The organism is Streptococcus sp. 596553, from assembly GCF_900411395.1.
Classification (GTDB): domain Bacteria; phylum Bacillota; class Bacilli; order Lactobacillales; family Streptococcaceae; genus Streptococcus; species Streptococcus mitis_BA.
Genome location: NZ_OXCQ01000005.1, coordinates 57,371 through 113,394, shown reverse-complemented (window position 1 = coordinate 113,394; position 56,024 = coordinate 57,371). Strand labels below are relative to the sequence as shown.

General features: G+C 39.1%; 67 protein-coding genes and 1 riboswitch (2 of these 68 running past the window's edge). Of the genes, 7 read left to right on the top strand and 60 right to left on the bottom strand.

The window, feature by feature from the left end; all coding sequences use genetic code 11:
- From DSY56_RS06705 to DSY56_RS06650, 12 genes are all read right to left on the bottom strand, one after another.
- Positions 1-657: the 5' portion of a GNAT family N-acetyltransferase gene (locus DSY56_RS06705; protein WP_112444609.1), read on the bottom strand. 39 nt of this gene lie to the left of the window's left edge; the window shows 657 of its 696 coding nt (coding positions 1-657); its start codon is at positions 655-657; its stop codon lies off the left edge, out of view.
- 291 nt (positions 658-948) lie between these two features.
- Positions 949-2,181, bottom strand: a complete 1,233-nt coding sequence (locus tag DSY56_RS06700) for an acyl-CoA thioesterase/BAAT N-terminal domain-containing protein (protein ID WP_112444607.1) — start codon at positions 2,179-2,181, stop codon at positions 949-951.
- A 56-nt stretch (positions 2,182-2,237) separates the two neighbouring features.
- Positions 2,238-2,693, bottom strand: a complete 456-nt coding sequence (locus tag DSY56_RS06695; RefSeq protein WP_112444605.1) for a MarR family winged helix-turn-helix transcriptional regulator — start codon at positions 2,691-2,693, stop codon at positions 2,238-2,240.
- 177 nt (positions 2,694-2,870) lie between these two features.
- Positions 2,871-5,372, bottom strand: coding sequence for a leucine--tRNA ligase (leuS, locus tag DSY56_RS06690; protein WP_112444603.1), 2,502 nt, complete (start codon positions 5,370-5,372; stop codon positions 2,871-2,873).
- Positions 5,373-5,722: 350 nt separating this feature from the next.
- On the bottom strand, positions 5,723-6,811 hold the full coding sequence (locus DSY56_RS06685) for a glycerol dehydrogenase (RefSeq protein ID WP_112444601.1): 1,089 nt from the start codon (positions 6,809-6,811) through the stop codon (positions 5,723-5,725).
- 17 nt (positions 6,812-6,828) lie between these two features.
- A complete protein-coding gene (locus DSY56_RS06680) occupies positions 6,829-7,497 on the bottom strand; it encodes a fructose-6-phosphate aldolase (protein ID WP_112444599.1) in 669 nt (222 codons plus the stop codon).
- 18 nt (positions 7,498-7,515) lie between these two features.
- Positions 7,516-9,954, bottom strand: coding sequence for a glycyl radical protein (locus DSY56_RS06675; protein ID WP_112444597.1), 2,439 nt, complete (start codon positions 9,952-9,954; stop codon positions 7,516-7,518).
- A 150-nt stretch (positions 9,955-10,104) separates the two neighbouring features.
- Entirely contained in the window at positions 10,105-11,403 is a 1,299-nt protein-coding gene (locus DSY56_RS06670; protein ID WP_200832381.1) for a PTS sugar transporter subunit IIC, read from the bottom strand.
- A 16-nt stretch (positions 11,404-11,419) separates the two neighbouring features.
- On the bottom strand, positions 11,420-11,728 hold the full coding sequence (locus tag DSY56_RS06665) for a PTS sugar transporter subunit IIB (protein WP_112444594.1): 309 nt from the start codon (positions 11,726-11,728) through the stop codon (positions 11,420-11,422).
- A 33-nt stretch (positions 11,729-11,761) separates the two neighbouring features.
- A complete protein-coding gene (locus tag DSY56_RS06660) occupies positions 11,762-12,082 on the bottom strand; it encodes a PTS lactose/cellobiose transporter subunit IIA (protein WP_000402908.1) in 321 nt (106 codons plus the stop codon).
- A 194-nt stretch (positions 12,083-12,276) separates the two neighbouring features.
- The gene (locus DSY56_RS06655) at positions 12,277-13,257 is read right to left on the bottom strand and encodes a sugar-binding transcriptional regulator (RefSeq protein WP_112444592.1); all 981 of its coding nucleotides are present in this window, start codon (positions 13,255-13,257) and stop codon (positions 12,277-12,279) included.
- A gap of 12 nt (positions 13,258-13,269) precedes the next feature.
- Positions 13,270-14,016: a DeoR/GlpR family DNA-binding transcription regulator gene (locus tag DSY56_RS06650; protein ID WP_000824973.1), complete on the bottom strand. Its 747-nt coding sequence runs from the start codon at positions 14,014-14,016 to the stop codon at positions 13,270-13,272.
- 121 nt (positions 14,017-14,137) lie between these two features.
- Here DSY56_RS06650 and DSY56_RS06645 point away from each other — a divergent pair, with 121 nt between their 5' ends.
- From DSY56_RS06645 to DSY56_RS06615, 7 genes are all read left to right on the top strand, one after another.
- Positions 14,138-14,914, top strand: coding sequence for a glycyl-radical enzyme activating protein (locus DSY56_RS06645; RefSeq protein WP_112444590.1), 777 nt, complete (start codon positions 14,138-14,140; stop codon positions 14,912-14,914).
- A gap of 174 nt (positions 14,915-15,088) precedes the next feature.
- A complete protein-coding gene (locus tag DSY56_RS06640; RefSeq protein ID WP_112444588.1) occupies positions 15,089-16,738 on the top strand; it encodes a sensor histidine kinase in 1,650 nt (549 codons plus the stop codon).
- The gene (locus tag DSY56_RS06635) at positions 16,731-17,501 is read left to right on the top strand and encodes a response regulator transcription factor (protein ID WP_112444586.1); all 771 of its coding nucleotides are present in this window, start codon (positions 16,731-16,733) and stop codon (positions 17,499-17,501) included. The genes DSY56_RS06640 and DSY56_RS06635 overlap by 8 nt, the downstream gene beginning before the upstream one ends.
- A gap of 216 nt (positions 17,502-17,717) precedes the next feature.
- Positions 17,718-18,758 carry an ABC transporter substrate-binding protein gene (locus DSY56_RS06630; protein ID WP_112444584.1) on the top strand — a complete coding sequence of 347 codons (1,041 nt, stop codon included), beginning with the start codon at positions 17,718-17,720 and terminating at the stop codon, positions 18,756-18,758.
- A 161-nt stretch (positions 18,759-18,919) separates the two neighbouring features.
- Entirely contained in the window at positions 18,920-19,966 is a 1,047-nt protein-coding gene (locus tag DSY56_RS06625; protein ID WP_112444582.1) for an ABC transporter substrate-binding protein, read from the top strand.
- 12 nt (positions 19,967-19,978) lie between these two features.
- Positions 19,979-21,070 carry an ABC transporter ATP-binding protein gene (locus tag DSY56_RS06620; protein ID WP_112444580.1) on the top strand — a complete coding sequence of 364 codons (1,092 nt, stop codon included), beginning with the start codon at positions 19,979-19,981 and terminating at the stop codon, positions 21,068-21,070.
- A complete protein-coding gene (locus DSY56_RS06615; protein ID WP_112444578.1) occupies positions 21,060-22,718 on the top strand; it encodes an ABC transporter permease in 1,659 nt (552 codons plus the stop codon). Before DSY56_RS06620 ends, DSY56_RS06615 begins: the two co-directional genes overlap by 11 nt.
- Before the next feature lie 102 nt (positions 22,719-22,820).
- Here the strand turns inward: DSY56_RS06615 and DSY56_RS06610 are convergent, their stop codons facing one another.
- The 48 genes from DSY56_RS06610 to DSY56_RS06355 form a co-directional block, all read right to left on the bottom strand.
- The gene (locus tag DSY56_RS06610; protein WP_112444576.1) at positions 22,821-23,513 is read right to left on the bottom strand and encodes a histidine phosphatase family protein; all 693 of its coding nucleotides are present in this window, start codon (positions 23,511-23,513) and stop codon (positions 22,821-22,823) included.
- A gap of 244 nt (positions 23,514-23,757) precedes the next feature.
- Complete coding sequence (locus DSY56_RS06605; RefSeq protein ID WP_000354901.1) at positions 23,758-25,095, bottom strand: PFL family protein; 1,338 nt, start codon at positions 25,093-25,095, stop codon at positions 23,758-23,760.
- 9 nt (positions 25,096-25,104) lie between these two features.
- A complete protein-coding gene (locus DSY56_RS06600) occupies positions 25,105-25,371 on the bottom strand; it encodes an ACT domain-containing protein (RefSeq protein ID WP_000644124.1) in 267 nt (88 codons plus the stop codon).
- A gap of 264 nt (positions 25,372-25,635) precedes the next feature.
- The gene (gene rplQ, locus DSY56_RS06595) at positions 25,636-26,022 is read right to left on the bottom strand and encodes a 50S ribosomal protein L17 (RefSeq protein ID WP_000331493.1); all 387 of its coding nucleotides are present in this window, start codon (positions 26,020-26,022) and stop codon (positions 25,636-25,638) included.
- Positions 26,023-26,033: 11 nt separating this feature from the next.
- Entirely contained in the window at positions 26,034-26,969 is a 936-nt protein-coding gene (locus DSY56_RS06590) for a DNA-directed RNA polymerase subunit alpha (RefSeq protein ID WP_000568988.1), read from the bottom strand.
- 42 nt (positions 26,970-27,011) lie between these two features.
- On the bottom strand, positions 27,012-27,395 hold the full coding sequence (gene rpsK, locus DSY56_RS06585; RefSeq protein ID WP_001118385.1) for a 30S ribosomal protein S11: 384 nt from the start codon (positions 27,393-27,395) through the stop codon (positions 27,012-27,014).
- Between the two features lie 17 nt (positions 27,396-27,412).
- Positions 27,413-27,778, bottom strand: coding sequence for a 30S ribosomal protein S13 (gene rpsM / locus DSY56_RS06580; RefSeq protein WP_000090781.1), 366 nt, complete (start codon positions 27,776-27,778; stop codon positions 27,413-27,415).
- A 17-nt stretch (positions 27,779-27,795) separates the two neighbouring features.
- Positions 27,796-27,912: a 50S ribosomal protein L36 gene (rpmJ, locus tag DSY56_RS06575; RefSeq protein ID WP_001808836.1), complete on the bottom strand. Its 117-nt coding sequence runs from the start codon at positions 27,910-27,912 to the stop codon at positions 27,796-27,798.
- A 24-nt stretch (positions 27,913-27,936) separates the two neighbouring features.
- Positions 27,937-28,155 (bottom strand): translation initiation factor IF-1, encoded by a 219-nt coding sequence (gene infA, locus DSY56_RS06570; RefSeq protein WP_001029883.1) that lies wholly within the window; start codon positions 28,153-28,155, stop codon positions 27,937-27,939.
- A 116-nt stretch (positions 28,156-28,271) separates the two neighbouring features.
- On the bottom strand, positions 28,272-28,910 hold the full coding sequence (locus tag DSY56_RS06565) for an adenylate kinase (protein WP_112444574.1): 639 nt from the start codon (positions 28,908-28,910) through the stop codon (positions 28,272-28,274).
- A gap of 263 nt (positions 28,911-29,173) precedes the next feature.
- Entirely contained in the window at positions 29,174-30,484 is a 1,311-nt protein-coding gene (secY, locus tag DSY56_RS06555) for a preprotein translocase subunit SecY (RefSeq protein ID WP_049511466.1), read from the bottom strand.
- A 12-nt stretch (positions 30,485-30,496) separates the two neighbouring features.
- Positions 30,497-30,937: a 50S ribosomal protein L15 gene (rplO, locus tag DSY56_RS06550; protein ID WP_000766087.1), complete on the bottom strand. Its 441-nt coding sequence runs from the start codon at positions 30,935-30,937 to the stop codon at positions 30,497-30,499.
- A 144-nt stretch (positions 30,938-31,081) separates the two neighbouring features.
- Entirely contained in the window at positions 31,082-31,264 is a 183-nt protein-coding gene (gene rpmD / locus DSY56_RS06545) for a 50S ribosomal protein L30 (RefSeq protein ID WP_000057241.1), read from the bottom strand.
- Positions 31,265-31,277: 13 nt separating this feature from the next.
- Positions 31,278-31,772 (bottom strand): 30S ribosomal protein S5, encoded by a 495-nt coding sequence (rpsE, locus tag DSY56_RS06540; protein ID WP_000874202.1) that lies wholly within the window; start codon positions 31,770-31,772, stop codon positions 31,278-31,280.
- A gap of 17 nt (positions 31,773-31,789) precedes the next feature.
- Positions 31,790-32,146 carry a 50S ribosomal protein L18 gene (gene rplR, locus DSY56_RS06535; RefSeq protein WP_000624044.1) on the bottom strand — a complete coding sequence of 119 codons (357 nt, stop codon included), beginning with the start codon at positions 32,144-32,146 and terminating at the stop codon, positions 31,790-31,792.
- Between the two features lie 83 nt (positions 32,147-32,229).
- Positions 32,230-32,766, bottom strand: a complete 537-nt coding sequence (rplF, locus tag DSY56_RS06530; protein ID WP_000086622.1) for a 50S ribosomal protein L6 — start codon at positions 32,764-32,766, stop codon at positions 32,230-32,232.
- A gap of 191 nt (positions 32,767-32,957) precedes the next feature.
- On the bottom strand, positions 32,958-33,356 hold the full coding sequence (gene rpsH / locus DSY56_RS06525) for a 30S ribosomal protein S8 (RefSeq protein ID WP_000245504.1): 399 nt from the start codon (positions 33,354-33,356) through the stop codon (positions 32,958-32,960).
- A gap of 180 nt (positions 33,357-33,536) precedes the next feature.
- Positions 33,537-33,722 (bottom strand): type Z 30S ribosomal protein S14, encoded by a 186-nt coding sequence (locus DSY56_RS06520; RefSeq protein WP_001085699.1) that lies wholly within the window; start codon positions 33,720-33,722, stop codon positions 33,537-33,539.
- Between the two features lie 17 nt (positions 33,723-33,739).
- Positions 33,740-34,282: a 50S ribosomal protein L5 gene (gene rplE, locus DSY56_RS06515; RefSeq protein WP_000013542.1), complete on the bottom strand. Its 543-nt coding sequence runs from the start codon at positions 34,280-34,282 to the stop codon at positions 33,740-33,742.
- Between the two features lie 23 nt (positions 34,283-34,305).
- Positions 34,306-34,611 (bottom strand): 50S ribosomal protein L24, encoded by a 306-nt coding sequence (rplX, locus tag DSY56_RS06510; protein WP_000497691.1) that lies wholly within the window; start codon positions 34,609-34,611, stop codon positions 34,306-34,308.
- Between the two features lie 78 nt (positions 34,612-34,689).
- On the bottom strand, positions 34,690-35,058 hold the full coding sequence (gene rplN, locus DSY56_RS06505) for a 50S ribosomal protein L14 (protein ID WP_000616545.1): 369 nt from the start codon (positions 35,056-35,058) through the stop codon (positions 34,690-34,692).
- A 25-nt stretch (positions 35,059-35,083) separates the two neighbouring features.
- Complete coding sequence (gene rpsQ, locus DSY56_RS06500) at positions 35,084-35,344, bottom strand: 30S ribosomal protein S17 (RefSeq protein ID WP_000440801.1); 261 nt, start codon at positions 35,342-35,344, stop codon at positions 35,084-35,086.
- 24 nt (positions 35,345-35,368) lie between these two features.
- Entirely contained in the window at positions 35,369-35,575 is a 207-nt protein-coding gene (gene rpmC, locus DSY56_RS06495; RefSeq protein WP_000772918.1) for a 50S ribosomal protein L29, read from the bottom strand.
- A 9-nt stretch (positions 35,576-35,584) separates the two neighbouring features.
- Entirely contained in the window at positions 35,585-35,998 is a 414-nt protein-coding gene (gene rplP / locus DSY56_RS06490) for a 50S ribosomal protein L16 (RefSeq protein WP_000960946.1), read from the bottom strand.
- 3 nt (positions 35,999-36,001) lie between these two features.
- On the bottom strand, positions 36,002-36,655 hold the full coding sequence (gene rpsC, locus DSY56_RS06485) for a 30S ribosomal protein S3 (protein WP_000529936.1): 654 nt from the start codon (positions 36,653-36,655) through the stop codon (positions 36,002-36,004).
- Positions 36,656-36,667: 12 nt separating this feature from the next.
- Positions 36,668-37,012: a 50S ribosomal protein L22 gene (gene rplV, locus DSY56_RS06480; protein WP_000818137.1), complete on the bottom strand. Its 345-nt coding sequence runs from the start codon at positions 37,010-37,012 to the stop codon at positions 36,668-36,670.
- An 11-nt stretch (positions 37,013-37,023) separates the two neighbouring features.
- On the bottom strand, positions 37,024-37,305 hold the full coding sequence (gene rpsS, locus DSY56_RS06475; protein WP_000533766.1) for a 30S ribosomal protein S19: 282 nt from the start codon (positions 37,303-37,305) through the stop codon (positions 37,024-37,026).
- A gap of 103 nt (positions 37,306-37,408) precedes the next feature.
- Positions 37,409-38,242: a 50S ribosomal protein L2 gene (rplB, locus tag DSY56_RS06470; RefSeq protein ID WP_000512911.1), complete on the bottom strand. Its 834-nt coding sequence runs from the start codon at positions 38,240-38,242 to the stop codon at positions 37,409-37,411.
- A 17-nt stretch (positions 38,243-38,259) separates the two neighbouring features.
- Positions 38,260-38,556 (bottom strand): 50S ribosomal protein L23, encoded by a 297-nt coding sequence (locus DSY56_RS06465; RefSeq protein ID WP_001055347.1) that lies wholly within the window; start codon positions 38,554-38,556, stop codon positions 38,260-38,262.
- A complete protein-coding gene (gene rplD, locus DSY56_RS06460) occupies positions 38,556-39,179 on the bottom strand; it encodes a 50S ribosomal protein L4 (protein WP_112444572.1) in 624 nt (207 codons plus the stop codon). Before rplD ends, DSY56_RS06465 begins: the two co-directional genes overlap by 1 nt.
- 24 nt (positions 39,180-39,203) lie before the next feature.
- Positions 39,204-39,830 carry a 50S ribosomal protein L3 gene (gene rplC / locus DSY56_RS06455; RefSeq protein WP_000160197.1) on the bottom strand — a complete coding sequence of 209 codons (627 nt, stop codon included), beginning with the start codon at positions 39,828-39,830 and terminating at the stop codon, positions 39,204-39,206.
- A gap of 216 nt (positions 39,831-40,046) precedes the next feature.
- Positions 40,047-40,355, bottom strand: a complete 309-nt coding sequence (gene rpsJ, locus DSY56_RS06450) for a 30S ribosomal protein S10 (protein ID WP_001284513.1) — start codon at positions 40,353-40,355, stop codon at positions 40,047-40,049.
- A 244-nt stretch (positions 40,356-40,599) separates the two neighbouring features.
- Positions 40,600-41,226, bottom strand: coding sequence for a uridine kinase family protein (locus DSY56_RS06445; RefSeq protein ID WP_112444570.1), 627 nt, complete (start codon positions 41,224-41,226; stop codon positions 40,600-40,602).
- Positions 41,223-41,813, bottom strand: coding sequence for an anaerobic ribonucleoside-triphosphate reductase activating protein (gene nrdG, locus DSY56_RS06440; protein WP_112444568.1), 591 nt, complete (start codon positions 41,811-41,813; stop codon positions 41,223-41,225). Before nrdG ends, DSY56_RS06445 begins: the two co-directional genes overlap by 4 nt.
- On the bottom strand, positions 41,806-42,312 hold the full coding sequence (locus DSY56_RS06435) for a GNAT family N-acetyltransferase (protein ID WP_112444566.1): 507 nt from the start codon (positions 42,310-42,312) through the stop codon (positions 41,806-41,808). The genes nrdG and DSY56_RS06435 overlap by 8 nt, the downstream gene beginning before the upstream one ends.
- A gap of 148 nt (positions 42,313-42,460) precedes the next feature.
- Entirely contained in the window at positions 42,461-42,601 is a 141-nt protein-coding gene (locus tag DSY56_RS06430; RefSeq protein WP_000521621.1) for a hypothetical protein, read from the bottom strand.
- Between the two features lie 11 nt (positions 42,602-42,612).
- Positions 42,613-44,820: an anaerobic ribonucleoside-triphosphate reductase gene (gene nrdD, locus DSY56_RS06425; protein WP_164226540.1), complete on the bottom strand. Its 2,208-nt coding sequence runs from the start codon at positions 44,818-44,820 to the stop codon at positions 42,613-42,615.
- Between the two features lie 119 nt (positions 44,821-44,939).
- Positions 44,940-46,478, bottom strand: a complete 1,539-nt coding sequence (locus DSY56_RS06420; protein WP_112444563.1) for a damage-inducible protein CinA — start codon at positions 46,476-46,478, stop codon at positions 44,940-44,942.
- Positions 46,479-46,733: 255 nt separating this feature from the next.
- Positions 46,734-48,266 (bottom strand): cardiolipin synthase, encoded by a 1,533-nt coding sequence (cls, locus tag DSY56_RS06410; RefSeq protein WP_112444561.1) that lies wholly within the window; start codon positions 48,264-48,266, stop codon positions 46,734-46,736.
- Between the two features lie 251 nt (positions 48,267-48,517).
- The gene (locus DSY56_RS06400) at positions 48,518-48,949 is read right to left on the bottom strand and encodes an SP_0198 family lipoprotein (protein ID WP_112444559.1); all 432 of its coding nucleotides are present in this window, start codon (positions 48,947-48,949) and stop codon (positions 48,518-48,520) included.
- 88 nt (positions 48,950-49,037) lie between these two features.
- Positions 49,038-50,288 carry a folylpolyglutamate synthase/dihydrofolate synthase family protein gene (locus DSY56_RS06395; protein WP_112444557.1) on the bottom strand — a complete coding sequence of 417 codons (1,251 nt, stop codon included), beginning with the start codon at positions 50,286-50,288 and terminating at the stop codon, positions 49,038-49,040.
- Between the two features lie 308 nt (positions 50,289-50,596).
- The gene (locus DSY56_RS06390) at positions 50,597-50,902 is read right to left on the bottom strand and encodes a DUF1292 domain-containing protein (RefSeq protein WP_000017620.1); all 306 of its coding nucleotides are present in this window, start codon (positions 50,900-50,902) and stop codon (positions 50,597-50,599) included.
- Positions 50,903-50,917: 15 nt separating this feature from the next.
- Positions 50,918-51,337, bottom strand: coding sequence for a Holliday junction resolvase RuvX (gene ruvX / locus DSY56_RS06385; RefSeq protein WP_054404839.1), 420 nt, complete (start codon positions 51,335-51,337; stop codon positions 50,918-50,920).
- A gap of 3 nt (positions 51,338-51,340) precedes the next feature.
- Entirely contained in the window at positions 51,341-51,607 is a 267-nt protein-coding gene (locus DSY56_RS06380; protein ID WP_000507059.1) for an IreB family regulatory phosphoprotein, read from the bottom strand.
- Positions 51,608-51,693: 86 nt separating this feature from the next.
- Complete coding sequence (locus DSY56_RS06375; RefSeq protein ID WP_000725139.1) at positions 51,694-52,263, bottom strand: SP0191 family lipoprotein; 570 nt, start codon at positions 52,261-52,263, stop codon at positions 51,694-51,696.
- A gap of 65 nt (positions 52,264-52,328) precedes the next feature.
- Positions 52,329-52,727, bottom strand: a complete 399-nt coding sequence (gene spx, locus DSY56_RS06370) for a transcriptional regulator Spx (protein ID WP_000591165.1) — start codon at positions 52,725-52,727, stop codon at positions 52,329-52,331.
- Positions 52,728-52,862: 135 nt separating this feature from the next.
- Complete coding sequence (gene mgtA / locus DSY56_RS06360; protein ID WP_112444555.1) at positions 52,863-55,523, bottom strand: magnesium-translocating P-type ATPase; 2,661 nt, start codon at positions 55,521-55,523, stop codon at positions 52,863-52,865.
- A 194-nt stretch (positions 55,524-55,717) separates the two neighbouring features.
- Positions 55,718-55,869, bottom strand: a riboswitch (M-box (ykoK) riboswitch).
- Between the two features lie 57 nt (positions 55,870-55,926).
- Positions 55,927-56,024 carry the 3' end of a M24 family metallopeptidase gene (locus tag DSY56_RS06355; protein ID WP_061758925.1) on the bottom strand. The gene runs 964 nt beyond the window's last position, so the window shows 98 of its 1,062 coding nt (coding positions 965-1,062); its start codon lies beyond the right edge, outside the window — the gene reads right to left on this strand; the stop codon is at positions 55,927-55,929.

The following is a 56,024-nucleotide window of genomic DNA, read 5'->3' as shown; positions in this document are numbered from 1 at the left end:
ATCAAAATTTTCAGGAGCCAACCATGTTTCCAAACGAGCTTTGACTTTTGGCCAGTCCTTATCAATCATAGACAACCAATCCGTATCCCTCGTACGCCCCTTATAAATCACTGCCTGACGGAAGGTTCCTTCATAAATAAAGCCCAAACGTTCCGCTGCTCGTCTTGATGGCAGATTAAGAGAATCACATTTCCACTCATAGCGACGATAGTGGAGTTCTTCAAAAACATAGCGAGCCAGAAGATACTGAGCCTCTGTCCCTATACGTGTTCCCCTGAGCTCTGGAGAAAAAGTGACAGCTCCCACTTCTATCACTCGGTTATTCTGATCAATGCGCATGAGAGAAAAAGTTCCCAAAGCCTTACCAGTTGCCTTGTCTATGATTGCATAGTAAAAACGGTCCTTACGAGCCAACATCTTATTTAAAAGGCTGACCAGTTCCTCCATGTCTGCCACTGGTTCCTGAAAAAGATAGGTCCACATCTCCCGAGGAGTATCCGGACCATAAACAGCTAGCAAATCCTCCGCATGTTTTTCCACTGAAAGAGCCTCTATTCGAGCATAACGCCCTTCTAAGAAATCAATAGCAGGTAATTTACCAGACGTGTGACCGACTAAAGACTCGCCAATTATCTGACCATATTCATTTACTGGCATAGCATTCTCCTTATTCACTTATTGAATATAGTATAACATATCTCAATGAAAATTTTAGGAAACACTTGGTTTTCGCTTCAACAATGCAAACTCCTCTTATAAGCCTCCATTTTATAGAGGAATAATCAAGTATGGAAACAAGTGAGTTAATGCACCCTTGTACTTCTCTCTATTTTTTGCTGTTTGTATTCAAATTTCTCTTGTTTTAGTGTTTGCTTTTGTATACTGAACTACCAACTAAAACTGTATTTTTATCTTAGTTGAGACTATTATAGTACGGTTCAGCACTATCTACAAATTTTTCAGATGTGTATCAAAAAAATTTATCGTAGCAAACCAAGAGTCTACACTTTCTTTCATTAATAAGCGCCAATCTTTTCGATAACGATGATTCGGTTGATAAGCAACCGTCAACATATGCCCTGTTTCATGGTATTTTTTAAACAAAATGGATTCCCCTTTATAATGTGAAATGATATCATCTATCGCGGATGATGCATTCCATATTTCATCAACATCGCTTCCTAGTAATAATAAAGGAGAGGAAATTTTACTCACATCAATCTGAGCCCTACTATCTTCAGGAATATGTTTTCCAAAAAACTTGTTTAACAAATAATCTCCTAACTGAAATTTTTGATAAGGAAGTTCCTTTTGTAAATATGTCCAAGAAGATGAATTAGAATTGAGTTTTCCCTTTATTCCCTCAAATATTACATTTGAGGGAGAATTGAGTACTAAACATTGCACATCATCCAAAATACTTTGTCCAGCCAGAACAAGCTCTGCTCCTTTAGAGCGACCATATATTCCTATTTTTGTATTATCAACTTGAGGATGATGGTATAGAAAATCTTTCGCTTCTTCCAGACATTCTATTGGAATTCGTTCTAAATTTTGGGGTAATCCCTCTAAACCAAAATAAGCTATTGCAAGACAAATATAGCCTCTTGAAGATAAAAGTTGGGCAATATTCTGAGCTTTTTCAATTCTTCCCTCACTACCGCTAACAATAATCACGGCTGGCGCCCTTCTTAACTTTTCATCATAAAATAATCGACCTTGAAAATGCTTGTCATAGATATCTTGATATCTTACTCCCAGATTCATATAACGCCTTACAAAACTTTGCTCCGCGACCACATCTTTCCCCAGCTTGATTTTAATTTCAACACCAAAACAATCTCGCAATGGAATTCTATCAAGAGAACTAGGTAATCTCCTTTTCCTATTCTTTAACGGCTTTGCATTAAAGAATAAGCCCATTTCTGAAACCCCTTTATAAGATCCTGAAATAGATGCTGTCTGAGAGGTATCAATCATACCGTCCTGATCAGATAAAAAAATGGCAGTTGATTTCCACATAACATCATGATCTAAAAGTAAGGGAGCATTTATACAGTAATAATCAGACAGGTACATTTCTACACAATACCTTGTCCTTGGGTCTAAACCATTGATAGTAATATAAAAAGATTCATCTGCTAAGTCAGTTTGTGAAATTAGTTCAATGTTTACAGTCATACCTTCTCCTTTTTGTTAATATACTTAACAACTAAATTTAAAACTTACCGCGACTTTTACCACGGTAATTCTCCCCACACCTTTTCAATATCATCCATCAATTTCACAACTGTTTGAAGTTCCACCTCGCTATAGTTGTTTAAAACTGAAAAGACCGATTTTTCAATATGTGCTTGTTGCTCCTTATGGATTTTAAAAATTTCGATGCCTTTTTCAGATAATCTCAAATATTTATTTTTCCCATTATTCGGATCAAAATCAAAAACAACTAAATTTTTTTGAATCAATCTCCTAACACTTTGAGTTATTGCACTTCTTGAAACTTCTAATAATTCAGATAATTTTACTAGATTTAAGGGCTGATTTTTCCCAATCACAACAATCAAATGTACCTCATTCAACGTAATGGATTTGTCAACACCACTTTTATGTTGATTTTTTTTTAACTCTTCAAACGCTAAAATAAACCTATTGAAACGATTATTAAATGCAATAAATTCTTTTTTATCCATAATCTCTCTTTCTTTTGTTAACCATGTTAACAAAATAGAAACTTCCTGTCAAATAAAAAATCCTCCAGATTCTACTCTGAAGGATTCCTATCTTATTTCACAACAATATTAACCAATTTAGTTGGCTTCAATAGTCCAGTGGACTATTGAAGGTGGCAGATAGAGCTAATAAACTCGTTATTTAACGACGATATTAACGAGTTTGTTAGGTACACTAATCACTTTCACGATTTCCTTACCATCAATTTCTGCTTTGACTTTTTCATCCGCTAGAGCAATTTCTTGCAATTCTTCGCGTGATAGGTCTTTGGCTACCATGAGTTTAGCACGAACTTTTCCTTTGATTTGGACAACGATTTCGATTTCGTCTTCAACTAATTTGCTTTCATCCCAAGTTGGCCAAGCTACATAAGAGATAGATTCTCCTGTTGCTGCAAGAGTTTGCCAGAGCTCTTCTGCCAAGTGAGGTGCAAATGGTGCAATCAATTGGATAAATCCTTTGGCATAGTCCACATAGAGTTCGTCTTCCTTATTAGCCGCATTAACAAAGACCATAAGTTGGGCAATGGCTGTGTTGAATTTCAATGATTCGATTTGCTCTGTGACAGCTTTGACTGTTTCGTTGTAAACCTTGTCAAGAGCGCCATTGTTTTCCGCAAGGATTTCTTTACTTGTAATCAAACGGTAAACACGGTCAAGGAATTTACGGCTTCCTTCCAGACCTTCTTCTGACCAAGCAATCGAAGCATCAAGTGGTCCCATAAACATTTCATAAACACGAAGGGTATCGGCACCGTATTGTTCTACCACATCGTCTGGGTTAACAACGTTCTTGAGCGATTTAGACATCTTGGCTGGCGCTTGCTCTAACTCTTCCCCTGTTTCCACATGGAAGAAGGAACCGTCACGTTTTTCAACCTTATCGGTTGCCACAAGAGCGCCACGGTGGTCACGGTAACTTGTTCCCAAAATCATTCCTTGGTTAAAGAGTTTTTGGAATGGTTCCTTAGTTGGAACGACACCGAGGTCATAGAGGAATTTATGCCAGAAACGAGCGTAGAGCAAGTGAAGTACAGCATGCTCTGCACCTCCCACATAGATATCTACTGGCAACCATTGTTTAAGAAGGTCCTCATCAGCCAATTTCTCCGTATTCTGTGGGTCAATATAGCGGAGGTAGTACCAGCTTGAACCTGCCCATTGTGGCATAGTGTTGGTTTCACGACGACCTTTGACACCATCTGCACGAGTCACTTCAAGCCAATCTGTCAAGTTAGCCAATGGACTTTCCCCTGTACCTGAAGGGCGGATGTCCTTGGTTACAGGCAAGACAAGTGGCAATTCATTTTCAGGAATAGCTGTTGAAGTTCCATCTTCCCAATGAATGATAGGAATCGGCTCACCCCAGTAACGTTGACGGCTAAAGAGCCAGTCGCGGAGACGGTAAGTAACCTTCTCTTGTCCACAGCCTTTTTCTTCCAACCAAGCCACAATCTTGGCAATAGCGTCTTCTTTGTTGAGACCATCTAGGAAGTCTGAATTGACATGAAGGCCATCTTCTGTGTAGGCAGCTTCTGCTACATTTCCACCTTCAAGGACTTCGACGATTGGAAGATCAAATTGTTTGGCAAATTCCCAGTCACGTTGGTCGTGGGCTGGCACAGCCATTACCGCACCTGTACCATAGCTAGCAAGGACGTAGTCGGCAATCCAGATTGGAATTTCCTTACCATTGACAGGGTTGATGGCATAAGCACCAGTCCAAACTCCTGTTTTTTCCTTAGCAAGGTCTGTACGAGCCAAGTCAGACTTGAGGCTAGCTTGGTGTTTATAGTCAGCTACTGCTTCTGCTTGCTCTGTGCTTGTGATAGCATCTACTAGTTCATGCTCAGGAGCCAAAACGGTGAAAGTCGCACCGAAAAGAGTATCAGGACGAGTAGTAAAGACTGTGAATTCCTTGTCTGTTCCTTTTACTTTGAAAGTTACATTGGCACCAGTTGACTTCCCAATCCAGTTGCGTTGCATGTCCTTGATAGACTCTGGCCAATCAAGTTCATCTAAGTCATTGAGCAAGCGCTCTGCGTAAGCCGTGATTTTGAGCATCCATTGGCGCATTGGTTTGCGGACAACTGGATAGCCTCCACGCTCAGATGTTCCGTCAGGAAGCACTTCTTCATTGGCAATGGCAGTTCCCAATTCTTCCACCCAGTTTACTGGCACTTCCGCTTCATAGGCCAAGCCTTTTTCGTAAAGCTTGGTGAAAATCCATTGCGTCCACTTGTAGTAGTTTGGATCTGTTGTATTGACTTCACGATCCCAGTCATAAGAAAATCCAAGCGCATTGATTTGGCGTTTGAAGTTAGCAATGTTCTCAGCTGTAAATTCTGCTGGGTCATTACCAGTATCCATAGCATATTGCTCTGCAGGCAAACCAAAGGCATCCCAACCCATTGGGTGAAGGACATTGTAGCCTTGCGCACGTTTGTAACGGCTGAGGATATCGGTCGCTGTGTAGCCTTCTGGGTGTCCTACGTGCAATCCAGCTCCAGACGGGTAAGGGAACATGTCAAGTGCATAAAACTTAGGTTTTGAGGCATCTGTTCCTGTCTTAAATGTATGATGTTCTGCCCAGTAGCTTTGCCACTTAGGCTCAATTTCTTTATGATTGTAAAAACTCATGGTCTCTCTCCAATTTTGTGATGTTACTATTATACCATTTTTGAGGGAATTTGAAATGTGTTAAAAGAAAAAACTATATACTGTATTTCATCAATTTTGATGACTATGAATTACTCTATCTCCCACTTTTTTATCTTATTGTTATACGGGAAATCAAAGAGCCAAATAAGAAGCTTATCTCTTATAACACAAAATACTAATTTTAGACCGAAGATACGACTGGAATGCTAATTAATGTATTTATAGTAAATAGCCGACAACCTGTGTCGCTTTTTAATTTATGAAGAACGTAGAATTCAATACGAGAATCAATAAAAGACTACCATTTGGAAAACAGTAGTCCTTATTGTTTATTTTGAATTTACATAGGCGTCTACAGCTATGATAGCTTGAGCAACATCTGAAGGCGAAATCTTAAACGGCATCTGATGGATTGTCTCACCCTCCATAGTTGCTTGTTTACCAACTTTTATTAAATCATCATATCCAACTTGATCTAAATGCATTTCTTTTAGAGTTGTTGGCATACCAATTTTTTTGTAAAACTCAATATACTTATCAAGTTCTTCTTTAGGTCTATTTTCCAATAATAGTTGTACCAAAGTTCCATAAGCTACTTTTTCACCATGTGTTAAATGATGTATGTCACCTGTCAATGCAGTAAAACCATTATGAATTGCATGCGCCGCAGCCAATCCTCCACTTTCAAAACCTAGGCCACTCAATAAAGTATTAGCTTCAACAATATTTTCTAATGCTGGTGTCACAACTTTAGCTTCACAAGCCGCCATGGCCTGTAAACCATCTGCGAACAGCGTTTCTTCACATTTTTTCGCAATTGCAACTCCAGCCAACGTTTGTTGTTGTCCTAACATAGTTTTTCCATTTGCCTGCATAACTGCACGCGCCTCAACCCACGTTGCTAAACCATCTGCAATACCAGACGCTAATAAACGCTTAGGAGCTTGTGAAATAACTTTTGTATCAACCAAAACTAAATCTGGATTTTTAGAATAAAATAGATAATGATCAAATGCACCTTCATCTGTATAAATAACAGATAAAGCAGATACAGGTGCATCGGTCGATGCAATTGTTGGAGCAATAATAACAGGCTTTTCAATCAAATCTGCAATAGCTTTTGCGCTATCAATCGTCTTTCCCCCACCAAGACCGATAATACTATCACAATTTTCTTTCTCAGCTAAGGCAACAACTCGATTGATTTCATTGTCAGAAGCTTCACCATTAAACTGGGCTAGAACAATATGGAAACCATACCTATGTAGGTAATCTTCAAATCGTTTTCCAACAATATCATAAACCAACTGATCGCATAATAGAATCGGACGATTTCCCAAATCCAATATTGATTTGGCATTTTCGAACAAGGCATTTTCCCCTTGAATATATCTCGAAGGACTAGCAAAAATTCTCATGTTTGTTTCCTCTCTATCTAAATGGAACGACTATTTTGAGTAACAAACCAGTCGTCAGAAAAGTCATCAACCGCCTTTTGGATAGATGGCATGGCGAAAGCTGATTCAAAAACATCTGCTCCTGCTGTAACAGCATGCGCACCTGCAGCTAAAGCATTATTTACTTGTGCTACATTTTTAAAGGATGCAGCTAAAATCTTACTAGGAGAGTTCTGTCTATCAATAGAAAGAGCTAATTGACGAATGACAGAATTTGAATCAATGTTCAGATTTTCCATTCTATTATAATATGGAGCTAGGTAATCGGCTCCTGCTTCGATAGCTAATAATCCCTGAATAACTGTATAAATAGCTGTTGCAGTGATATGGTAGCCCTCTTTTTTTAGCACCTTTATTGCACGTAATCCAGCCGGAGTAACAGGTACTTTGATAAATATATCATCTCCTGCTTGTCTACGAATTTCATGAGCATCCTTTAAGATGCCTTCAAAATCTTGAGAAATCACCTGAACATGAATAGAGGGTGCAGAGCCAATCAATTCTCTCACATCTTTGATTCGTTCAAAAAAATTAATAGAACCCTCTCTTTTTGCAATAGTGGGATTTGAAGTTACCCCAGCTAGCGGTAAAATTTCAGACCATTTTTTAATCTCATCTAAATTTAATGTGTCAAGCATAAATTCCATAAAAAGAACCTCTTTATTTTACAATGTATGCTCAGTACGTCCTATAATATCATCTTGGGTTGCCTTAGAAAGAACATTGAAGAATGCAGAGTATCCTGCAACACGAACAATTAAATCTCTGTGTTTTTCAGGATGTTTCTGAGCGTCAATCAACGTCTCTCTGGAAACAACATTGTATTGAATATGGTACCCATGTAAACGATTAAAGAATGTTCGTAACAAAGCAATTAGTTTTAATTTATCTTCTTCTTTGGCTAAGGTTTGAGGATTTACTTTCTGATTTAAGAGAACCCCACCTACGATTTCATCTGTTGGTAATTTTGAAACAGATTTTAAAACAGATGTAGGGCCGTGTTGATCCATATTATGTGATGGTGAACAACCCTCTGCTAACGGTGTACCCGCGTTGCGTCCATCTGGCGTTGCTAATGTTCCACGTCCCTGTCCTACGTTGGCTGAGATAGAAGATGTTCCTGAATAACGAATCCCTCCAATAGGACCTCTTCCATAACGTGTATTAGGATATTTAGCAATTTCATCAACATAAATGTCATAAGCAGCAGTAACCAATTTGTCAGCATAATCATCATCATTACCGTACTTAGGTGCATCATGAATCAACATTTCTTGAATGACCTTACCTTCTTCTCCGGCATAATCTGTTTCCAGTGCATGCCAAAGCTGACTTGGGCTTATACGTTCTTCCTCAAATACCAATTTTTTAATTGCAGCTAATGAATCCGACAAATTTGCAATTCCAACTTGCAAACCTGATATATAATCATATACTGCTCCACCTTCTTTCAGGTGTTTTCCACGACCAATACAATCATCAGTCAATGCTGAACATAGAATATCAGGAACTTCTCGTTCCAATGATAAATCAATAGAATTTTCAACAATAACACTCATTCGTGTCAAATATCTTAGTGTTTTATCCCAAGCATTTTCTAATTCAGAAAAGTTCTTCATATCCTTAAAATGACCAAAGCTTGGTGCAAACCGTTTACCCGAAGCCGGATCAATTCCATCATTCATCGTGATAAGTAGAACCTTAGGGAAGTTCATATAACTCATACCTGTGCAACGATAGCCCCATTTTCCTGGAACTGCCGTTTCAACACATCCAATGGCGCTGTAATCATAGGCATCATCTTCCAATACTCCTTTTGCAATAAAAGAAGGAATAATAATCTCATCATTATTAAATGCAGGCATACCAAAACCAAGTTTCATCACTTCAATACAATCATTCATGAAACGAGCATCTAAACCTGCATGGTAACGTACAGTTAGATTAGGTTGCGGTAGATGAGTTTGTGCAACTGATTTTAATACCAAATAAGATAATGGGTTAACAGCATCCTTCTTATCTCGAGTCTGTCCACCAATTGTAACATTTTGATATAAAGGACTTCCTGCTGAAGAAAATGTATGTGCTTGACTGCGAACCTTATTAATTGTAATTGTCTTAATCCAAAGATTTGTTAGACGTTCAACAATGCTATCTTCTGTTTCTTTACCACTTTCTAAATCAGCCTTCATATATGGATACATATATTGATCAAAACGGCCATATGAAAGAGAGTGGCCATTAGATTCAATTTGTAAAATACATTGAATAAACCAAACTGATTGAATAGCTTCTGCAAAAGTAGTTGCTGGTTCATATGGGACTCGAGAGCAAATATCTGCAATCTCAAGTAATTCTTTCTTACGTTTAGGATTTGCATTTTCGGCTAAACTTTTAGCAAGTTCAACAAAGCGATTTGCATATACTTTAATAGCATCTATTACGATAAATATAGAGTCGTAAAAATGATATTTATCAATACTTGCTGGATCTGTTAAATCTAGCGCTGCTTTCGCTTTACGAGCCCGCTCTTCAAAACCTCTTAAACCAAATTGCAACAGTTTCTGATAGTTAACTGCTAAATGAGCATCTCCAGAATTCATCTTACCTTCCATACCGAAGAATCCTGTTTCCATATAAACAGACACTTCTTCAGGTAACAAGGCACCAGCTCTAGCACGTAAATTATTATTTTCCCAAAACGGAGCAATACTTCTAAGTTGTTCTTTTGTTTCTTCTGTAATATAGAAAACATCTCCATCACGCTTTTCAAAAAGATCCAACTCATTGAGAACAAATTCTAGCGTATATTCTGGAAAAATAGGAGCATCTTTATTGGAAGAAGCTTGATTTCCCGCAATCATAGATTCTTCTTCGATATAGATCGTCATATTTTCCAAAATTTCTTTCAGCATATAGGCGCGTTTTAGGACATTAGGTTGTTCCTTATATCGATCATAAGCGCGTGTTGCTAGAACTGCTCTTTCAGCATCAATATAAGGTTTTTTATTTAAAACATCTTCTCGATATTTGTTCATTCTTTCAGTAAGGCTACCAAAATATTCTGTCTTGATTGTCGTTCTTGCTACTTCTTTATTTACCATCGTAAGCACCTTTCTTTCGAAAATATTTTTGTTTCTTTCGAAAATATAATACCTAATTTTTTAGAGAATTTCAAGCTTTTAACTAGAAAAACTCTAACTCCCTAATTTTTAGCACAAATGTGTGAGTTTAACAGTAACACACAAATGCCTCTAAGATTGTTTGATTTCATTTTGGTAAGCTAAACGATCTTGTATCTTAAAGAATGGAAAATAAACCACTGTAGACATCGCCAATACTAATAACTGAGTTACAACACCTTGCCATCCACCAACCATAAATCCTGATATAATAGCTGGGGTGCTCCAAGGTAATGTAACTCCTGAAAATGGCTGCATGAAACCTGTTGCAATAGCTCCATATACTATAACAGCTGCAAGTACAGGAACAAGAATGAAAGGTACAAACATAACTGGATTCATGACAATCGGAAATCCAAATACAACTGGCTCATTTACGTTAAATATTGCTGGAAAAGCTGCTACTTTCCCTAACGCTTGGTACTGTTTAGATTTTGATGCAAAAAGCATCGCAACTACAAGTCCAAACGTAATCCCTGAACCAGATAGAATTAAAAATGAATCTAAAAATTGTTGAGTAACAATATGTGCACCATTTTCTAATGATAGATTCCCAGAGGCTAACATAGCTTTATTAGCATCAAGATTAGATAAAAGCAGAGCTGTCACTACTCCATTTACTACTGATTGTCCATGAACACCAAACCACCACAAAAATGATATAAAGAATGCAATTCCAATTGCACCATACAAAGATCCAGTTAAACCTTGCAATGGAACTTGAATAGCAGAATAAATCATTTCTATGAATGTTCCGCCATTAGTCAATGAGCTCGCTAAAATATATACAATCATAGAAAATAAGAAAATTACAAATGCTGGAATCATTGCTTCAAACTGTTTGGCAATAGCTTGTGGAACTTGTTCTGGCATCTTAATAACAATTTTTCTCTTTATAAAGAAGGTATAAATACTTCCTACTACCAAACCTATAATGATAGCACCGATAATCCCTTGACCTCCAAACCAAACTTTACTAATAGCGTCCCCAATCGCCTCACCTTGTTTAGGGATATAAGATGATCTTAGCAAAATAAAGAATGCAGATACAGATAGAACTCCAGCTGGTAAAGCCTCTACTCCGCTATTCTTAGCATAAGAATAGGCAATTGAAAAACAAGAAATTAGACCCATAATAGCAAAAGTTCCTGAATATACTTGCATAAACGGCTCTGTCCAATTAGCTCCAAAAACACTAGCAATGCTCTTATTTAATCCTTCAAACGGCAATTGTCCCATAATCAAGAATAAACTACCAACTACTGTCAATGGCAAAATTGCTAACATACCATCTTTTAGAGCTATAATACCACGCATATTCACAAACTTCATCATAGGTGCAATGATTTTTTGAACATCCATCTTTGCCATAATAAATCTCCTTTTCTTACCCACTAATCAAAGATAGGGCCAAATCTAATACTTTTTTCCCATCTAACATACCATAGTCCATCATCGGAATAACAGCTATCGGAACATCACACTTATCACAAATTTCTTTTGATTTATCTAATGTATAAGCAACTTGAGGCCCCAACAGTGCAACATCTAGACTTGGGGCATAATCCGCTAATTTAGACTGAGAAAACGCCTCTATTTCTGCTTCAACTCCACTAGCTTGCGCTGCAATTTTCATATTATTTACAAGCATACCAGTAGAAAATCCTGCTGCACAAAACAAACCAATCTTCACCATTATATTTTCCTCCTCTATGTTAATGCTCTAGTATTATTTTTTATGAAGTTCTTTTCTTAAACTAATAATTTCTTTGATTAAATTAATCTCCGTCATACTAGTCATGAGATGATCTTGTGAATGAACAAAGAGAGCTGTTATTTCTGTCTTTGTACCAGACGCTTCCTGTGCCAAGAATTTTGTTTGTAGATTATGGGCTTCTAATAAGGCGGCATCAGCTAACTGGATTTCTTCTTCACACCGTTCACATGTGCCGTTTTTTATGTAATCTAACGCTTTATAAATATGTTGTTTCGCATCGCCAGCATATAAAATTAAACCCATGATAATTTGATCTGGAACAATAATTTCCATAAATTCCTCCTCATTTCACTATGTAAAAAGCTTTTTTCATTTGAAATTTTAAAATTTTCTTTTGTAACTATAGAATACAACTACATAATAAAGTTGTCAATCTAAAAACAACAGATAAACTATTTTTATTTATTTAAGCACAAATGTGCAAATGATTAAAAATAAAAACGATAAACTGAATCAGTCTATCATTTTCACTCACATAAAATATTTCGAAAAGAAAAATCACCATCTTCTTCCAAAACTTTTAAAATTGTATTTTTATCTGTAATCAAATGATTTACTAAATTAGCACGCAAAACAGAAAGAATCGAAGATACTTTCGTATCACCGTAAGCAACAGCTAAACTTTGAGGAATATTTTTTAAATCTTCCAAAGAGATTGCTATCGTTCTTTCCTGTAAGTTTTCATAGACTTCTTTACCTTTTGAATCAAAAAATCGACAACAAATTTCTCCTACAGTTTTAACTTTGGTCAATTCTTTAAAGTCATCCTCTGTAAGCATGTCTAACCATTGATGTTTTCCTTTATTGCTAAAATCACCAATTCCGACTACAGCTATATCTAAATCTTTCCAACTATTTTTCAAATCTTCAAAATATCTTGATTGCAAAATACCATCTGCTAACAATTTATTTTCTTGCACAATCGTTGCATTCATAAATGTACACTCTCCATGAAATTTTCTAGACATTTCATAAATCAGTGTATTCACATGGTATTTAGCGTGTATGTGACTAGGACCACCTGCTAGAGGATAGAAGTGAACATTTCGGACACTTTTACTGTGAATTAAATCTACTAAATTACTTAAACTTTTCCCCCAAGAAAAGCCAATTTTCATATTATCATCAATTAGATTCCTAAGGACGCCTGCTGCAACTTGAGAAATTCTTTCAGATAAAATTGTTGGAGTATCATCAAATTCATTTGGAATAATTTCTAAACTTTCCAAACTGTATTTTTCTTTTACATAATTTTCCAACTTAAACATATTTGTATCAAAATTCTCTATTTCAATTTTAACAATTCCTGCATTCCTTGCTTCTGTTAACATTCTACTAATAGAGGTTCTATAAATTCCTAATTTTGCTGCTATTTGTGACTGATTTAAGTTTTCAATATAATACAGATAAGCAATTTTAGAGAGCAGTTTATTCCTATCTTGATTCATACACTTAACCTCTTACGAAACTACCTTAACCATTATCCCAGCATTTTCTAATGTAGCTATATTTTGTTTAGAAAGTTTTTCGTCTGTTATTACTTCATAGACTTGACTTAAAGCAAATCTTCTTACCGTACCCCTTTTATCAAATTTACTTGAGTCAGTTAGCACAATGACTTTATCCGACGCTGCTGAAATATATTGAACTACCTCACTGCGCATTAAATCTTTTCCTGTAAAGCCCATCTCTTTATCGTAGCCATCTGTCCCAACAAAAGCTTGACGCACATGAAAAGTCTGTATCATTTCTTTTAATAAAGGTCCTACGGTAACCTGTGAATCTTTCTGAAACTCTCCACCAAGAACAATAACACGACATGAATCATAACCTCTCACAAAATTTGCTATAAAAAATGAATTTGTTACAATAGTGACATTTCTTTTTTGCTTGCAAATTTCCTCAGCAAGTAAAGCACAGGTTGACCCAGATTCTATCATTATTGTTTCATTATCTGATACCAATTTTACTGCTTCTTGAACAATTTTTCTCTTAATTTCATAATTAATTGACAAGCGTACATTTAGATCATCTCCGCTATTTAATACAGCATAGCCATGCTCTCTGTGTAATAAACCTTTTGACTCTAATTTATCTAAATCTTTTCTAATCGTTACTTTCGATACATTTAATTTTTCCGATAATGTATTAACATCAATCTTTTCATATTCTGATACTAATTTAATAATTTGTTCCAATCTTTTCATTTTACACCTCCGTTTTATTCTACCAAAATAAAAAGCAAAAAACAACAAATTAAACTTTCGTTCGTAATTGTTTTTCTTTCGTTTTTGTGATAGGATAGAATTATAAAGAGGAGGAACTCTTATGGAAATATCTAAAGGAATTATTTTTAATATTCAACACTTTTCAATTCATGACGGTCCGGGTATTCGTACAACTGTTTTTTTAAAAGGATGTCCTCTGCGCTGTCCATGGTGTTCTAATCCTGAATCTCAAAGAATGAAACCTGAAAAAATGAAAGATGCTCAACGAGAAAAATTCACTTTAGTAGGTGAAGAAAAAACTGTAGAAGAAATTATTACAGAGGTATTAAAAGATAAAGAATTTTACGAAGAATCCGGTGGAGGTTTAACTTTATCAGGGGGTGAAATATTTGCTCAGTTTGAATTTGCTAAAGCCATATTAAAGTCAGCTAAAGAACATCACATACACACTGCCATTGAAACTACTGCCTTTGTTGATCATGAAAAATTTGTTGATTTAATCCAATATGTGGATTTTATCTACACAGACCTAAAACATTATAATTCTATAAAACATAAAAAAGTGACTGGGGTTTTTAATCAAATGATTATTAAAAACATTCATTATGCTTTTTCTCAACATAAAACGATTGTTTTAAGAATCCCGGTTATTCCTGATTTTAACAATAGTTTAGAGGATGCAGAAGAATTTGCTAAACTGTTTAACTCATTAAATATCGACCAAGTTCAACTACTCCCTTTTCATCAATTTGGTGAAAACAAATATCGTTTATTAAATCGGAAATATGAAATGGATGGAGTCAACGCACTTCATCCCGAAGATCTTATTGATTATCAAAAGGTATTTCTTAACCATCATATTAATTGTTATTTCTAGTTCATTTCCTTGAAATGCTCTAGCTATTTGCAGACAACAAGCATCTATAATACATACTTAACTTTTCAAAAGGTTTAGCTAAAAAATTTTAGCCAAACCTTTTCTATTTTACCTTGCTCTAGAATTTTTAAACTGCTATACTTATAACAGAAAACCCTTCCAAGGAGGTAGCGGATGTCTCATTCCTTTAAAAAATCTCTCCAAAAAGAAATTCTCCATAGAAGCTCTATCGCAGCTTTTATGACCTCTCTTTTACTACTCATTTTACTTTTTGGTTTTTCCTATTTTTTACAAAAGCAGCAACTCTCCAAAGATACGAAACAGATTGTCAAACAGGTTCAAGAAATGAAAGAAGCAAATAATGAGCTCCTGACTACCATGAACCATAAAATGATTCCTGAATTTTTGGACGGCAAACACACAGAGAGAGAAGTCTTTAGCTTATTTTACGAGACAAAAGCTAAATTAAAACTTAGTTCTGACCTCATTATTCTAAGCGATACAGGTGAATTACTATTTAGTACCAATCGAAATCATCAAGAAAGTATTTTATCACCCTACTATCTAAAACTACTCATTCAAAATCCTTCTCAAGATAAAGTGACAGAAAAAATTGCACTCTCTTCAGACAAGCAACATTACACACTCTTTATCAAACCACTACTTCAAAACCAACGAGTTAAGGCCTATACTATTGCTTTCGTAAATGAGAATGATTTCATCTCAAGTTTCCCAATGATCAATTCCAAATACATCATTACCGATAGCTTTGGAAATATGTTTTCCAACAATACAAATCAGTTTACTCGTTCCACTCTTGAAAAATTGGATGAAAAACTCCTACACTCTCGCACCCACTGGTATGCGAATGAACCGCTTATTGTTCAAAAAGAAAAAGTCAGTGCTATTTTTTCAATCTATACTTTTCAATCCTTCTTTCCCATTCCTAGCTTACTCGGCCTAGCCTCCGTCCTCACCTTATGTATATTCTTCCTCTACTTCTGGCAAGCAAGACGAATTGCTCATAAAATTGCCACACACAACGCTGTTCCTATTGAAAGTTTGGTTTACCAACTTCAAGAAATTCCTAAACAAGCAGAAAAAAGACTTTCTCTACAAACGGGTGATGAGTTTGAGTTTATGGCAGAAAAAATCAACAATATGTTGTACGAATTAGATCAACTTCATCAAAAAATGTTGACCATAGAAAAAGAAAAGTGGATTTTTGAAAGAAAAATGCTGGAAGCTCAGTTCAATCCTCATTTTCTCTACAATACACTTGAGACGATTAAAATCACTTCTTTAATGGATGCCACTCTCACACAAGACCTGATTCAAAACCTCACGCGCATTCTTCGCTACAGTATCACCGATTTAGAAAAAGAAACAACCATTTGCCAAGATTTAAAGATTATAGAGGATTACCTGATGATTCATAAGATTCGTTTCGAGCACTTTTCTTATGATATTGTCTGTCCAGAAACTGTTGATAATCAACCTATTCCTAAACTTTTCTTGCTTCCTCTAGTAGAAAATGCTATAAAATATGGGATGCAATACCGTATTGATCTTCATATAGATATCCAAATTACCTTGGAAGCAGATTCTCTGACTTTTTTAGTCAAGGATAACGCCGGAGGACTCACAAAACAAGAGCGACTCGCTATTTTAGACTCTTTAGAAAGCCCTCATACCCAGCATGGCATCGTTAACAGCTATAAACGATTGAGCAATTTCTTTTCTGATGTCCAGCTAGATTTAGGAGTCAATCGCCAAGGAGAAACTTGGGTCAAATTTATAACGAAAGGACTAACTCATGTTTAAGCTCATTATCGTAGAAGACGAACACCTCATTCGAAAATGGCTAGAGATTGCCGTAGACTACTCTGCCCTAGGTATCCAAGTCGTAGGAACTGCCAGTCACGGTCAAGAGGGAATGAAACTCATCCAAGAAAAAGAACCTCATATTGTCTTAACAGACATCACAATGCCAATTATGGATGCTTTTATGATGTTCGAAGCCACTCGTACTCTCTCCTATGAAAAAGTTATCTTATCAGGTTATAACGATTTTCAAAATGCTAAAAAAGCCATGCAATATGGAGCAGTTGATTTCTTATCCAAACCAATTGATACCAAGGAGTTGACAGAATGTCTTCAAAAAATTGTTTTGCGATTACAAGGTAGCACCTATCAAGAAACTCCTTTTTTAGAAGAATATCAAACTTTACTCACCTCTATCCAACAGGTTGATACACAAAACCAAATCATTCAACAAATTATTTCCTTTGTCCACAAGCATTATGCAGAGCATTTTACGATTGCGACTATTGCTGAAGCTTTAAACTATAGCGAAAGTTATCTATACAAGGTTATCAAAGAAGACTTCCCAATGACGTTAAATGAATATATCTTACGCTACCGCCTCAAGCAAGCTATAGATAAAATGGCTGAATCCCCTAATTCTCCCTTAAGCGATATCTCTGAACAAGTTGGATTTTCAGACTATAAATATTTTGCCAAAGTTTTTAAAAAGTATCTCCATATTTCTCCAAAAGAATTAAAACTCATGGATAAAAACCATTGATGTAAAAGGATTGCTCAACTCTATTGTAGCAATCTTTTTATTTTATACTTCCCATCGAAATACTATCCACAGTTCACCCATTCTTGCTCGAGACACCCATTTCCTATTTCTCGTTTTAGATTTCTTTAAGGTTTTTATTATATCCTGTAGAACTCTACAATTTAAAAACATTAACAATCTAGGTAGAGAAAATGTTCGTAAAAAAAGGAGATACTTATGAAAAAAATACTATTCTTTCTCTCTTGTGGCTGGATATTCCTTTCTTTATCAGGATGTTCTTCACCTATAGAAGCGGAAACTAGCGCTGAAAAAGATTCAGATAACACTTTGGTTGTCTACTCGCCTAACCCTGAAGACCTTATCGAAGAAACAATCCCAGCCTTCGAAGAAAAATATGGTATTAAGGTTGACTTAGTACAAGCCAGCACTGGTGAATTGTTCAAAAAAGCTGAGGCTGAAAAAGAATCCCCTGTAGCCGATGTCATTTTCGGAGGCTCCTACGCCCTCTTCTCTTCTAACGAAAATCTTTTTGAACCTTATATTTCTCAAGAGAACGACCAAATAATCCCTGAATATCAAAATAAAACTGGATTCTACACGCCTTATACACTTGATGTCAGTGTTATCATTGCCAATTCAGCTCTGACAAAAGATATTAAAATTGAAGGCTACAATGATCTACTCAATCCTAAATTAAAAGGAAAAATCGCTACTGCTGATCCAAGTAACGCATCTAGCGCCTTTGCTCAATTAACAAATATGCTTGTAGATCAAGGTGGATACGAAAGTGAACAAGCTTGGACCTATGTGAAAAATCTATTTACCCTAGTAGATGGAAAAATTGCATCTAGCTCTTCGAATGTTTATAAAGCTGTCGCCGATGGAGAAATGGCTGTAGGACTCACCTATGAAGATCCTGCCTTAAAACTCTTAAATGATGGAGTTGATGTAAAAGTTATTTATCCAAAAGAAGGTACCGTCTTTTTACCTGGTAACGCTGCTATCATCAAAAATGCCAAACACATGGACAATGCTAAGAAATTTATCGATTTCCTACTTTCACAAGAAATCCAAGATAAGCTAGGAACTGAAACAACAATTAGACCTATTCGTAAAAATGCTAAAACCAGTAAAAATATGAAGGCTATGACAGAAATCAATATTGCTACTGAAGATTCAGATTATGTCATTAAAAACAAATCTGCCATTCTTAAAAAGTACAATGATATTTTTACAGATATCCAATCTAAAAAATAACATTTGACTTTCTAATGATTAACTGTCAAACCCTACTATAAAATCAAAAGATTACTTCCGTTTTTGTAGAGAATTTTACTCTAATAGAATAGAATTATCGGTTTTAAAAACGCTTACATTATTTTACAATAAACTTAAATAACACAACGGAGGTATCCATCATGAAAAAGAAATGGATGTATTATGCTGCTTGCGGACTAGCTCTTTTTGGTCTTGCTGCTTGTTCTTCTAATGAATCTGCCGATGGCGGTTCATCTGATAAAGGAGACGGCGGTTCGCTAGTCGTTTATTCACCAAACTCAGAAGGTTTAATTGGAGCAACTATTCCTGCCTTTGAAGAAAAATATGGTATCAAAGTAGAACTGATTCAAGCTGGTACCGGAGAACTTTTCAAAAAACTAGAGTCAGAAAAAGAAGCTCCTGTAGCTGATGTCATCTTTGGTGGTTCTTATACACAATATGCTACCCACGGAGAACTCTTTGAAAACTATACTTCAAAAGAAAATGATAATGTTATCAAAGAATATCAAAACACAACTGGCTACTCTACACCTTATACACTAGATGGTAGTGTTTTAATCGTCAATCCTGATTTAACGAAAGGCATGAATATCGAAGGATATAGCGATCTTCTCAAACCTGAACTAAAAGGAAAAATTGCAACTGCTGACCCAGCAAACTCTTCTAGCGCCTTTGCTCAATTAACAAATATGCTACAAGCTCAAGGTGGTTACAAAGACGATAAAGCCTGGGCTTATGTAAAAGATCTCTTCACACTTATTGATGGTAAAATCGGTTCAAGTTCATCTGGTGTCTATAAAGCAGTCGCTGACGGAGAAATGGCTGTTGGTCTCTCTTATGAAGATCCAGCAGTTAAACTCTTAAATGACGGTGCTAACATCAAGGTAGTCTATCCAAAAGAAGGAACCGTCTTCCTACCTGCTAGTGCTGCTATCGTTAAAAAAGCGAAAAATATGGAAAATGCCAAGAAATTTATCGATTTTATTATCTCTCAAGAAGTACAAGATACACTTGGTACAACCACTACTAACCGGCCTGTTCGTAAAAATGCTAAAACAAGCGAAAATATGAAACCAATTGACAAAATCAAAACACTCACTGAAGATTATGATTATGTCATCAAGAATAAATCAGATATCGTTAAGAAATACAACGAAGTCTTTACAGATATCCAATCTAAACAGTAAAAGAGGTTCACTATGAGTGAGATCAAAATTATTAACGCCAAAAAAATCTACCACGATGTCCCTGTTATTGAGAATTTGAACATTACAATTCCAAAAGGAAGTCTCTTTACCCTTCTTGGACCCTCAGGGTGTGGGAAAACGACCCTTCTTCGTATGATTGCAGGTTTCAACAGTATCGAAGGCGGAGAATTTTACTTCGATGATACAAAAATCAATAATATGGAACCCAGCAAACGCAATATCGGGATGGTTTTCCAAAACTACGCTATTTTCCCACATTTGACTGTCCGAGATAATGTCGCTTTTGGTCTCAAGCAAAAGAAGGTTCCAAAAGAAGAATTGATCCAACAGACCAACAAGTATCTTGAACTCATGCAAATTGCTCAATATGCGGATCGAAAGCCTGATAAACTCAGTGGTGGACAACAACAACGTGTCGCCTTGGCACGTGCCTTAGCTGTTAATCCAAGTGTTCTCCTCATGGACGAGCCGCTCAGTAACCTAGATGCCAAACTTCGCTTGGATATGCGTCAAGCTATTCGAGAAATCCAACACGAAGTGGGAATTACAACCGTTTATGTGACCCACGACCAAGAAGAAGCCATGGCTATTTCAGACCAAATTGCTGTTATGAAAGACGGAGTTATCCAACAAATCGGTCGGCCAAAAGAACTCTATCATAAACCAGCTAATGAGTTTGTAGCAACCTTTATCGGACGCACAAATATTATCCCTGCTAATCTCGAAAAACGGAGCAACGGCGCTTATATCGTTTTTTCAGATGGCTATGCCCTTCGAATGCCAGCTCTTGATCAGGCTGAGGAGCAAGCTATTCATGTAAGTATTCGTCCTGAAGAGTTTATCAAAGATGAATCTGGAGATATTGAAGGAACTATTAGCGATAGCGTCTATCTTGGACTAAATACGGAGTATTTCATTGAGACAGGTTTTGCCTCAAAAATTCAAGTTAGCGAAGAATCAACTTTTGAAGAAGATCTACAAAAAGGCGATCGTATTCGTCTACGAATCAATACCCAAAAATTAAACGTCTTTTCTGCAGATGGTTCGCAAAACCTGATAAAAGGAGTCAACCATGGAACGTAAAAAACTAAATATTTGGACAGCCTCCTCTTTCTTCATCTTTCTTACCTATCTTGTCTTTCTGGTTTATCCTATCGTTACCGTGCTCAAGCAAGCACTCATACATGAAGGACAATTTTCACTAGCTAATTTTGTCACTTTCTTTGGTAAAGCCTACTACTCTGAGACACTTGTCAACAGTTTCAAGGTTTCCATTACCGCTACTGTCACTTCCTTAGTTGTAGGAACCCTATTAGCTTATCTCTTCTCTATGTATGACTTCAAGGGGAAGAAATTTCTACAAATATTGATTATCATTGCTTCCATGTCAGCTCCTTTCGTGGGAGCCTACTCCTGGATTCTCTTGCTGGGACGAAATGGGGTCATCACAAAATTCATGACAAATGCTCTTCATCTTCCAGCTATTGATATTTATGGATTCAAAGGAATTGTACTTGTCTTTACACTGCAACTATTCCCACTAGTATTTCTATACGTTGCTGGGACAATGAAAAGTATTGACAATTCTCTACTTGAAGCCGCTGAAAGCATGGGTTCCTTCGGATTTAAGCGTATCGTAACGGTTGTTTTGCCTCTCCTAGTTCCAACCTTACTAGCTGCTGCCCTACTTGTATTTATGAGAGCATTCTCAGACTTTGGAACGCCTATGTTAATTGGTGAAGGATATCGGACTTTCCCAGTCTTGATTTATACCCAATTCATTAGCGAAGTTGGAGGAAATTCTGCTTTTGCATCTGCTTTAGCCATTATGGCGATTATCATTGCCTTGGCAATTTTCCTTATCCAAAAACACATTGCAAACCGCTACAGTTTCAGCATGAATTCGCTCCATCCAATTGAGCCTAAAAAAACTACAAAAGGAAAAATGGCTGCCATTTATGCAACAGTTTACGGAATTATCTTTATCTCTGTTTTACCTCAAATCTACTTAATTTATACCTCTTTCCTAAAAACATCAGGTATGGTATTTGTCAAAGGTTATTCTCTAAACAGTTACAAGGTAGCTTTCAATCGTATGGGCTCTGCTATTTTCAATACCATTCGTATCCCTTTGATTGCCTTAGTCCTAGTTGTCCTATTCGCAACATTTATCTCCTACCTAGCCGTTAGAAAACGGAATTTGTTTACAAACTTAATTGACAGCCTCAGTATGGTTCCTTATATTGTACCAGGAACCGTTCTAGGGATTGCCTTCATTTCTTCCTTCAATACTGGTCTATTTGGAAGTGGATTTCTTATGATTACAGGGACTGCTTTCATCTTGATTATGTCTCTATCTGTCAGAAGATTACCTTATACTATTCGTTCATCTGTTGCTAGCTTGCAACAAATAGCACCAAGTATTGAAGAAGCCGCTGAAAGCTTAGGAAGTAGCCGTCTCAATACCTTTGCCAAGATTACAACTCCAATGATGCTATCTGGTATTATTTCTGGAGCCATCTTATCTTGGGTCACAATGATTTCAGAACTCTCTACTTCTATCCTCCTCTACAATGTCAAAACAAGAACAATGACTGTAGCTATTTATACAGAGGTTCTCAGAGGAAATTACGGTGTAGCCGCAGCCTTGTCAACTATCCTGACTGTTCTAACAGTAGCTTCCTTGCTCTTGTTCATGAAAATCTCTAAAAGCAACAGCATTACACTTTAGTTTTCCCCATCAAAAACAGCCGAAAGGATTACCCTCGGCTGTTTTTTCTTATCTTGATATTCCTATCAAATCCCTAGCTCATGGCAAGTAAGTCTAAACTGATTAAATAGAGGCTTCCTCCATCTTCTCACGTCCTAGTTCCCGGTAACTACGGTCGCCGACAACTTCTACGCTAAACTGACCGTCCTCATATTCAAGAATCGTCACGCTACCATTATCGAGACCATGTGGATGCATACCATTGATCAGATAAACAATGGTTCCAATGGTCATTCCATGGCTGACAACGAGAGCATTGCCCCCACCTTGCTCTTCCATTTCTTTGGCAATCGCTTCAAAGCCTTCTTTGATGCGGCCACTGAGTTTTTCCCAACCTTCAGCCCAACCAGCTGTATCAACCTCTACCAAGCCCTCAGCCAGTTCAGCATAAGACAATTGGTGAACGTGATCCACATTAAAGATACGAGGAATAATGCCCATGAAAAGATCGCCATCGTAAGCTCCGTCAAAGCTACCAAAACACCATTCTCTGATACGCTTGTCCATGCGATAAGGGATTTTTCCCTGCAAGCCAAGTTCATCAAGGATAATTCCCATTGTCTGAATAGTGCGACCAGAATCACTGGAATAAGCGCGCTCAAACTGCAGACCAGATTCTCGCAAACCGATTCCTAACTCTTGAATCCCTCGCTCACCTTCAGCTGTTAAGGGAGTATCGCTCCAACCTTGTGCGCGACCAATCGTGTTAAACATGGTCTTGCCATGACGTACCAAATACAATCGTACTTTTTCCATTTTCCGTCCTCCGTTTGCTTCTATTATATCATGGATGATAAAACAAAAGCCACCTATACAGGCGACTTTTGTAGGAGATTATTATGAAAAAGTTTAGGAGTTCTATTAAATAAAGATATTAGATGAAAATCAAATTCAAACTAAATCAGTGTTATCTGTTTCAAATAATATTAGGAGGTCTTTATTTAATGATTATAGTATACACATCCAACCTTAAATAGAACTTAAAATTTCTCCTATTTTCTTAATTTTTAAAACTATGAATTGGTGCTGGGATTTGTCCTCCGCGAGAGATGAAATCGACAGACGAAGCTCCATTAACTTTCATAACAGGTGCAGTACCTAATAGGCCTCCAAACTCAATCATATCACCTTCTTTTCCTTTTGGAATGATACGAACAGCCGTAGTTTTCATGTTAATGACACCAATTGCCGCTTCATCTGCAATCATAGCCGCAATGGTTTCAGCAGGTGTATCCTCCGGAATGGCAATCATATCCAAACCAACGGAACAGATAGCTGTCATGGCCTCTAGTTTTTCTAAATTAAGAGAGCCATTTTGCACTGCCGCAATCATTCCTTCATCCTCAGAAACAGGGATAAAGGCACCAGACAAACCACCGACTTGGTTGCAGGCCATCACTCCGCCCTTCTTAACTTGGTCATTCAAGAGAGCCAAGGCAGCCGTCGTTCCATGCGTACCAACTGTCTCTAGTCCCATTTCTTCTAGGACACGTGCTACAGAATCTCCAACCGCAGGAGTTGGCGCCAAACTCAAGTCCACAATACCAAACTCCACACCCAATCTCTCACTGGCCATTTGACCAACCAATTGACCGATACGAGTGATTTTAAAGGCAGTCTTCTTAACTGTTTCGGCTACTACATCAAAGCTCTGTCCACGAACTTTTTCCAAGGCACGCTTGACCACACCAGGACCAGAAACACCGACATTGATGATAACATCTGCTTCCCCAACACCATGGAAAGCACCCGCCATAAATGGATTGTCCTCAACAGCATTAGCAAATACAACCAACTTGGCCGCTCCCATATCAGATAAATTAGCCGTTTCCTTGATAACTCGTCCCATATCTGCGACAGCCGTCATATTGATACCAGACTTGGTTGAGCCGATATTGACTGACGAGCAGACCTTGTCCGTTTCAGCCAAAGCACGAGGAATAGAATTGATGAGAATCTCATCTCCCTTTTGGTACCCCTTTTGTACCAAGGCAGAGAAGCCACCGATAAAATCCACACCGATTTCTTTCGCAGCCTTATCAAGCGCTTTTGCCAGAACCACGTAGTCCGTCGCATCTGTCGCTGCCCCTATCAGAGAAATAGGTGTCACCGATACACGCTTATTAACGATAGGAATTCCCAACTCAGCCGCAATTTCATCACCAACAGCTACTAAATTAGCCGCCTTGGTCGTAATTTTTTGATATATTTTCTCCGCAGCACGATTGATATCTGGATCGATACAGTCCAAAAGAGAAATCCCCATGGTAATGGTTCTAATATCGAAGTTTTGCTCCTCAATCATGGCGATGGTTTCAGTAACTTGTCTAATATCCATGATGACCTCCTAGATATTATACATAGCTTCGAAAATCGCTGCACTCTGAATATTGATTTTTACATTCAAAGTTTGCCCAAAAGCTTCAAATTCATTACGAAGATAGGTAAAATCTTGCTTTTCATCACTAGATACAACAGCCATCATCGTAAAATATTCATCCAAGACAGTTTGAGAGATATCGTCAATATTCAATCCTAATTCTGCAATTTTACCAGAAACACCTGCAACAATTCCAGATTTATCTTTACCAACAACAGTTATAATGGCTTTCATAAGTAAACTCCAATTCTTCTTTTAATAGGAAACCTGAACATTAAACAGGATTCTTTTCAAATAGTATAGCATAATTCTAACGAAAATACTCAAAAACGCCTGCTTACGAAGTTGTTCTTAAGAAAAAAACAATTTCGTAAACAAGCGTCTACTATCCCAACTTATGATGAGTGTTCCCGCTAGGACCGAAATCCTAGCGGTAGACCAGAGCTAGACTAAGAGCACAAGACTCCATCATCATAACACTCAACAAAATTGATGATTTTATACTAATTCGATGATCGCCATTGGCGCTGCATCACCACGACGTGGTTCAGTTTTAAGGATACGAGTGTATCCACCGTTACGTTCAGCATAACGAGGTGCGATTTCTGAGAACAATTTTTGAAGTGCTGTAGTAGAAGTGTACTTATCAGTTGCTTCATCATAGTTTTCAGATGCGATTTCATTACGTACGAAAGCAGCTGCTTGACGACGTGCATGCAAATCACCACGTTTACCTAGAGTAATCATTTTTTCAACAGTTTTACGGATTTCTTTAGCACGAGCTTCAGTTGTCACGATTGATTCGTTGATCAAAAGGTCAGTTGTCAAATCGCGAAGCATTGCTTTACGTTGTGAGCTAGTGCGTCCTAGTTTACGGTAAGCCATGTATTCCTCCTTTATTTATCTTTTAATCCAAGACCCAAATCAATGAGTTTGAGTTTCACTTCTTCCAAACTCTTGCGTCCAAGATTTCGTACTTTCATCATCTCTGCTTCAGATTTTTCTGTCAAATCATGCACAGTATTGATACCGGCACGTTTCAAACAGTTGTATGAACGCACAGACAAGTCCAGTTCCTCAATCGTACGATCCAAAATACGATCGTCAGATTCAGTGTCAGCTTCTTTCATCACTTCAGTTGACTTAGCAATCTCAGTAAGATTTGTAAACAAATCAAGATGTTCTGTCAAAATACGTGCTGAAAGCCCTAAAGCATCTTCTGGAATAATTGTTCCATTTGTCAAGATTTCAAGGGTTAATTTGTCAAATCCATCATTGCTACCTACACGAGCAGGTTCCACTTGATAGTTGACTTTTGTAACTGGTGTATAAATAGAATCTACAGCAAGTGTTCCAACTGGTGCATTATCCTTTTTATTTTCATCAGCAGGTACATATCCACGACCACTGTTAACAGTCATAGTCGCTTTTAGGGAAGAACCTTCACCGATTGTAAAGAGATAATGATCTGGATTTACAATTTCAATATCGCTATCTGTCAAAATGTCACCAGCTGTTACTTCAGCAGGACCTTCAACATCCAGTTCGATGATTTTTTCGTCTTCAACGTACGATTTCACTGCAATTCCTTTAATGTTCAGAATGATTTGCATCACGTCTTCACGAACACCTGGAACTGTGTCAAACTCATGTAACACACCATCAATGTTGATAGATGTCACAGCTGCTCCTGGTAGAGAAGCTAGAAGTACACGACGAAGAGAGTTACCAAGAGTTGTACCGTAGCCACGTTCAAGTGGTTCGATTACAAACTTGCCATAATCTTTATTTTCATCAATTTTTGTTATATTTGGTTTTTCAAACTCGATCATTTAGTTACTCCCTCTTAAACGAAAAGCAGTGTAATGCGATGATTATACACGGCGACGTTTTGGAGGACGAGCACCATTGTGTGGCACTGGAGTCACATCACGAATTGCTGTTACTTCAAGACCAGCGGCAGCAAGCGCACGAATAGCTGACTCACGACCAGAACCTGGACCTTTTACAGTAACTTCAACTGATTTAAGACCGTGTTCTTGTGCAGATTTAGCAGCAGCTTCAGAAGCCATTTGGGCAGCGAATGGTGTAGATTTACGAGAACCTTTGAAACCAAGAGCACCAGCTGATGACCAAGCAATTGCATTACCATGCACATCAGTAATCATAACAATAGTGTTATTAAATGTAGCGTGAATATGAGCAATACCAGATTCGATATTCTTTTTCACACGACGTTTACGTGTTGGTTTAGCCAAGACTTTTACCTCCTATATTATTTTTTCTTACCAGCAATCGCAACAGCTTTACCTTTACGAGTGCGAGCGTTGTTTTTAGTGTTTTGTCCACGGACAGGAAGTCCACGACGGTGACGGATACCACGGTATGAACCGATTTCCATCAAACGTTTGATGTTCAAGTTTACTTCACGACGAAGGTCACCTTCAACTTTGATTGCATCCACTTCACGACGGATAGCATCTTCTTGATCTGATGTAAGATCACGTACACGAACATCTTCTGAGATTCCAGCAGCAGCCAAAATTTTCTTAGATGTTGCAAGTCCGATACCATAAACATAAGTCAATGAGATTACTACGCGTTTGTCATTTGGAATGTCAACTCCAGCAATACGAGCCATGTTTTCTCCTTTCTATCTTATCCTTGACGTTGTTTGTGTTTTGGATTTGCTGGGCAAATTACCATAACACGACCATTACGACGAATAACTTTACAGTATTCGCAAATTGGTTTGACCGATGGTCTTACTTTCATTTCTTATCCCTCCAAGTTTTTCGATTATTTAAAGCGGTAAGTGATACGTCCACGTGTCAAGTCATATGGACTCATTTCGACAGTAACACGATCTCCCGCTAAAATACGAATATAGTTTTTACGAATTTTACCAGAAACTGTTGCTAAAATCTGATGTCCATTTTCAAGTTCAACCGTAAACATTGCATTCGGCATTGTATCAACTACTTTGCCTTCAACTTCAATCACATCGTCTTTTGCCACGCAAAAGCACCTCCATAAATTTCGATTCGATGCCTCTAGACACAGAGACAACAATTATAAGTCAGACTATCTCAGTATAACATTTGTAGCTGATTTTTGCAAGTGTGAAAAACGCTTTATTTCAAATTTGTCAATACTTTTTCAATATCTGAGAAGACATCATTGATATCTTGATTACCTTCGATGTCATGAACCAAACCTTTGGCACGGTAGTGAGCAATGATTGGTTCTCCTTGAGCAATATTCACATCCAAACGACGTTTTACTGTCTCAGGCTTATCATCTTCACGTTGGTAGTAATCTTCTTCTTTATAGTCAACTGGTGGGTTAAAGACCTTGTGGAAAGTTTCTCTAGTTACGCGGTGGATGATACGGCCACTCAAACGTTCCAAGAGGCTGTCAGGGTTCACTTCAATATTGATAACACCTTCTAGTTCAATGCCAAGTTCAGCCAATGTTTTGTCCAAGGCATGAGCTTGTTCGATTGTACGTGGGTAACCATCCAATAAGAATCCTGTTTCTTTAATATCATCTTGTGAAAGACGTTCTTTTACGATTCCATTTGTAACTTCATCAGGAACCAATTCACCCTTGTCAATGTATGACTTAGCAAGAACACCCATTTCAGTTTGATTTGCTATTGCAGCGCGGAACATATCACCTGTTGAGATATGTGCAACATGGAATTGTTCTACGATTTTTGCTGCTTGAGTTCCCTTACCTGCACCAGGTAAGCCCATAATCAAAAGATTCATGATCTGATCTCCTTATTTTATTTTTAAATAGAAGCAAAAAGTCTTTTCACCCCTATTTAAAAACAAAATAGAAGAGGGGAGACCAAACTCTCACTAATGTTAGAGTTAAACCTCCACTCCCTCAGCATTTACTGCTTCATACTCAATGAAAATCAAAGAGCAAACTAGGAAGCTAGCCGCAGGTTGCTCAAAGCACTGCTTTGAGGTTGCAGATAAAGCTGACGTGGTTTGAAGAGATTTTCGAAGAGTATCAGTAAATACTTTTATTCTGTTCTATCCATGAAACCAACATACTTACGTTTCAATAGGTAACCTTCCAATTGCTTGATTCCTTCGATACCTGTAGAGATAATGATCAAGAGACTTGTTCCCCCAAAGGCAACAACATCAGAAAGACCAAATACATCTTTAGCTGCAATCGGCAAAATGGAAATCACACCAAGGAAGAGGGAACCAACCGTTGCAAGACGACGAAGAAGTTTAGACATATATTCTTCTGTACCTTTACCAGGACGAACTCCATGGATATAGGCACCGCTCTTTTGTAGGTTCTCTGCCGCTTTTTCAGGATTAATCTGTACAAACGTATAGAAGAATGTAAAGAGAATAATCAACAAAGCATACATGGCAATACCAGTTGGAGAAGTGGTTGCCAACATCTCTTGTGCTACCCTTACCCAAGCCCAATCATGACCTGTAGCGCTCAAAAACTGAAGAATAGCCGCAGGCGCTGCAGTAATCGAACTTGCAAAGATAACAGGGATAACTCCAGCAGGGTTTACCTTCAATGGAAGGTAAGAGCTAGATGGAGCACCTTGTGCAACCTTAGTATATTGGATTGGAATTTTGTATTCTGCTTGTTGAACATAAGTTGTAAAGTAAATGATCAACAATACAGTAATAATCAAAATGATTACGAAAATGATAGATGAAGTGATACGGCTACTTGGGACGTTCACAAAGTAGTCTACATAGATGCCCTGAATCATCTCTGGAATTGAGGCAACAATCCCGGCAAAGATAATCATGGAAACACCGTTTCCGTATCCCTTATCTGTAATTTGCTCTCCCAACCACGTGACAATCATACTACCAGCTGTTAAGATGATACCAATCGTCAGAAAAACTTGTGGAGTTAAAGCAGTTTTAATCAATTGAGCTCCAGCCAAGGTATTAAAACCAGCTGTAATCCCGATAGATTGCACAAAAGCGAGAACTAGTGCAATATAACGAGTAGCTTGGTTCAATTTTCTTCGACCTACTTCCCCTTGTTTTCCCCACTCTACAAACTTGGGTAAAATATCCATTTGCAAGAGTTGGACAACGATAGAAGCGGTGATATAGGGACTAACTCCTAGGGCAAAAATCGAAAAGTTTTTTAGGGCATTCCCCGACACCAAGCTCAACATGTTTAAGAAGGATAATCCACTTAAAGCATTCAAGCTATTGGCATTCACACCAGGAACTGTAATGCTAGTCCCGATACGAAAGACCAAAACGATAAAAATTGTAAATAAAATTTTTGATCGAACCTGCTTGACTTTAAGAGCTTCTCTTAATAATTTAAAAAACATAGGTCACCTCTCTTAGATGACTTCTACTGAACCACCTTTAGCAGTGATAGCTTCTTCAGCTGATTTAGAGAATTTAGCTGCTTTCACAGTCAATTTCTTAGTCAACTCACCGTTACCAAGAATTTTAATACCTGATTTTTCAGCTTTAACAATTCCTGCTTCGATAAGAACAACTGGAGTTACTTCAGCACCATCTTCAAAGACGTTCAATTGGTCAAGGTTCACAATTGCGTATTCTTTAGCGTTGATGTTAGTGAATCCACGTTTTGGAAGACGACGGAACAATGGAGTTTGTCCACCTTCAAAACCAAGGCGAACTCCGCCACCGCTACGAGCTTTTTGACCTTTTTGACCACGACCAGATGTTTTACCGTTACCTGATGAAGTACCACGACCAACGCGGTTACGTACTTTACGAGAACCTTCTGCAGGTTTCAATTCATGAAGTTTCATTTTTATTTTCTCCTATTTTGTAAAATGCTAGCGCCGATAAGGGAGAAAAGGTTGTCTCCCCCATCAACTCGCCTATACGACGTCATCATAGATGACTATATCTAGTTTTAGGGGATGGTATAGTGCACATCCCCTAAAAATTCATTAGTTTACTTCTTCAACTGTTACCAAGTGAGATACTGCTGTGATCATACCACGGATAGCAGCGTTATCTTCTTTAATAACAGAGCTGTTCAATTTGCCAAGTCCAAGTGCTACAACAGTTTTACGTTGTGATGGAATGCGTCCGATTGGAGACTTAGTCAAAGTAATTTTAATTTGAGCCATTTTATCCCCTTTCTTATGCCAAATCAGAAACTGAAATACCACGAAGGGCAGCAACTTCTTCAGCGCGTTTCAATTGTTTCAAACCTTCAACAGTTGCACGAACAATGTTGATTGGAGTGTTAGAACCAAGTGATTTAGATGTAATATCTGCCACACCTGCCAATTCCACAACGGCACGAACTGCACCACCAGCGGCAACTCCAGAACCTTCTACAGCAGGTTTCAACAATACTTTAGCTCCACCGAATTCTGAAAGAACTTCGTGTGGGATTGTTGTTCCAACCATAGGAACTTCGATCAAGTTTTTCTTAGCATCATCTACTGCTTTACGGATTGCTTCTGGAACTTCTTGAGCTTTACCAGTACCAAATCCTACGCGACCGTTGTGGTCACCAACAACAACAAGAGCTGCGAAACGAAGACGACGTCCACCTTTAACAACTTTTGTAACACGGTTAACAGCAACTACGCGTTCTTCTAATTCAACTGCATTGTCTTTAAATGCCATTTTCTAGTGTCCTCCTATTAGAATTTCAATCCGTTTTCACGAGCTGCATCAGCCAAAGCTTTCACACGTCCGTGATATAGATATCCACCGCGGTCGAACACCACTTCTGAAATACCTTTAGCGTTTGCACGTTCTGCAACGAGTTTACCGACAGCAACGGCTTGTTCAGTTTTAGTTCCTTTTGAAACTTCTTTGTCAAGAGTTGAAGCACTTGCGAGCGTTACACCCGCTACGTCATCAATCACTTGAGCGTAGATGCCTGTATTAGAACGGAATACGTTCAAACGTGGGCGATCAGCAGTTCCAGAGAGTTTTCCGCGAACGCGACGGTGGCGTTTTTGGCGGAGTTTGTTTTTATCTGGTTTTGAAATCACAGTTTTCACCTCTTTAGTTTTAAATCGTGTGCTATGCACAAAGTTGGAAAATAGGTTGGTGGTTGAGAATCAACCACTCAACATTATTTACCTGTTTTACCTTCTTTACGGCGAACGAATTCACCAACGTAACGGATACCTTTACCTTTATATGGTTCTGGTGAACGAAGGCTACGTACGTAAGCAGCTGTTTGACCAACTACTTCTTTTGAAATTCCGCTAACAACGATTGTTGTTGGGTTTGGAAGTTCAAAAGTAATTCCTTCTGGAGCTTCAACTTCGTCTGGATGAGATTTACCAACAGCCAAAACAAGTTTAGATCCTTGAAGTTGTGCACGGTAACCAACCCCGCGCATTTCAAGTTCTTTCTTGAATCCTTCTGATACACCAACAACCATGTTGTTCAAAAGGGCACGAGTAGTTCCGTGGATAGTTTTCATTTCTTTTGAATCGTTTGGACGGTGAAGAGTTACTTCAGTACCTTCCACACGGATTTCAATATCTTTTGAGAACTCACGAGTAAGTTCTCCTTTAGGTCCTTTTACAGTTACAAGGTTGTCATTGTTAGTGATTTCTACACCAGCAGGCAACACGATAACTTTATTACCAATACGTGACATGTTTATTTTCTCCTGTTAAATTGTCAGGCCAGAACGGCCAGTTTTCACGGGGTTCAGATACTTATTTAGTCCAAGAGCTGAACTGAACACGCTCTAAGAACTGTGCAAAATAGATAAGTTGGCTTGTTTGTAAACAAACTTCTCCAACTTTCTAATTTTGCTTTGTTCTTTACGAGCTTTGTATCTTGATTTTACCAAACGTAAGCGATAACTTCCCCACCAACATTCTTTTGGCGTGCTTCTTTATCAGTAAGCAAACCTTCAGAAGTTGAAAGGATAGCAATTCCAAGTCCGTTAAGAACTTTTGGAAGGTCTTCACGTTTTTTGTAGACACGAAGTCCTGGTTTAGAAACACGTTTCAAGTTAGTGATAACTTTTTCACCGTTTGGTCCGTATTTAAGGAACACACGGATGATGCCTTGTTTGTCATCTTCGATGATTTCAACGTTTTTTACAAAACCTTCGCGTTTAAGGATTTCAGCAATCCCTTTTTTGATGTTTGATGCAGGTACTTCAAGTACTTCGTGTTTCGCTTGGTTAGCATTACGAATACGAGTTAGGAAGTCTGCGATTGGGTCAGTCATAACCATTTTGTTTTTCTCCTCTTACTAGTAGTTTGCAAGTTGCACTTGCTAGTTAATGATTGAGCTAGGCTCAGAATATGTTTCTAGGTTTCAATTCCTAAGTGAGTCTAGGCATCTGCTTGCAGGCATAACTTGAGTTAGGCAAAAGCAGATAACGACGAATCACGACGGGATTGAAAGCTAGAATTACCAAGATGCTTTTGTTACACCAGGAATTTGTCCTTTGTAAGCTAATTCACGGAAGCAAACACGGCAAAGTTTAAACTTGCGGTAAACTGAGTGTGGACGTCCACAACGTTCACAGCGAGTGTATGCTTGAGTAGAGAACTTCGCTGGGCGTTTGTTCTTAGCAATCATAGATTTTTTAGCCATTAGTTATACCTCCTATATTATTTTGCAAAAGGCATTCCAAGGCCTGTAAGCAATGCACGTGACTCTTCGTCAGTGTTAGCAGTTGTTACGATAACGATGTCAAGACCACGAGTTTTGTCAACGTCATCGAAGTTGATTTCTGGGAAGATCAATTGTTCTTTCACACCAAGTGTGTAGTTTCCGCGTCCGTCAAATGATTTTGTTGGAACACCGTGGAAGTCACGTACACGTGGAAGTGAAACTGAAACCAATTTATCCAAGAATTCGTACATACGTTCACCACGAAGGGTAACTTTTGCACCGATCGCAACACCTTCACGAAGACGGAAGCCGGCGATTGATTTTTTAGCTTTAGTGATAAGTGGTTTTTGACCTGAGATAAGTGCCAATTCTTCAGCAGCTTTTTCAAGGCTTTTAGCGTTTGATACAGCTTCACCAACACCCATGTTCAAAACGATCTTATCTACTTTAGGCACAGCCATCACTGATGAGTAGTTGAATTGTTCTGTCAAAGCAGGAACTACTTCATTAAGATATTTTTCTTTTAAACGATTTGCCATTATACTTCTCCTTTCCTTCGTGATTAATCAAGCACTTCGCCTGATTTTTTGTTGTAGCGAACTTTTTTACCGTCTACAAATTTGTAACCAACACGACCAGCTACACCATTTTTGTCCAAAACTTGAACGTTTGATACGTGGATAGCTGCTTCTTTCTCGATGATACCACCTTGAGGAAGCTCGTTAGTTGGACGTTGGTGTTTCTTAACGATGTTAACACCTTCAACGATAACTTTGTTTACTTTTGGAAGGGCAGTAAGGACAACAGCTTCTGTTCCCTTATCTTTACCAGCGATTACGCGAACTTTGTCGCCTTTTTTTACAAACATTAGGTTTCTCCTTGATTTTTCTTACGCCCATAAGGGCACCCTGGAGGTAAATCCAGGGGACTAGTTTGTTTCTAAAAATTAAAGTACTTCTGGAGCAAGTGACACGATCTTCATGAAGCCACCTTCACGCAATTCACGTGCAACTGGGCCAAAGATACGTGTTCCGCGAGGAGTTTTGTCTTCACGGATGATAACTGCTGCGTTTTCGTCAAATTTGATGTATGAACCATCAGCACGACGAGCACCTGATTTAGTACGAACGATAACTGCTTTAACAACGTCACCTTTTTTAACCGCACCACCAGGAGTAGCTTGTTTTACAGATGCCACGATAACATCACCGATGTTTGCAAATTTACGTCCTGAACCACCAAGAACTTTGATAGTCAAGATTTCGCGAGCACCGCTGTTGTCTGCGACTTTCAAACGAGTTTCTGTTTGAATCATTTCAGTTTTCTCCTTTCAGGTTTGATTAGATGATGACCGCTTCTTCAACAACTTCTACAAGACGGAAACGTTTTGTAGCTGAAAGCGGGCGAGTTTCCATGATACGTACGATATCGCCTTCTTTGGCAACATTGTTTTCATCATGAGCTTTGTATTTTTTAGAGTAGTTAATACGTTTACCATAGACTGGGTGGTTACGTTTTGTTTCAACTACAACTGTGATTGTCTTGTCCATTTTGTCAGATACAACACGTCCAACAAGAACTTTACGATTATTGCGTTCCATTGAAATTTCTCCTTCCCTAGTCTATTATTTCGCTTCAGATTGAACTGTTTTGATACGAGCGATTTGTTTTTTAACTTCTTTCAAGCGAGCTGTTTGTTCCAATTGACCAGTAGCAGCTTGGAAACGAAGTTCAAACAATTCTTTTTTCAATTCGTTTTCGCGCTTCGCGAGTTCTTCTTGAGAAAGACCACGAAGTTCTTTAACAAATTCTTTTACTTCATTAAGTTTCATGCCTTCTCCTTATTCTGCTTCACGTTTTACGAATTTACATTTAACTGGCAATTTGTGGCTAGCAAGACGAAGCGCTTCGCGAGCGATCTCTTCAGATACACCAGCGATTTCGAACATCACTTTACCACGTTTAACTGGTGCTACCCAACCTTCAGGTGCCCCTTTACCAGATCCCATACGCACACCGATAGCTTTAGCAGTGTATGATTTGTGTGGGAAGATTTTAATCCAAACTTTACCACCACGTTTCATGTAACGAGTCATGGCGATACGAGCAGCTTCGATTTGGCGGTTAGTGATCCAGTGGCTAGTTGTAGCTTGAAGACCGTATTCACCGAATGCTACTTCTTTTCCACCTTTTGCTTCACCGCGCATTTTTCCACGGAATTCACGACGGTGTTTAACACGTTTAGGTACTAACATTGGTTATTTACCTCCTTTAGTGTTTTTGCGAGCTGGAAGAACTTCACCACGGTAGATCCATACTTTAACACCAAGTTTACCGTATGTAGTATCTGCTTCTTCCCAAGCGTAATCGATATCTGCACGAAGTGTGTGAAGCGGAACAGTTCCTTCAGAGTATCCTTCAGCACGGGCGATATCTGCACCGTTCAAACGACCTGATACTTGAGTTTTGATTCCTTTAGCTCCAGCACGCATTGCACGTTGGATTGCTTGTTTTTGTGCACGACGGAAAGCAACACGTTGCTCCAATTGACGAGCAATACCTTCACCTACAAGGTGAGCATCCAAATCAGGTTGTTTGATTTCGATGATGTTGATGTGTACTTGTTTTCCAGTCAATTTGTTAAGTTTTGCACGGAGTGCATCAACGTTAGCACCACCTTTACCGATAACCATACCTGGTTTAGCAGTGTGAAGTGAAACGTTAACTTTGTTTACTGCGCGTTCGATTTCAATAGTTGAAACTGCTGCGTCAGCAAGTTCTTTTTGAACGAATTTACGGATTGCAAGATCTTCATGAAGGTAATCCGCGTATTCTTTTTCAGCATACCATTTGGCATCCCAATCACGGATGATGCCGACACGCATACCAATTGGATGTACTTTTTGACCCACGATTTTACCTCCTTATTTTTCTGCAACAGCCACAGTGATGTGAGCTGTACGTTTGTTGATTGGTGAAGCTGAACCTTTCGCACGTGGACGGAAACGTTTCATAGTTGGTCCTTCGTTTGCGAATGCTTCAGATACTACCAAGTTAGCTTTATCCAAACCAAAGTTGTTTTCAGCGTTAGCTACAGCTGAGTTCAAAACTTTCAAGATGATTTCAGCAGCTTTGTTTGGAGTGAATGTCAAGATTGCGATTGCATCGGCTACGCTTTTACCACGGATGTTATCAAGAACAAGACGTGATTTACGAGGTGAAACACGTACTGTACGAGCCATTGCTTTAGCTGAAGTAATTTCTGCCATTTATGTTCTCCTTATTTTCTACGTGTTTTCTTGTCGTCTGCAGCGTGACCTTTGTAAGTACGAGTTGGTGCAAATTCACCAAGTTTGTGACCTACCATGTCTTCTTGGATGTAAACAGGTACGTGTTTACGTCCGTCATAAACTGCGATAGTGTAACCAATGAAACTTGGGAAGATCGTTGAACGACGTGACCAAGTTTTAATAACTTTTTTCTTTTCGTCGTTAGCTTGAGCTTCAACTTTTTTCATCAAATGCTCATCGACGAAAGGTCCTTTTTTAAGACTGCGTCCCATTTTTATATTTTCTCCTTTAAATGTTGTACCACAGCGGCTTGCGCTCCTATGGAGCGCTACCGAGCTGGCGGATTTACTAGTTGCTTAAGCGACTAGTTTAATATTATTTCTCGTTGCGACGACGAACGATAAGTTTGTCAGATTTCGCTTTCTTGTTACGAGTTTTAAGACCAAGAGCAGGTTTGCCCCATGGAGTAGATGGTGCTTTACGACCAACTGGTGCTTTACCTTCACCACCACCGTGTGGGTGATCGTTAGGGTTCATTACAGAACCACGAACTGTTGGGCGGATACCTTTCCAACGGCTACGTCCTGCTTTACCAAGGTTTACAAGTCCATGTTGTTCGTTTCCGACAACACCAACTGTAGCACGGCAAGTTCCAAGAATCATACGAACTTCACCTGATTGAAGACGAACAAGAACGTATTTACCTTCAGACCCCAATACTTGAGCAGATGCACCAGCAGCACGTACCAATTCACCACCACGACCTGGTTTCAACTCGATATTGTGGATCAAAGTACCAACTGGGATGTTAGCAAGTGGAAGAGCGTTTCCGACTTTGATATCTGCTTCTGGACCTGAAACGATGCGTTGACCAACTTCAAGACCTTTTGGAGCGATGATGTATGCTTTCACACCGTCAGTGTAGTGTACAAGAGCGATGTTTGCAGAACGGTTTGGATCGTACTCGATTGTTTTAACAACTGCTTCAACGTTGTCTTTGTTACGTTTGAAGTCAACCAAACGGTAGAAACGTTTGTGTCCACCACCTTGGTGACGAACAGTGATACGACCGTTGTTGTTACGACCAGCCTTGCTCTTCAATGCAACAAGCAATGATTTTTCAGGAGTGCTTGTTGTGATTTCAGCGAAATCCAAAGAAGTCATATTACGGCGACCGTTTGTTGTTGGTTTATAAACACGAATTCCCACGATATTTCCTCCTTAGATTATTCAGCTTCAGCAGCAAACAACTCGATTGCTTTTGAATCAGCTGTAAGTGTGATGATAGCTTTTTTAGTTTTGTTAGTAAAACCAGTGTAACGTCCAACACGTTTAGCTTTTGGTTTTACGTTGATTGTGTTAACGTTGGCAACTTTAACACCTTCGAAAGCAGCTTCAACAGCTTGCTTGATCAAAAGTTTGTGTGCACGAGTGTCAACTTCAAATACATATTTTCCTGCTTCAAGTTGAGCCATTGAGCTTTCAGTGATGACAGGTTTTTTGATAACATCATACAAATTCATTATGCAAGAACCTCCTCGATTTTAGAGATAGCTGCTTGAGTAACAAGAAGTTTGTCACTATTTGCGATGTCAAGAACACTTGCAGTTGTAGCAGTCGCAACTTTCACGTTTGGAATGTTACGAGCTGAAAGAGCTGCGAATTCGTTTCCTTCTTCAAGAATAACAAGGACTTTAGAATCGATGCTCAAAGCTGCAAGAACTTTTGCAAATTCAGCAGTTTTTGGAGCTGTAAATTCAAGAGAATCAACGGCTACAAATTTATTTTCAGCAACTTTTTCTGAGTAAACAGATTTAAGCGCAAGGCGACGAACTTTTTGAGGAAGTTTGTACGCATAGCTACGTGGAGTTGGTCCGAAGACGATTCCACCACCACGCCATTGTGGAGAGCGGATAGAACCTTGACGAGCACGTCCAGTTCCTTTTTGACGCCATGGTTTGCGTCCGCCACCTGAAACAGCTGAGCGGTTTTTAACTGCGTGAGTTCCTTGACGAAGGCTAGCACGTTGGCTGATGATCACATCAAACACAACAGATTCATTTGGTTCGATACCAAAGATTGCATCGTTAAGAACAACTTCGCCCGCTTGTTTACCAGTTTGGTCGAATAATGTTACATTTGCCATTTTGACTGTATTCCCCTTTCCTTATTATTTACCAGCTTTAACTGCTGATTTGATAGTGATAAGAGATTTCTTAGCACCTGGTACGTTACCTTTGATAAGGATAACGTTCTTTTCTGGAACAACTTGTACAACTTCAAGGTTTTGAATTGTTACGCGGTCGCCACCCATACGTCCTGCAAGGTTTTTACCTTTGAATACGCGGTTAGGTGCAACAGGTCCCATAGAACCTGGACGACGGTGGTAACGAGAACCGTGAGCCATTGGTCCACGTGATTGTCCGTGGCGTTTGATAACACCTTGGAAACCTTTACCTTTAGAAGTACCAGTTACGTCAACAACGTCTCCAGCTGCGAATGTTTCAACTGTGATTTCAGCACCAACTTCCAAGCCTTCAACGTTTTTGAATTCACGAATGAAGCGCTTAGGAGCCGTGTTAGCTTTCGCTACATGTCCTTTAGCAGGTTTGTTGCTCAATACTTCGCGTTTGTCATCGAAACCAACTTGGATAGCGTTGTATCCGTCTGTTTCAACAGTTTTAACTTGAAGGACAACGTTTGGAGTTGCTTCAATAACTGTTACAGGGATCAATTCGCCAGCTTCAGTGAAGATTTGAGTCATTCCCACTTTTTTCCCTAAGATTCCTTTTGTCATGAGAAAATAGTTCCTTTTCTATATTTTTTATTCAAAAAGTTTTTAACGAGCGTTTTTTATGCTCAGGTCTAAGATACAAAGGGCGTCAAACTCAAAGTGAAAATAGGAAACTGACGCAGTGTCTAGCAGACACTAGGAAGTTTATCTTTTTCACACCGAGTTTAGCCCGTGTTCAATTAAATTGAAACACCAGCCTCTGCTCTTTTATATTTTAGATTAAAGTTTGATTTCTACGTTTACACCACTTGGAAGATCCAATTTCATCAAAGCATCAACTGTTTTTTGAGTTGGGTTAACGATATCGATCAAACGTTTGTGTGTACGCATTTCAAATTGTTCGCGAGAGTCTTTGTATTTGTGAGTCGCACGAATGATTGTGTAGAGGCTACGTTCAGTTGGAAGTGGAATTGGACCCGCAACTTGTGCACCTGTACGAGTAGCTGATTCTACGATTTTTGCAGCCGCTGTGTCAAGCGTACGGTGTTCGTAAGCTTTCAAACGGATACGGATTTTTTTGTTTGCCATCTTTTTCTCCTTTTCGTCTATTTAAGATAATAGGCTAGCTCCACAAGAAAACCGACGCGGTGTTGCGTGGCAATGCAACCGAGCGTGTCGCAACCTCTTGCATCAAAGCTAAAGCTGTAATTTACAGCACCATAATAGAATAACACAAAGCCCCTGCGATTGCAAGGGATTTGTTGCTGTTTTTTCGTTTTTTTACGATGAAACTGTTTTCCTATTTTTTCTTTTTAAAATTAGGGATTTTCTTCTATATAAACCGACTCCTCTTGACCTCAAATTTACCTTCTGATTGGTCCACTAGAATGTCCGCCCTTGACTCAGTTTCTTTGTAGTAGTGTAGATACTGCTCCCGTCTCATGTGATGAGTAGCCAATATAAAGGATGCATCGCGATTTCTCACAATCGTATCTCTAGCTAGTCGCCACTTTAATTCGGTCTCCTCATCCGTGTAAAAACAGATGGTTTTGTCAAAGAGTTCTTTGGGTAAAAAGCCAACAGACATCCCTTCGACAATCAGAATTGGCTTTGCTCCAGACAAGACCTCACTAGCTTTCCAAGGTTCTTCAATTGTTAAGATATCCATACCAGCCTTTAAAGCGAGAATGTCTCTTTCTAAACTTACCAGTTCATGAGCCACAGGTAAACAAGCGGTCACTTTTTGGTCTGGAGTCTCCTTTGGCACCATTAAATGACGATTTGAAGCAATGTAAGGATCGGTTTCCAATAAGTTTACCTTTGTAGAATCTAAAGCTTGGTACAATTCCTGTGCAAAGGTTGATTTACCTGAAGCTCCATGACCGTATATTCCCAGTGTCCTGATTTTTCCAGCTTCTATCTCTGAAACCAGTCCTTCTATTAAGTCGTTTTTCTTCACTCTCTCTTTACCTGTTCATAACTTTCTTTTCCGTCATTGAGCTTGTCCCAAATCACCACTTGCATACTTTTGAGCGATTTTTGCACATCGATGATTCTTTGGTTGGACGAGCCTCGAAACTGGAGCATGAGATTTCTCTTAGTTCGATCATACCGTCCATCGACAAGAATGTCAATCAGTGATAAGAGTTCCAATTTATCTGAGGTCTCCAGCATCATTTCTTCCCAAGTGTAGCCGGTCCAAGACCAGATGTCTTTGTCTGGCAATTCCTTCCGGATACGTTTAACGAGAGGTAAGAGAATGCCCGTATTGAGGAAGGGCTCCCCTCCCAGTAAGGTTAACCCCTGAACATAAGGCTGGGCAAGATCTGCCATGATTTGCTCTTCTAATTCTGCTGTGTAGGGAATTCCTGCATTGAAAGACCAAGTCGCAACATTATAACACCCCTCGCAGTGAAACATACAACCTGATACATAGAGAGAGTTGCGCACGCCTTCGCCGTCCACAAAGTTAAAGGCCTTGTAGTCGATGATACGGCCTTGACTGAGCTCCTCACTTTTCCATTCTTGTGGTTTTGGATTATTCATTCGCTACCTCTATCCAATAACGCTCGACTCCATTACGAACATCCTCAAGGAGCCCACCATTTGCTAGAATGACTGCTCTGCTAGCAGAGTTATTCACGCTACAGGTTACAAGAGTTTTCTTGATGTTCTTTGCCTTAGCAATTTGCAAGCCCTGACGGAGAGTTTCTTTACCATAACCTTTGCCTCTTTCTGATGGACGAATGGAGTAGCCAATGTGACCAGCACAATTCAGTAACCCCTCATTCAGTCTCAATCGCAGATTCAAAAAACCTAGAGCACGACCTACATCATCAAATGATACAAATTGAATAGAAGGAACACGATTTTCAGGCAAGTTTATTCCCATCTCTTTTTGCATATTTGTTTCCAACCACTCTTCATACACAAAGTTCTCTGTATCCCAAAATCCTCCATCATGGGCTGATTGGCTCTTTTCAAACTCTGCCATCATGTCTAAAACAGCTACCTTATCTGCTAATCTTGGTCTGCGTAGTTCCATCCTTACCTCCCACTGTGAGAAAAGTGAGAGCTGACTCTCATACTCTTCGAAAATCTCTTCAAACCACGTCAGCGTCGCCTTACCGTACTCAAGTACAGCCTGCAGCTAGCTTCCTAGTTTGCTCTTTGATTTTCATTGAGTATCACTTTTATTTTTTCTTATTCTTGTTTAAAAATTGTTCTCTGAGGCTAAGCAAACGTTCTTTCTTACCAGCTCCACCTTTAGAGTGTTTCTCGTGATAACGGGTCACTTGTGCACGCCCCTTATCGTCTAATTGATATTTTCCCATTTCATTTCTTTCTAATTTGTTACTTGATGCCCAGCTATTTTAATCGTTGAACCATTCATATGTTTGACACGCGCTGCGATTTCCTTGTGACGCCCATTGACCATAGGTCTCGCTTGAGGATTACCTAAATAGCCACAAGTCCGTTTAACAACGTCTACTGTTTTAGGATCGCTATTGCCACAGTTTGGACAAGCAAAGCCCCTCTCAGTTGGTTCAAAATCCCCTTCAAAGTCACACTTGTAGCAACGGTCTATTGGTGTATTGGTCCCAAGATAGCCCACACGGTCATAGGCATAGTCCCAGACAGCTTCCAGGGCCTTAGGATTTTGTTGAAGAACTGGATACTCACAATAATGGATGAAACCACCTGACGCACCTGCTTCTGGATAGACTTTCTCAAAGTCTAATTTTTCAAACGGTGTTGGATTTTTACGAACATCGTAGTGGAAAGAGTTGGTATAGTATTCCTTATCTGTAATATCAGGAATAGAACCAAACTTGTCTGTATCTAGTCGACAGAAACGGTCTGTCAAACTTTCAGACGGTGTTGAGTAGATAGAGAAATGATAGCCATATTGATCTGACCACTCTTCTACACGGCGTTTCATATCACGAATGATATCCAGCGTGAATTCCTTTGCTTCTAGATTGCTTTCCCAGCTATTTCCAAAGAAAACAGTAGCCACTTCGTACAAACCGATGTAACCCAGCGAAACGGTCGCTCGACGATTCTTAAAGAGCTGGTCAACACTTTCTTCTTTACCTAGACGATGACCAAAAGCACCGTATTGATAAAGTATAGGAGCATTTGCTGGTGTTGCTTCTTTAGTGCGTTCGACACGGTAAACCAGAGCATCTTCAGCGATATTCATACGCTCGTTGAAGATCTCCCAGAACTTATTCATGTCTCCCTCAGACTCGAGGGCAATACGAGGCAGGTTAACCGTCACAACGCCTAGATTCATCCGACCTGAATTGACTTCTACACCATTTTCATCCTTCCATCCTTGAAGGAACGAACGACATCCCATAGGAACTTTGAAAGAACCTGTCAACTCGATAATCTTATCATAGGACAAAACATCTGGGTACATCCGCTTGGTTGCACACTCAAGAGCCAACTGCTTAATGTCGTAGTTGGGAGTCCCTTCTTCCAAGTTAAGGCCTCTTTTCAGCGTAAAGATGAGCTTAGGGAAGATGGCTGTACGATGCTCCGAACCAAGCCCCTTGATGCGAATGTTTAAAATAGCTTTTTGAATTTCTCGTTCAAAACGACTGGTTCCCATACCAAAACCTAGCGAAGTAAAAGGTGTTTGTCCATTTGAAGTGAAGAGAGTATTGATTTCATACTCAAGGGATTGCATAGCATCGTAGATGTCTTTTTGGGTTTTCTTCCAAGCGTAATCTTCCCGTTTTTCAGGTAAGACCCATTCTTCCGCATCTTTGAGGTGTTTTTGGTAATTCTTCTCTGCATAAGGCGCCAAAACTTCATCGATACGGTCAGCTGAACAGCCACCATACTGGCTAGAAGCAACGTTGGCGATGATTTGCGAAATCTGTGCTGTCGCAGTCTGGATAGACTTGGGACTCTCTACCTCTGCATTTCCAATCTTAAAACCATTTTCCAACATACCTTTAAAATCAATCAAACAGCAGTTGGTCATAGGAGTATAGGGGCTGTAGTCCAAATCGTGATAGTGGATATCCCCTTTTTGGTGGGCATTGGCTACATGCTTAGGGAGCATTTGCAGTCCGATTGATTTTCCAACAATCCCCGCTGTCAAATCACGCTGGGTATTAAAGACATCGCTGTCTTTATTTGCATTTTCATTGACAACTGCCTGATCTTTATTAAGAAGCTTATGAATACTAAAGTTAATATCTGTCGCTTTTGAGCGCTCAAAATCTCTCTGTGTCCGATAAGTGATATACTCCTCAGCCAAGGCATATTCTTTGGCTTCAAGGAGTTCATGTTCTACGATATTTTGGATTTCATAGATCTTAACTCCCTGTGGAAATCGACTATGAATTTCTGTGACAATTCGCTCAGTCAGAGCATTTAGGCGCTTTTCGACTAAGGGTGTCACATCCATAACCTTGTCTGCCGCCTTGTGGAGAGCCTTGTCAATCTTGTCCACATCAAATACAACACGTCTCCCATCTCGTTTCTCGACGAAGAGAGTTGGCAAAATTGTAATTTTTTCTTCTAGTGCAATCATATGCATACTCTTTTCTAAAATGTTCTTTCTAAAAAGTATTATACCACTCTAAAAAGAAAAATCAATATCTTGTGTTAAAAATCCTAAAATTTTTAAAAATACACAAGATATTGATTTGGTTATTTGATTTTATAGACTTTAAACTCTGAGTAATCCGTCTTTACTGGTTGGTAATTTTCTTTCAAGATTGTTTCTACTTCAGACCAGACTGGCACCTTGTCATTTACCACAATCACCTTAGGTTGTTTTTCTTTCAAGTCATTAAGTAGCTTATTCCGGTTTTCCTCAGTTGCTGTATAATACATCGGGGACAAAATAGCCGATGGCGACAAACGCTCACTCTTACGATAAAGAGTCGCAGTATCATCCCATGCATAGATAGCATCTTCCGTATTTGTCTCCTCTTTTACCAAATCAGCAAGACGATCACGTTCTTGATAAGGTACCGGATAAAGGACAAACTTCATCAAAAAAGGAATAGACAAAAGATAGACAAGCCCTAAAACTGGCAGATATAGATTTCCTTTGAAGAAACGACTCCATAGGCTAACTGGCGTTTCTCTTCGTCTTCTTCTAACACTACGCCCCCTCTGTTGACTCTTAATATTGGTTACCAATAAAAGTAGGAAAACAGGGAAGACGACCATCAAATAAGAAGCGTGCAGAGGCTCTTGTGAAAAGAAAAGCAAAATCAAACCTAAAATTGTCACAAAACTTGCAGGAACCGAAATGACGTATAGTTTAGAAGGTTTGGATTGAAAGAGACCTAAAAAGATACAAACTACAAATCCCAAACCAAGGGACAACAAGCCATAAAAAGCCATATTCTCTAAAATTTTAGAAGTGAAATCAAAGCGAATACTGTCAATAGGATAACGAATACCACTAATGGCATCCCCAAAACTTCCTGTTGCAACACTATAGTAGGCAGTTGGATAAAAGACCAGTGAAAAACCTAAAGCCACTGCAAGAAACTGATAAAACCCATGCGTAAAGCGTCTATGCCCAAGGTTAAAGACCAACAAACCTAAACTCACTACTGCAATAAACAGAAGCGATGCCAAGGGAGCAAAGAAAAATCCGCCTGCCAAAGCTAGCCCAATCCGTACAAATCCCTTATCATGGCTTGGATTGCTTAGATAAGCCGCAACTAAACTAAAGGCCGCGAATAAGAAAGGAAGCGCTAAAAGAGTCGCATAACCTCCACCAAAAGCAAGACCTGTAACTAGCATGTAAAAAATAGTCACCACTTGTCCAGCTTGGTCTCCTTGCTCTGTCAAGGTGTCCGCTGATCTAAAAAGGAAAAATCCTCCTGCTACCAAGGCTAACCACTCAAAGATAGCAAAGAAAAATCCGCCCTGAGTCACGTAAGTCAGCAAATAATAAAGCAAACCTTGACTTCCATAATAGTCGCTGTAAATTTTCCCTGCCTGATGAAGCGCCCAACCTGCATAAAAATCCTGCACTTCTTGTGCACTCATTAAATCGAGTAATAGCGGTACTCCTAGAGTTATCCCCGTTACAAGCGTACTCCATAGTAAAATTTTCACCAAAGGAAGACGACTTGATTCACGATGATGCGATTCTTGTTCGATTTGGTATTCTAGAGGTTCACGATTCTCCTGATGAACTTCTTCTACTCTACCATACACACTCATATCGTTTCTCCTATTCAATTTATCTGTCTTAGTATATCAAAAAGTCCTAGGATTGTCAGCTTGCGATGGCTGTTTGAGTGATTTTTTGCATAGTTTCACAAAGGTTTCAATTTCTCGAAAGCGGTGTAAATGTGTCTGTTTGAATGTCAGGATATAGTTTATTTCTTTCTGAGTCAGCATCGTCCCTCCCTATATCTTTCTATTCGTAAAAAGCAAGAAAAAGAGGACTGGTTTGTATCCTCAGTCCTAGACTTCTTATAAGATAGGGGCGAATAACTGGGCGATTTCTTTTACAAGCTTTTGATACCAGCTCGTTTTGATAGAATGGGGATAAACTTCCTGAGAATCTGCAAATATATTTTGAAAATCTCGGGCGATTTCCATTATAGAAGGAGTTTTATAGAGTAAGACTGCATTTTCATAATGGTGTACCAAGCTTCGGTAGTCGAGATTGATTGTCCCCACCACCGCAAAATCTTCGTCTACCAACATCTGCTTACTATGAATAAAACCTGGACTATACTCATAAATCCGAACTCCAGCAGAAAGAAGGTCTGGATAAGCCCCTCTTGTGACTAACTGAATGAACTTCTTATCTGGTATGTAAGGGGTGACAATCCGAACATCGACCCCTCTCATAGCAGCATTTTTGATTGTCTCCGTTAAATCATAATCTATGATCAAATAAGGTGTAGTAATATAAACCGATTCAGTTGCTTGATTGATCAAACTCTGATAAACCTTTTTCCCTACCTGCGTTCGAAAAATTGGCTTGGGTCCACTTCCGTATGGAATGGTTAAACCGTCACTTGGGATAGAATGATTTTCTAAATGATATTGATCAAAATCACTAATCTCTCCTCGATTGATGTACCAAGTGGTTAAAAACAAGCGTGTCAGGGCTTTTACTGCTAGTCCGTCTAAGCGAATTCCACTATCCTTCCAATAACCAAATCTCTCGACGTGGTTAATGTACTCATCTGCCAGATTGACCCCACCAGTATAGGCTATCTGACCATCAACAATCAATATTTTTCTATGATCTCTGTTATTATAGGCCACTGTCAAACGAGGAATAACTTTATTGAATTTATGGGCCTCGATGCCTAGCTGACGAAGTCGATGTGCATAATCTCCTGTTAAAGTAGCCATACAGCCAATATCATCATAGAGCAGTTTAACTTCAATGCCTTGAGCGACCTTTTGCTCCAAGATTTCTAGAATACGATTCCACATCAAACCTTCTTCTATAATGTAATATTCCAAGAAGATAAATTTCTCAGCCTTTTTAAGATCTTCTACCATCTTTTTCCACATAGCTTCTCCGTTAGGAAAAAATGTAGAGGCAGTTTGATCATAGATGTCAGCATTGGTATCCATACTCAATAAGGACTTGATGACGCCATATGCCGCCTTATCACTTTCTTTTAATTCCTCTTTTAGTAACTGGCTATTTGCTTCTTGGAAATGCATGGAGCCTAGCTTCTTCAGTTGTTTGATTTCTTTTTTGGACAATCGCCTCTCACCAAACATCAGATAGAGCAAGGGCCCAAATACTGGTACAAAGGCTACTAACAACCAGGTTACCTTATTCTCAGGAGTCGTATTACGGTTGACTATCGAAATGATTGTGATGATACTCAGTAGAATGAGGACAGTAATCCATAAAATGGGAGCCATGCGTCCTAAATAAAGAAAGAGACCAAAAACCAGACAAAGTTCAAGTAACATAATCGAAATACTAAAGCCATACTTGGACATCAATAATTGAAATTTTCTATATTTCATATCCCCTCCTTGATATTTTGATACTCAATGAAAATCAAAGAGCAAACTAGGAAACTAGCCGCAGGCTGTACTTGAGTACGGCAAGGCGACGTTGACGCGGTTTGAATTTGATTTTCGAAGAGTATGAATGCTAAAAACAAGTAATTGATACTAGTATAACTCAGGTATTCGACAGAAGGCAAGTATTTATGATTATTTTCTAGGTAAAAGTAAAAAGGCTGAAAAATCCAGCCCTTCCTACTTGCATAGTCTTATTTAGTTAAAACGATTTGGTTCGATGGGTCTCTATCCATATCACCTACGATGATTTGATTACCGTTTACAGTGTAAATTTTGACATCATCGCCAATAATCATGCGTTGATTTGCTGCATCAAATGTGACCTGTTTGACTTTCTGATCCCCGTCAGATTCAAGCTCAGTCCATGTACCAGTCGTTCCAGTGACCACTAAAGTGATACGGTCTCCGTCATCTTGGCCTGTATAAGTCCCATCAATATCAGTCGGTTGAGCAACAGGTTGGTTTTGTACTGGAGCCGCTTGATTTTGGTTACCTCCTGCATTTGCAGTATTGGTATTCTGTTGAGCAGGCTGTTGAACTGGTTGTGTTCTTTGGGAACAAGCAACTAGCAAAGATACACTCGCTAAAGAAACAATAGAAAGTGCTGCTGTTTTGAATGTCATAATAAATGTCCTTTCTCTTGCCATGCTAGAGAAAAAGATTTTTCCTTAGTCAGCAATTCCCCTAGTATAACAAGTTCAAAAAAGGTGGTCAATTTATCTGCTCATACCCCAGTATGTTGCTCCGTACTTCTGAGATAAAATAGAGAGACCCTGTAATGAATAACAAGTCTTGCGTATCTGCTCTTTCTTCAAAATCGCTAATAAATTCTCTGTAAGAGGGAATTACATGGTAACCTGTTACATCTGTCTCGTCCAGAGAACCTTGATAGTCAAAACCAGTCACCTTGAGTTCCACCTGAGGCAAATTCTCAGTCAGATAACCCAACATTCCTTGATAATCCTTCCGTTTCAAGGCTCCAAAGAGGATTTGAGGTCGATAGCCTTCCTGCTCTTTTTCTTTGATAAATTCAACCAAGCGAGTCAAGGCAGGGAGGTTATGGGCACCGTCCAAGTAAATCTGAGGACGAATGCGCTCCAAACGACCAGCCCAATGGGTCTGCTCCAAGGACTGTCTTACAGCCTGTTCATCAACAGTTTCCTTTCTTTCTCCCATAAAAAGAAGAAACGTTTGCAACGCCAAGGCCGCATTTTCCTGCTGATAAGCTCCTTCTAAACCTATTTTCAACTGTGAAAGGTTAGCCAAAGAGCTTGAAAAATCCCCATTCAGCATTGAAAAATTCTGACCTGCCTGATAAAGGTCAACAGCTAAAGAGTCTGCTTTTTTCTGACAGACAAGTCTAGCTTCTGGAGGCAATTTCGCAATCACTGCCTTTTTACCAGCCTTAAAAATACCAGCTTTCTGCTCTGCAATTGCTGCTATACTGTCACCCAGAGTCTCCTGATGGTCAAGTCCGATGGAGGTGATGACAGCAATCTCTCCAGTTACCACATTGGTTGTGTCAAGTAAGCCACCAATTCCCACTTCTAGTAAAACCAAATCCACCTCTTGCTCCCTAAAGTAGAGAAAAGCAATCAGGGTCAGCAATTCAAAAAAGGACAACTGGTCATGGGTTTGCAAAAGCGTCTTTTCCATCTCCTTGACTTCCTCAGATAAGCGGATAAAGTCTGCGTCTGCTATAGGTTGTCCATTAATGCAGATTCGATCATTGATAGAGATGATATGAGGGGAGGTAAAGGTCGCAACTTTTTTGCCATGTCCCATAAATAATTCCCTCATGAAAGCAATGGTAGAACCTTTTCCATTAGTACCTGTTACATGGATAATAGGATAAGACTTCTCAGGATTCCCTAACAAATCCACCGCTTGCTGCATTCGGCCCAAACCTGATCGAAAATTCAAACCAATCCTACTATGAAGCCATTCTTCTACTTCAAACATACACATCTCCTTGACAAAAGTCTGATCAATTACCTAGCAAAATTCCGCAGATAACAAAAAACGAGGCCAGAATTTTCGTCCCAACCTCTTACCTGGTTAGCTAATAACTAGCTACTATAAATATTAACGTGGGATAAAAACGTCCCCAGACTTACCAGTTCTCCCTTATTTAAAGGAACTGGGCTGATACAGTCTCCCAGACTTACCAGCTCTCTCTTATTTCAAGGAGCTGGGCTAAAAACGTCCCCCGGACGTTCCAACTCTTCCCAATTTCTGGGAGTTGGAGTAAAAATATCCCCCGGATATTTTTACTCCTCCATAAAGCTATTGAAGACTTCTTCAATCATGTTCCATTCGTCTTCTGAGTCTTCTGGGATTGGTTGCAATTCGCCTTCTGTTCCATCTTCGTTTTCGATGAATGAGTAAGCTTGGATTTCAACTTGTCCGTCTTCGTCTTCTTCTGCGTTAACTGGTACTAGAAGAACATAGTTTTTACCAAATTCTTCTTTTCCGTCAATCGTCAAAAGGATTTCAAACAAGGTTTCATTTCCTTGTTCATCTACTAGTGTGATGAGTTCACGTTCTTCGTGGTCGTGGTTATGATCGTGTGACATAGCCTCTCCTTTATATTAAAATTTTCTATCTAAATAATTTTGTAAAATCAGCTGAGCTGCTAACTTATCAATGACTTTCTTGCGCTTATTGCGACTGATATCTGCTTGTTCAATCAACATGCGCTCAGCAGCCACTGTTGTCAAGCGTTCATCCTGATAGTCTACTGGTAAACCAAAAAGTTCTTCTAACTTCGCTCCGTAGGCTTGACTAGCTTCCACGCGCGGTCCGCTTGTATTGTTCATGTTTTTAGGCAAGCCCACTACAAATCGTTCCACCTTGTAAGCATCAACCAATTCCTTAACGCGTTCAAAACCAAATTGGCCTTGCTCCTCATTGATTTGGATGATTTCAAGCCCTTGAGCTGTAAAACCGAGCGGATCGCTAATAGCCACCCCTACCGTTTTTGAACCGACGTCCAATCCCATAATTCTCATAGGTTACAGATCGACTCCTTGTCCTTTAAGGTAGTAGCGGACCAATTCCTCAACGATTTCATCACGCTCATACTTACGGATTTGATTTCGTGCATTATTATAACGAGGAACGTAGGCAGGGTCTCCACTCAATACGTAACCTACGATTTGGTTAATTGGGTTGTAGCCCTTATCGTTCAACGAAGCATAGACATCAGTCAAAGTTTCGCTAATTTCTTTTTTATTGGAATCGTCCAATTTAAAACGTACTGTTTCTTCAGTAAATCCCATTCTAACACCCTCTTTCCTTAGAATAGTACCATTATAGCATAATTCCTTACGTTCTACAATTCAGGCAGTCTATTTATTTGGATTTTCTATTGTTCTGTCGCGCCATTTGCCAATCTGTCTGAAATATATTTGCTCGGTTCATTTTTCAAAAGATTTTCCAAGCCAATATTCTTCAGATATTCCAACTGAGAAGCCTTTTTGACGTCCAAAACTTGAAAATCAAAACTAGTCGTTGTTTGAAGTTCTGTTGCACTCAATAGTTTAGTTTCAAGCTTAAATCCTGCTAATTTACGAGCTTCTATGATGGCCTCATCCTTCTCCTCCGCCTCAAGAAGAGCTTTTTGGGTTTCTTCCACTCCGTGTTGGTCAATATAAGTTTTCAACTCATCAGAGACTGGACGCTTTTGTTGGATAGTTAGACTCAAAAAAGTCTTGTCTTTATATGTAATGGTTTGAGTTTGCTGGCTGCCATCATCTGACTTGGGCAAAACCAAAGTCTTGGTTACAACTGTATTCTTCTCGGCATTTTCAATAACTGGCAATGCCGACTGAAGCGTATCTTTTTCTGTTTTTGTAGCTGGTCCAGTTTCTTTTTTCTGTCCGCAACCAACCAGGACAAAAAGGAAAGCTAGACTAACAAGAACTATTTTTTTCATTTCATTCTTCTTTCTTTTTGAAATTAAAATAGAATAAGACTGGGAATTGCTCCCAGCCTTGATGTTTATAGAGCTGCACGCAAACGTGCTTCTGCATTTTCTACATTACGGACAGAGCGTGGTAGGAAGGCACGAATATCATCTTCCTTATAGCCAACTTGCAGGCGTTTTTCATCTACAAGGATTGGGCTCTTTAAAATTCTCGGTGTTTCCATAATCAGATTGAGGACTTCGTTGACACTCAAATCTTCAATATCCACTCCAAGGGCTTTGGCATAGCGATTTTTAGATGAAACGATGCTGGCTATTCCGTTATCTGTTTTGGTTAGAATATCCAGTAATTCTTCTCTCGTAATTCCTTCTTTACCAAGGTTTTGTTCTTTATAACTTAACTGGTGGGCATTGAGCCAGGTTTTTGCTTTTTTACAGCTAGTACAACTTGAGACTGTATAAATTTTAATCATGTACCTACCCCTTTCGCTACATGTTACTATCAGTTTAGTCTATTATACCATAAAAAACATCCGACTTGCGACCTATTTTTAAATTTTTTTGACTTTTTTCGTCATTTTCGTACTTTTTTCTTGACAAAATGAAATTTACAGCCATTCATTATATTTCTTGATATAGATTTTTTTCACAATTGTCACGCTAATCATATACAAAATAATGATGAAAAGTAAAAAGATGAAATAAATCGGTTTTAAAGGAGTTAAATGAAGTAGGACTGCGAGTGGACTGTAGGGAAGAAAGGTCACAAAGGCTGCAGCCAATAAGGTTGTCACAAGGACTAGCCAGGCTGGACGACTTTGTAAAAAGGGAATTTTAGCTGAACGCAGCATATGAATAACCATGGTCTGTGACCACATGGACTCGATAAACCAACCTGTCTGAAACAAGACAATAAATCCTACGGCAGACTCCGCTCCATGGACATAGGCTTGACCTGTCGTCATGGGTACAATGATAAAATAGAGCAAAATAAAGGTCAAAATATCAAAGGCAGAAGAGATAGGCCCCATCCAAACCATGAAACGTGTGATGGACTTAGCTTCCCAGGTATGCGGATTTCTCAAAAAATCTTTATCCACCTTGTCAAAAGGCAAGGCAATACAAGACAAATCATAGACTAGATTTAGGATAATCAAATGGACTGGTGCCATCGGTAAAAATGGTAAAAAGATTCCAGAGACCAATAGGGATAAGATATTTCCAAAATTAGAACTCACTGTCATTTTGATATATTTAGTCATATTGGCATAGACCTTGCGACCTTCAACAAGTCCTTTTTCCAGCACCATGAGATCCTTATCAAGTAGGATAACATCGGCCGTTTCTTTGGCAATATCTACTGCTGTATCAACAGAAATCCCCACATCTGCAACTTTCATAGAAGGAGCATCATTGATTCCATCTCCCATATAGCCTACAGCATGACCATTAGCCTTAAATTGCAAAATAATCCTTGCTTTTTGGTCAGGAGAAAGTTTGGCGAAGACGGTTACCTCCTCCACGGCTTGAGCCAATTCTTGATCACTCATCTGATCAATTTCAGATCCTAACAGCATCTGATTGATATCCAAACCAACCTTTTCACAGACTGCTTGAGTAACTTTTTCGTTGTCTCCCGTCAAAATCTTTGTTTGAACCCCATGTTCTAACAGAGCCTTAATTGCTGGTGCTGCAGATGGTTTAGGAGGATCTAGGAAGGCTAAATAACCAGTTAGAATCATATCCCCTTCATCATCAACTGTATAGGCATGGCCTTCCCTCAAACCTGACTTATAGGCCACTCCCAAGACACGCAAACCTTGTTGATTTAGTTGTCTGACTTCTGCTAAAATTTCTTCTCTAATAACATCTGTCAAGGGAGTAATCACTCCTTGGTATTCCGCATAACTGGAAATCGTCAACATTTCCTCTAGGGCACCCTTGGTTACCAAACTAACAACTTCGTGTTCATCCTTAACGATAACACTCATCCGTCTACGTTCAAAATCAAAGGGAAGCTCATCTATTTTTTGAAAAGTTTGAGCCAGATTTTGCAAGAGGGCGTGTTCTTTGGCTTCCTTTTCAGTCCGTTTGATGATGGCTCTGTCCATCAAATTTTTCAAGCCCGTTTGAAAATAAGAATTGAGATAAGCTCGTCTCAAGACGGTCAAATCCAAGCGTCCATGGATGTCCAAGGGATATTCAAGGACAATTTCGTCTTGGGTTAGAGTTCCTGTCTTATCTGTACACAAAATATCAATCGCCCCTAAGTCCTGTATGGCATTGAGTTTCTTGATAACCACTTTTTCCTTGGCCATAATGATGGAGCCTTTTGCTAGACTGGCCGTGATAATCATAGGAAGCATCTCAGGTGTCAATCCAACACCAACACTCAAAGCAAATACGCCAGCTTCCAGCCAGTCACCATCTGTTAAACCATTGGACAAGAAAACGATGGGCACCATGACCAGCATCAAACGAATCAAGAGCCACGAAATACTATTCATCTCCCGCTCAAACGAAGTAGGCTCGTCATAGGTGTTCAAAGTCTGCTCAATGGCTCCCATCATGGTATCATCACCAACTGCTAAAACCACGGCCTTGGCACTACCAGACAAGACATTGGTTCCCATAAAGGCGAGCGCTTCTGCTTCTAGCAGACTATCAGATTGTTGAACTGTTGCCTTGGTAAAGGCCAATTTTTCAACCGATTCACTTTCACCTGTCAAGCCCGACTGTTGTACAAAGAAATCGCGCGACTCAAATAAAAGAAGATCTGCTGGAATCATGTCTCCAGCGCTTAATTTAACCACGTCACCCACTACCAAATCATCGATAGGTACTTCTTGGATTTCTCCTTGACGAATGACAGTCGCTGTGTTGACAATCATTTTTGATAGATTGGTCGCAGCCTTATCACTACGGAGTTCTTGGACAAAGCGTATGCTACCAGAAATGAGGACTAGGACAACGATGATAATGGAAGTTGTCGGATCTTCTTGATCTGGTTTTGCCAACCAGACATTGGTCACCAAGGAAATCACGGCGATGACCAGCAAGATGATTGTAAAAGGATTGATAATGGATTCGTAAATCTTTTTGAGGATACTGTCTTCTTGACCCTTTGTGATGGTATTTTCGCCATATAGGTCACGATTTTTCTCCACCTGCTCCTCAGTCAAGCCTGTTAGACTTGTCTTATAAAAAGATAGAGTTTCGTTTAAAGATGTATGAATAGCTGTTGCTAATCTTTCTTTTGTAGTTTTCATTGATTTCTCCTATCTGTATGAATGATGTGTTTCATACACAGAGACCAATCACTTTACAAGGGCAGAACGACACAAATCAGCGATTGGCTGTGTATGTGCGGTTCCGGATGGTCGTCAATTTGCATCGTCTATCTCCTTTCTTTGATTTAAACAGTAGAAAATCCCACCATAAAATGGCAGGATTAAAAAACTAGTTATCTGTTTTTTCGTTCAAGCTTTAACTCCATAGGGCAATGTAATGAGCTTAGTCTTGGCCTTCGCGACCAGGACTGTTGACCAACGAGTAGTGTCTCCACTGCTTTGCGGTAGTCATCCGTATCCCTATGGTAGCCTCACCTACCGTTTTCGTCTTTCAGTATAAACCTTTAAAATTTAAAAGTCAATCATTTGAGTTGTTTAACTCTTAAATGACTATCAACTCTTTTGGAGCTAGGGTCAATAATTCACAACCTGTCTCTGTAATCAAGATATCATCCTCGATACGAACCCCGTATTTACCTT

What these genes read in the sequence shown, in the direction of transcription:
- DSY56_RS06700 (WP_112444607.1), bottom strand. Translation starts at nt 2,181, where the DNA reads ATGACTGTAAACATTGAACTAATTTCACAAACTGACTTAGCAGATGAA.
- DSY56_RS06695 (WP_112444605.1), bottom strand. Translation starts at nt 2,693, where the DNA reads ATGGATAAAAAAGAATTTATTGCATTTAATAATCGTTTCAATAGGTTT.
- leuS (WP_112444603.1), bottom strand. Translation starts at nt 5,372, where the DNA reads ATGAGTTTTTACAATCATAAAGAAATTGAGCCTAAGTGGCAAAGCTAC.
- DSY56_RS06685 (WP_112444601.1), bottom strand. Translation starts at nt 6,811, where the DNA reads ATGAGAATTTTTGCTAGTCCTTCGAGATATATTCAAGGGGAAAATGCC.
- DSY56_RS06680 (WP_112444599.1), bottom strand. Translation starts at nt 7,497, where the DNA reads ATGGAATTTATGCTTGACACATTAAATTTAGATGAGATTAAAAAATGG.
- DSY56_RS06675 (WP_112444597.1), bottom strand. Translation starts at nt 9,954, where the DNA reads ATGGTAAATAAAGAAGTAGCAAGAACGACAATCAAGACAGAATATTTT.
- DSY56_RS06670 (WP_200832381.1), bottom strand. Translation starts at nt 11,403, where the DNA reads ATGGCAAAGATGGATGTTCAAAAAATCATTGCACCTATGATGAAGTTT.
- DSY56_RS06665 (WP_112444594.1), bottom strand. Translation starts at nt 11,728, where the DNA reads ATGGTGAAGATTGGTTTGTTTTGTGCAGCAGGATTTTCTACTGGTATG.
- DSY56_RS06660 (WP_000402908.1), bottom strand. Translation starts at nt 12,082, where the DNA reads ATGGAAATTATTGTTCCAGATCAAATTATCATGGGTTTAATTTTATAT.
- DSY56_RS06655 (WP_112444592.1), bottom strand. Translation starts at nt 13,257, where the DNA reads ATGAATCAAGATAGGAATAAACTGCTCTCTAAAATTGCTTATCTGTAT.
- DSY56_RS06650 (WP_000824973.1), bottom strand. Translation starts at nt 14,016, where the DNA reads ATGAAAAGATTGGAACAAATTATTAAATTAGTATCAGAATATGAAAAG.
- DSY56_RS06645 (WP_112444590.1), top strand. Translation starts at nt 14,138, where the DNA reads ATGGAAATATCTAAAGGAATTATTTTTAATATTCAACACTTTTCAATT.
- DSY56_RS06640 (WP_112444588.1), top strand. Translation starts at nt 15,089, where the DNA reads ATGTCTCATTCCTTTAAAAAATCTCTCCAAAAAGAAATTCTCCATAGA.
- DSY56_RS06635 (WP_112444586.1), top strand. Translation starts at nt 16,731, where the DNA reads ATGTTTAAGCTCATTATCGTAGAAGACGAACACCTCATTCGAAAATGG.
- DSY56_RS06630 (WP_112444584.1), top strand. Translation starts at nt 17,718, where the DNA reads ATGAAAAAAATACTATTCTTTCTCTCTTGTGGCTGGATATTCCTTTCT.
- DSY56_RS06625 (WP_112444582.1), top strand. Translation starts at nt 18,920, where the DNA reads ATGAAAAAGAAATGGATGTATTATGCTGCTTGCGGACTAGCTCTTTTT.
- DSY56_RS06620 (WP_112444580.1), top strand. Translation starts at nt 19,979, where the DNA reads ATGAGTGAGATCAAAATTATTAACGCCAAAAAAATCTACCACGATGTC.
- DSY56_RS06615 (WP_112444578.1), top strand. Translation starts at nt 21,060, where the DNA reads ATGGAACGTAAAAAACTAAATATTTGGACAGCCTCCTCTTTCTTCATC.
- DSY56_RS06610 (WP_112444576.1), bottom strand. Translation starts at nt 23,513, where the DNA reads ATGGAAAAAGTACGATTGTATTTGGTACGTCATGGCAAGACCATGTTT.
- DSY56_RS06605 (WP_000354901.1), bottom strand. Translation starts at nt 25,095, where the DNA reads ATGGATATTAGACAAGTTACTGAAACCATCGCCATGATTGAGGAGCAA.
- DSY56_RS06600 (WP_000644124.1), bottom strand. Translation starts at nt 25,371, where the DNA reads ATGAAAGCCATTATAACTGTTGTTGGTAAAGATAAATCTGGAATTGTT.
- rplQ (WP_000331493.1), bottom strand. Translation starts at nt 26,022, where the DNA reads ATGGCTTACCGTAAACTAGGACGCACTAGCTCACAACGTAAAGCAATG.
- DSY56_RS06590 (WP_000568988.1), bottom strand. Translation starts at nt 26,969, where the DNA reads ATGATCGAGTTTGAAAAACCAAATATAACAAAAATTGATGAAAATAAA.
- rpsM (WP_000090781.1), bottom strand. Translation starts at nt 27,778, where the DNA reads ATGGCTCGTATTGCTGGAGTTGACATTCCAAATGACAAACGCGTAGTA.
- rpmJ (WP_001808836.1), bottom strand. Translation starts at nt 27,912, where the DNA reads ATGAAAGTAAGACCATCGGTCAAACCAATTTGCGAATACTGTAAAGTT.
- DSY56_RS06565 (WP_112444574.1), bottom strand. Translation starts at nt 28,910, where the DNA reads ATGAATCTTTTGATTATGGGCTTACCTGGTGCAGGTAAGGGAACTCAA.
- secY (WP_049511466.1), bottom strand. Translation starts at nt 30,484, where the DNA reads ATGTTTTTTAAATTATTAAGAGAAGCTCTTAAAGTCAAGCAGGTTCGA.
- rplO (WP_000766087.1), bottom strand. Translation starts at nt 30,937, where the DNA reads ATGAAACTTCATGAATTGAAACCTGCAGAAGGTTCTCGTAAAGTACGT.
- rpmD (WP_000057241.1), bottom strand. Translation starts at nt 31,264, where the DNA reads ATGGCTCAAATTAAAATTACTTTGACTAAGTCTCCAATCGGACGCATT.
- rpsE (WP_000874202.1), bottom strand. Translation starts at nt 31,772, where the DNA reads ATGGCATTTAAAGACAATGCAGTTGAATTAGAAGAACGCGTAGTTGCT.
- rplF (WP_000086622.1), bottom strand. Translation starts at nt 32,766, where the DNA reads ATGTCACGTATTGGTAATAAAGTTATCGTGTTGCCTGCTGGTGTAGAA.
- rpsH (WP_000245504.1), bottom strand. Translation starts at nt 33,356, where the DNA reads ATGGTTATGACTGACCCAATCGCAGACTTCCTAACTCGTATTCGTAAT.
- DSY56_RS06520 (WP_001085699.1), bottom strand. Translation starts at nt 33,722, where the DNA reads ATGGCTAAAAAATCTATGATTGCTAAGAACAAACGCCCAGCGAAGTTC.
- rplE (WP_000013542.1), bottom strand. Translation starts at nt 34,282, where the DNA reads ATGGCAAATCGTTTAAAAGAAAAATATCTTAATGAAGTAGTTCCTGCT.
- rplX (WP_000497691.1), bottom strand. Translation starts at nt 34,611, where the DNA reads ATGTTTGTAAAAAAAGGCGACAAAGTTCGCGTAATCGCTGGTAAAGAT.
- rplN (WP_000616545.1), bottom strand. Translation starts at nt 35,058, where the DNA reads ATGATTCAAACAGAAACTCGTTTGAAAGTCGCAGACAACAGCGGTGCT.
- rpsQ (WP_000440801.1), bottom strand. Translation starts at nt 35,344, where the DNA reads ATGGAACGCAATAATCGTAAAGTTCTTGTTGGACGTGTTGTATCTGAC.
- rpmC (WP_000772918.1), bottom strand. Translation starts at nt 35,575, where the DNA reads ATGAAACTTAATGAAGTAAAAGAATTTGTTAAAGAACTTCGTGGTCTT.
- rplP (WP_000960946.1), bottom strand. Translation starts at nt 35,998, where the DNA reads ATGTTAGTACCTAAACGTGTTAAACACCGTCGTGAATTCCGTGGAAAA.
- rplV (WP_000818137.1), bottom strand. Translation starts at nt 37,012, where the DNA reads ATGGCAGAAATTACTTCAGCTAAAGCAATGGCTCGTACAGTACGTGTT.
- rpsS (WP_000533766.1), bottom strand. Translation starts at nt 37,305, where the DNA reads ATGGGACGCAGTCTTAAAAAAGGACCTTTCGTCGATGAGCATTTGATG.
- DSY56_RS06465 (WP_001055347.1), bottom strand. Translation starts at nt 38,556, where the DNA reads ATGAATTTGTATGATGTTATCAAAAAACCTGTCATCACTGAAAGCTCA.
- rplD (WP_112444572.1), bottom strand. Translation starts at nt 39,179, where the DNA reads ATGGCAAATGTAACATTATTCGACCAAACTGGTAAACAAGCGGGCGAA.
- rplC (WP_000160197.1), bottom strand. Translation starts at nt 39,830, where the DNA reads ATGACAAAAGGAATCTTAGGGAAAAAAGTGGGAATGACTCAAATCTTC.
- rpsJ (WP_001284513.1), bottom strand. Translation starts at nt 40,355, where the DNA reads ATGGCAAACAAAAAAATCCGTATCCGTTTGAAAGCTTACGAACACCGT.
- nrdG (WP_112444568.1), bottom strand. Translation starts at nt 41,813, where the DNA reads ATGAATAATCCAAAACCACAAGAATGGAAAAGTGAGGAGCTCAGTCAA.
- DSY56_RS06435 (WP_112444566.1), bottom strand. Translation starts at nt 42,312, where the DNA reads ATGGAACTACGCAGACCAAGATTAGCAGATAAGGTAGCTGTTTTAGAC.
- DSY56_RS06430 (WP_000521621.1), bottom strand. Translation starts at nt 42,601, where the DNA reads ATGGGAAAATATCAATTAGACGATAAGGGGCGTGCACAAGTGACCCGT.
- nrdD (WP_164226540.1), bottom strand. Translation starts at nt 44,820, where the DNA reads ATGATTGCACTAGAAGAAAAAATTACAATTTTGCCAACTCTCTTCGTC.
- DSY56_RS06420 (WP_112444563.1), bottom strand. Translation starts at nt 46,478, where the DNA reads ATGAGTGTGTATGGTAGAGTAGAAGAAGTTCATCAGGAGAATCGTGAA.
- cls (WP_112444561.1), bottom strand. Translation starts at nt 48,266, where the DNA reads ATGAAATATAGAAAATTTCAATTATTGATGTCCAAGTATGGCTTTAGT.
- DSY56_RS06400 (WP_112444559.1), bottom strand. Translation starts at nt 48,949, where the DNA reads ATGACATTCAAAACAGCAGCACTTTCTATTGTTTCTTTAGCGAGTGTA.
- DSY56_RS06395 (WP_112444557.1), bottom strand. Translation starts at nt 50,288, where the DNA reads ATGTTTGAAGTAGAAGAATGGCTTCATAGTAGGATTGGTTTGAATTTT.
- DSY56_RS06390 (WP_000017620.1), bottom strand. Translation starts at nt 50,902, where the DNA reads ATGTCACACGATCATAACCACGACCACGAAGAACGTGAACTCATCACA.
- ruvX (WP_054404839.1), bottom strand. Translation starts at nt 51,337, where the DNA reads ATGAGAATTATGGGATTGGACGTCGGTTCAAAAACGGTAGGGGTGGCT.
- DSY56_RS06380 (WP_000507059.1), bottom strand. Translation starts at nt 51,607, where the DNA reads ATGGGATTTACTGAAGAAACAGTACGTTTTAAATTGGACGATTCCAAT.
- DSY56_RS06375 (WP_000725139.1), bottom strand. Translation starts at nt 52,263, where the DNA reads ATGAAAAAAATAGTTCTTGTTAGTCTAGCTTTCCTTTTTGTCCTGGTT.
- spx (WP_000591165.1), bottom strand. Translation starts at nt 52,727, where the DNA reads ATGATTAAAATTTATACAGTCTCAAGTTGTACTAGCTGTAAAAAAGCA.
- mgtA (WP_112444555.1), bottom strand. Translation starts at nt 55,523, where the DNA reads ATGAAAACTACAAAAGAAAGATTAGCAACAGCTATTCATACATCTTTA.